This is a genomic window from Variovorax brevis, assembly GCF_030317105.1.
Taxonomy (GTDB): domain Bacteria; phylum Pseudomonadota; class Gammaproteobacteria; order Burkholderiales; family Burkholderiaceae_C; genus Variovorax; species Variovorax brevis.
In genome coordinates this window covers 1-57,671 of record NZ_JASZYG010000028.1, presented here as the reverse complement: position 1 = coordinate 57,671, position 57,671 = coordinate 1, and the positions used below count along the sequence as shown (strand labels likewise).

The 57,671-nt window shown below is 60.5% G+C and carries 44 protein-coding genes and 6 pseudogenes (1 of these 50 running past the window's edge); 28 read left to right on the top strand and 22 right to left on the bottom strand.

The window, feature by feature from the left end; genetic code table 11:
• On the top strand, positions 1-830 hold the 3' portion of the coding sequence (locus QTI66_RS36125; protein WP_286565186.1) for a hypothetical protein. 145 nt of this gene lie to the left of the window's left edge; only the last 830 of its 975 coding nucleotides appear in the window; its start codon lies beyond the left edge, outside the window; it ends in the stop codon at positions 828-830.
• A gap of 203 nt (positions 831-1,033) precedes the next feature.
• Here QTI66_RS36125 and tnpC (QTI66_RS36120) read toward each other — a convergent pair whose 3' ends face one another.
• The 3 genes from tnpC (QTI66_RS36120) to QTI66_RS36110 all read right to left on the bottom strand — a co-directional run bounded on the left by tnpC (QTI66_RS36120) (position 1,034) and on the right by QTI66_RS36110 (position 3,471).
• Positions 1,034-2,647 (bottom strand): IS66 family transposase, encoded by a 1,614-nt coding sequence (gene tnpC, locus QTI66_RS36120; RefSeq protein WP_444815090.1) that lies wholly within the window; start codon positions 2,645-2,647, stop codon positions 1,034-1,036.
• 63 nt (positions 2,648-2,710) lie between these two features.
• Positions 2,711-3,043 carry an IS66 family insertion sequence element accessory protein TnpB gene (tnpB, locus tag QTI66_RS36115; protein WP_286565184.1) on the bottom strand — a complete coding sequence of 111 codons (333 nt, stop codon included), beginning with the start codon at positions 3,041-3,043 and terminating at the stop codon, positions 2,711-2,713.
• Complete coding sequence (locus QTI66_RS36110; protein ID WP_286565183.1) at positions 3,040-3,471, bottom strand: transposase; 432 nt, start codon at positions 3,469-3,471, stop codon at positions 3,040-3,042. Before QTI66_RS36110 ends, tnpB (QTI66_RS36115) begins: the two co-directional genes overlap by 4 nt.
• A 289-nt stretch (positions 3,472-3,760) precedes the next feature.
• Here QTI66_RS36110 and QTI66_RS36105 point away from each other — a divergent pair, with 289 nt between their 5' ends.
• Positions 3,761-5,440 (top strand): ISL3 family transposase, encoded by a 1,680-nt coding sequence (locus QTI66_RS36105; RefSeq protein ID WP_286565182.1) that lies wholly within the window; start codon positions 3,761-3,763, stop codon positions 5,438-5,440.
• A 50-nt stretch (positions 5,441-5,490) separates the two neighbouring features.
• Positions 5,491-6,039, top strand: a pseudogene (locus tag QTI66_RS36100) (transposase); the annotation flags it as partial.
• Positions 6,040-6,279: 240 nt separating this feature from the next.
• Here the strand turns inward: QTI66_RS36100 and QTI66_RS36095 are convergent.
• From QTI66_RS36095 to QTI66_RS36080, 4 genes are all read right to left on the bottom strand, one after another.
• A complete protein-coding gene (locus QTI66_RS36095) occupies positions 6,280-6,483 on the bottom strand; it encodes a hypothetical protein (protein ID WP_286565181.1) in 204 nt (67 codons plus the stop codon).
• Positions 6,484-6,663: 180 nt separating this feature from the next.
• The gene (locus QTI66_RS36090) at positions 6,664-8,037 is read right to left on the bottom strand and encodes a hypothetical protein (protein WP_286565180.1); all 1,374 of its coding nucleotides are present in this window, start codon (positions 8,035-8,037) and stop codon (positions 6,664-6,666) included.
• A 424-nt stretch (positions 8,038-8,461) separates the two neighbouring features.
• Positions 8,462-9,456, bottom strand: a protein-coding gene (locus QTI66_RS36085) for an IS630 family transposase (protein ID WP_286565192.1) whose coding sequence is annotated in 2 segments (ribosomal slippage) — positions 8,462-8,991 and positions 8,991-9,456 — 996 coding nt in all. Because the reading frame shifts where the segments join, the coding sequence is not laid out codon by codon here.
• Between the two features lie 532 nt (positions 9,457-9,988).
• Positions 9,989-10,678, bottom strand: coding sequence for a hypothetical protein (locus tag QTI66_RS36080; protein ID WP_286565179.1), 690 nt, complete (start codon positions 10,676-10,678; stop codon positions 9,989-9,991).
• Positions 10,679-10,720: 42 nt separating this feature from the next.
• Here QTI66_RS36080 and QTI66_RS36075 point away from each other — a divergent pair, with 42 nt between their 5' ends.
• A complete protein-coding gene (locus QTI66_RS36075; protein ID WP_286565178.1) occupies positions 10,721-11,602 on the top strand; it encodes a hypothetical protein in 882 nt (293 codons plus the stop codon).
• Between the two features lie 1,030 nt (positions 11,603-12,632).
• The gene (locus tag QTI66_RS36070) at positions 12,633-13,259 is read left to right on the top strand and encodes a transposase (protein ID WP_286565191.1); all 627 of its coding nucleotides are present in this window, start codon (positions 12,633-12,635) and stop codon (positions 13,257-13,259) included.
• Here QTI66_RS36070 and QTI66_RS36065 read toward each other — a convergent pair.
• Positions 13,246-13,458, bottom strand: a pseudogene (locus tag QTI66_RS36065) (IS6 family transposase); the annotation flags it as partial. The gene QTI66_RS36070 and the pseudogene QTI66_RS36065 overlap by 14 nt on opposite strands.
• A 4-nt stretch (positions 13,459-13,462) precedes the next feature.
• Between QTI66_RS36065 and QTI66_RS36060 the strand changes: the two are divergent.
• The 11 genes from QTI66_RS36060 (at position 13,463) to QTI66_RS36010 (ending at position 32,676) form a co-directional block, all read left to right on the top strand.
• Positions 13,463-13,837 carry a hypothetical protein gene (locus QTI66_RS36060; RefSeq protein ID WP_286565193.1) on the top strand — a complete coding sequence of 125 codons (375 nt, stop codon included), beginning with the start codon at positions 13,463-13,465 and terminating at the stop codon, positions 13,835-13,837.
• Between the two features lie 138 nt (positions 13,838-13,975).
• Positions 13,976-14,398 carry a hypothetical protein gene (locus QTI66_RS36055; RefSeq protein ID WP_286565177.1) on the top strand — a complete coding sequence of 141 codons (423 nt, stop codon included), beginning with the start codon at positions 13,976-13,978 and terminating at the stop codon, positions 14,396-14,398.
• Positions 14,399-14,554: 156 nt separating this feature from the next.
• A complete protein-coding gene (locus QTI66_RS36050; RefSeq protein WP_286565176.1) occupies positions 14,555-14,725 on the top strand; it encodes a hypothetical protein in 171 nt (56 codons plus the stop codon).
• Between the two features lie 593 nt (positions 14,726-15,318).
• Positions 15,319-18,534 (top strand): SNF2-related protein, encoded by a 3,216-nt coding sequence (locus QTI66_RS36045; RefSeq protein ID WP_286565175.1) that lies wholly within the window; start codon positions 15,319-15,321, stop codon positions 18,532-18,534.
• Between the two features lie 2 nt (positions 18,535-18,536).
• Positions 18,537-20,999, top strand: a complete 2,463-nt coding sequence (locus QTI66_RS36040; protein ID WP_286565174.1) for a DEAD/DEAH box helicase — start codon at positions 18,537-18,539, stop codon at positions 20,997-20,999.
• Positions 20,999-21,886 (top strand): hypothetical protein, encoded by an 888-nt coding sequence (locus tag QTI66_RS36035; protein WP_286565173.1) that lies wholly within the window; start codon positions 20,999-21,001, stop codon positions 21,884-21,886. Before QTI66_RS36040 ends, QTI66_RS36035 begins: the two co-directional genes overlap by 1 nt.
• A 62-nt stretch (positions 21,887-21,948) precedes the next feature.
• Entirely contained in the window at positions 21,949-24,954 is a 3,006-nt protein-coding gene (locus tag QTI66_RS36030; RefSeq protein WP_286565172.1) for a hypothetical protein, read from the top strand.
• The gene (locus tag QTI66_RS36025) at positions 24,890-25,636 is read left to right on the top strand and encodes a hypothetical protein (RefSeq protein ID WP_286565171.1); all 747 of its coding nucleotides are present in this window, start codon (positions 24,890-24,892) and stop codon (positions 25,634-25,636) included. The genes QTI66_RS36030 and QTI66_RS36025 overlap by 65 nt, the downstream gene beginning before the upstream one ends.
• Complete coding sequence (gene dpdJ / locus QTI66_RS36020; protein ID WP_286565170.1) at positions 25,606-30,135, top strand: protein DpdJ; 4,530 nt, start codon at positions 25,606-25,608, stop codon at positions 30,133-30,135. The genes QTI66_RS36025 and dpdJ overlap by 31 nt, the downstream gene beginning before the upstream one ends.
• A 1-nt stretch (position 30,136) precedes the next feature.
• On the top strand, positions 30,137-30,676 hold the full coding sequence (gene dpdK / locus QTI66_RS36015) for a phospholipase D-like domain-containing protein DpdK (protein WP_286565169.1): 540 nt from the start codon (positions 30,137-30,139) through the stop codon (positions 30,674-30,676).
• Entirely contained in the window at positions 30,673-32,676 is a 2,004-nt protein-coding gene (locus QTI66_RS36010) for a hypothetical protein (RefSeq protein ID WP_286565168.1), read from the top strand. The genes dpdK and QTI66_RS36010 overlap by 4 nt, the downstream gene beginning before the upstream one ends.
• A 56-nt stretch (positions 32,677-32,732) precedes the next feature.
• Here QTI66_RS36010 and QTI66_RS36005 read toward each other — a convergent pair whose 3' ends face one another.
• The 7 genes from QTI66_RS36005 to QTI66_RS35975 are packed head-to-tail and all read right to left on the bottom strand — an operon-like array spanning position 32,733 to position 38,951.
• Positions 32,733-33,179, bottom strand: a complete 447-nt coding sequence (locus QTI66_RS36005) for a 6-carboxytetrahydropterin synthase (protein ID WP_353506271.1) — start codon at positions 33,177-33,179, stop codon at positions 32,733-32,735.
• Positions 33,176-33,811, bottom strand: a complete 636-nt coding sequence (gene queE / locus QTI66_RS36000; RefSeq protein ID WP_286565167.1) for a 7-carboxy-7-deazaguanine synthase — start codon at positions 33,809-33,811, stop codon at positions 33,176-33,178. Before queE ends, QTI66_RS36005 begins: the two co-directional genes overlap by 4 nt.
• A complete protein-coding gene (gene queC, locus QTI66_RS35995; RefSeq protein ID WP_286565166.1) occupies positions 33,808-34,512 on the bottom strand; it encodes a 7-cyano-7-deazaguanine synthase QueC in 705 nt (234 codons plus the stop codon). Before queC ends, queE begins: the two co-directional genes overlap by 4 nt.
• A 5-nt stretch (positions 34,513-34,517) precedes the next feature.
• Positions 34,518-35,594 carry a DGQHR domain-containing protein DpdB gene (gene dbpB, locus QTI66_RS35990; protein WP_286565165.1) on the bottom strand — a complete coding sequence of 359 codons (1,077 nt, stop codon included), beginning with the start codon at positions 35,592-35,594 and terminating at the stop codon, positions 34,518-34,520.
• The gene (gene dpdA, locus QTI66_RS35985) at positions 35,591-36,889 is read right to left on the bottom strand and encodes a tRNA-guanine transglycosylase DpdA (RefSeq protein ID WP_286565190.1); all 1,299 of its coding nucleotides are present in this window, start codon (positions 36,887-36,889) and stop codon (positions 35,591-35,593) included. Before dpdA ends, dbpB (QTI66_RS35990) begins: the two co-directional genes overlap by 4 nt.
• Positions 36,886-38,025: a DGQHR domain-containing protein DpdB gene (gene dbpB, locus QTI66_RS35980; protein ID WP_286565189.1), complete on the bottom strand. Its 1,140-nt coding sequence runs from the start codon at positions 38,023-38,025 to the stop codon at positions 36,886-36,888. Before dbpB (QTI66_RS35980) ends, dpdA begins: the two co-directional genes overlap by 4 nt.
• Entirely contained in the window at positions 38,022-38,951 is a 930-nt protein-coding gene (locus QTI66_RS35975) for a hypothetical protein (protein ID WP_286565164.1), read from the bottom strand. Before QTI66_RS35975 ends, dbpB (QTI66_RS35980) begins: the two co-directional genes overlap by 4 nt.
• 386 nt (positions 38,952-39,337) lie before the next feature.
• Here QTI66_RS35975 and QTI66_RS35970 point away from each other — a divergent pair, with 386 nt between their 5' ends.
• Positions 39,338-39,757, top strand: coding sequence for a helix-turn-helix transcriptional regulator (locus QTI66_RS35970; RefSeq protein WP_286565163.1), 420 nt, complete (start codon positions 39,338-39,340; stop codon positions 39,755-39,757).
• Positions 39,758-39,883: 126 nt separating this feature from the next.
• Here QTI66_RS35970 and QTI66_RS35965 read toward each other — a convergent pair whose 3' ends face one another.
• Positions 39,884-40,918 (bottom strand): IS630 family transposase, encoded by a 1,035-nt coding sequence (locus QTI66_RS35965; RefSeq protein ID WP_286565162.1) that lies wholly within the window; start codon positions 40,916-40,918, stop codon positions 39,884-39,886.
• Between the two features lie 247 nt (positions 40,919-41,165).
• On the opposite strand from QTI66_RS35965, the gene QTI66_RS35960 reads away from it, so the two are divergent.
• From QTI66_RS35960 to QTI66_RS35930, 7 genes and pseudogenes are all read left to right on the top strand, one after another.
• Positions 41,166-42,026, top strand: a complete 861-nt coding sequence (locus tag QTI66_RS35960) for a DDE-type integrase/transposase/recombinase (protein ID WP_286565161.1) — start codon at positions 41,166-41,168, stop codon at positions 42,024-42,026.
• Positions 42,027-42,096: 70 nt separating this feature from the next.
• Positions 42,097-42,531 (top strand): transposase, encoded by a 435-nt coding sequence (locus QTI66_RS35955; RefSeq protein ID WP_286565160.1) that lies wholly within the window; start codon positions 42,097-42,099, stop codon positions 42,529-42,531.
• Positions 42,507-42,857, top strand: coding sequence for an IS66 family insertion sequence element accessory protein TnpB (gene tnpB / locus QTI66_RS35950; RefSeq protein WP_286565159.1), 351 nt, complete (start codon positions 42,507-42,509; stop codon positions 42,855-42,857). Before QTI66_RS35955 ends, tnpB (QTI66_RS35950) begins: the two co-directional genes overlap by 25 nt.
• A 103-nt stretch (positions 42,858-42,960) precedes the next feature.
• A pseudogene (tnpC, locus tag QTI66_RS35945) lies at positions 42,961-43,959 on the top strand (IS66 family transposase); the annotation flags it as partial.
• Positions 43,960-44,749: 790 nt separating this feature from the next.
• A complete protein-coding gene (locus QTI66_RS35940) occupies positions 44,750-45,988 on the top strand; it encodes a tyrosine-type recombinase/integrase (RefSeq protein WP_286565157.1) in 1,239 nt (412 codons plus the stop codon).
• Positions 45,985-46,956, top strand: a complete 972-nt coding sequence (locus QTI66_RS35935; RefSeq protein ID WP_286565156.1) for a tyrosine-type recombinase/integrase — start codon at positions 45,985-45,987, stop codon at positions 46,954-46,956. The genes QTI66_RS35940 and QTI66_RS35935 overlap by 4 nt, the downstream gene beginning before the upstream one ends.
• Positions 46,953-47,693: pseudogene (locus QTI66_RS35930) on the top strand (tyrosine-type recombinase/integrase); the annotation flags it as partial. The gene QTI66_RS35935 and the pseudogene QTI66_RS35930, both read left to right, overlap by 4 nt.
• A 160-nt stretch (positions 47,694-47,853) precedes the next feature.
• On the opposite strand, the gene QTI66_RS35925 reads toward QTI66_RS35930, so the two are convergent.
• Genes QTI66_RS35925 through QTI66_RS35915 form a run of 3 tightly spaced genes read right to left on the bottom strand, consistent with a single transcriptional unit; the run spans position 47,854 to position 51,025 of the window.
• The gene (locus tag QTI66_RS35925; RefSeq protein WP_286565155.1) at positions 47,854-48,852 is read right to left on the bottom strand and encodes a site-specific integrase; all 999 of its coding nucleotides are present in this window, start codon (positions 48,850-48,852) and stop codon (positions 47,854-47,856) included.
• Entirely contained in the window at positions 48,849-49,793 is a 945-nt protein-coding gene (locus QTI66_RS35920; RefSeq protein WP_286565154.1) for a tyrosine-type recombinase/integrase, read from the bottom strand. The genes QTI66_RS35925 and QTI66_RS35920 overlap by 4 nt, the downstream gene beginning before the upstream one ends.
• On the bottom strand, positions 49,790-51,025 hold the full coding sequence (locus QTI66_RS35915) for a site-specific integrase (protein ID WP_286565153.1): 1,236 nt from the start codon (positions 51,023-51,025) through the stop codon (positions 49,790-49,792). The genes QTI66_RS35920 and QTI66_RS35915 overlap by 4 nt, the downstream gene beginning before the upstream one ends.
• A 167-nt stretch (positions 51,026-51,192) precedes the next feature.
• Between QTI66_RS35915 and QTI66_RS35910 the strand changes: the two are divergent.
• A pseudogene (locus QTI66_RS35910) lies at positions 51,193-51,408 on the top strand (integrase); the annotation flags it as partial.
• Positions 51,409-51,855: 447 nt separating this feature from the next.
• Here QTI66_RS35910 and QTI66_RS35905 read toward each other — a convergent pair.
• Together QTI66_RS35905 and QTI66_RS35900 are read right to left on the bottom strand one after the other, a co-directional pair.
• A complete protein-coding gene (locus QTI66_RS35905) occupies positions 51,856-53,058 on the bottom strand; it encodes an IS91 family transposase (RefSeq protein WP_286565152.1) in 1,203 nt (400 codons plus the stop codon).
• A gap of 10 nt (positions 53,059-53,068) precedes the next feature.
• The gene (locus tag QTI66_RS35900) at positions 53,069-53,947 is read right to left on the bottom strand and encodes a tyrosine-type recombinase/integrase (RefSeq protein WP_286565151.1); all 879 of its coding nucleotides are present in this window, start codon (positions 53,945-53,947) and stop codon (positions 53,069-53,071) included.
• 178 nt (positions 53,948-54,125) lie between these two features.
• Here QTI66_RS35900 and QTI66_RS35895 point away from each other — a divergent pair.
• Positions 54,126-54,689, top strand: a pseudogene (locus QTI66_RS35895) (IS66 family transposase); the annotation flags it as partial.
• Positions 54,690-54,698: 9 nt separating this feature from the next.
• Here the strand turns inward: QTI66_RS35895 and QTI66_RS35890 are convergent.
• Positions 54,699-55,802: a J domain-containing protein gene (locus tag QTI66_RS35890; protein ID WP_286565150.1), complete on the bottom strand. Its 1,104-nt coding sequence runs from the start codon at positions 55,800-55,802 to the stop codon at positions 54,699-54,701.
• A gap of 91 nt (positions 55,803-55,893) precedes the next feature.
• Between QTI66_RS35890 and QTI66_RS35885 the strand changes: the two genes are divergently transcribed.
• Together QTI66_RS35885 and QTI66_RS35880 are read left to right on the top strand one after the other, a co-directional pair.
• Complete coding sequence (locus QTI66_RS35885; protein ID WP_286565149.1) at positions 55,894-56,517, top strand: hypothetical protein; 624 nt, start codon at positions 55,894-55,896, stop codon at positions 56,515-56,517.
• Positions 56,518-56,846: 329 nt separating this feature from the next.
• A partial coding sequence (locus QTI66_RS35880) for an IS1634 family transposase (protein WP_286565148.1) occupies positions 56,847-57,671 on the top strand: 825 nt, incomplete at its 3' end.

Below are 57,671 nucleotides of genomic sequence, written 5' to 3'. Positions count from 1 at the left end.
CCAATGCGATTACTCAGGGGAACGTGGTCACGCAGATCTGGAACTTCACTGCCTTGCAACAGAAGTTCGTCGAGGCGATCGGCCACATCCGGGACATTTCAAAGGTCAATTTGGTCCTGACCGCCGTTTGCAATGACCTAGCCTCAACAAATCTCGATCTCGCACGGCGCATGGATCGGCATCAGGAGGACCTTGGTGCCGGTGTCCGACAGGCCGAGGAACTGACGCAGGAGTTGCTCGAAGTGGTCCGCGAGCGGCAAATCATCACAGTGGCGAAGAGCGGCGGCACGTCCGCATCCAAGTCCGGTGGTGACATCGACATTCCGCAACCCGACACAATGCAGCAAGCTTTGCTGGCCATCAATAGCCAGTGCGCGACGCTTGCGCGAAAGTTGGAAGCTTGGGGCCTGCAGAGCCAGCAGGAGCAGGCGCATTTGTCCGCCCGCATCACTGGCCTTGAAGCGGGCCAGGCAAATGCAGGCGCCGAGGCTAAGCGCCTCGCCGATCGCCTCGTCGATCAGGATCGGCGCATGGCCAAAGGGCAGGAGGAGTTCCAGGCGCAGTTGCACCACAACACCGTAGACGTTCGCCAGCGACAGGCCAGCCATGCCCGAGAACAAGCGCAGCAACTGGCAGTTGAGCGCGACGAGCGCCAAGCTGCGCATTCGATTGCGCTGGAACAGATTCGCAAATTCCAGCAACTGTTCGGCGAGCGCCTTGGCGCGCTGAACCGGCACCTGTTGCGGCGTATGGCATGGATGAGTGGTGGCCTTCTGCTTGCACAGGTCGCGGCCTTTGCTTACCTCGCGGCGAAAATCGGCCTCTACTGAAACTTCCCAAGGGCCCGTCGGGCCACGCCGTCGATAGGCACCGCATTTGGCCGCGCCTTTTGCTGGCATGGGCATCCTGGAGCGTTCAGCCGGGCGATCTCCTGTTCGGACATCGCACGCAACCATGCGCTCTCTGCGCCTTGATCGGCCACTTGCCGCTCCGTATGCGTCCGGCGAACCCGTCTTGACGACGGGCACGGACGTCAGTGCGTGGCGGGCGTTGTCTGCCAACGATGTGGCAGCAAGTCATCGATCCGGCTTGCCGGGTGGGTAGGCAGGCGTTCGAGGACATCCTTCAGGTACGCATAGGGATGGTGCCCGTTGATGCGTGCCGAGTGGACCAAGCTCATGATTGCTGCGGCGCGCTTGCCCGCTCGCAGGCTGCCCGCGAACAACCAGTTGCCCCTCCCCAGAGCAATTGGGCGGATCTGGTTCTCAACCCAATTGTTCGAGATCGGGACGTCACCGTCCTCGATGTACCGCGTCAATGCTGGCCAGCGTTTGAGGCTGTAGTCGATCGCTTTGATAGTGGCTGAACCTGGTGGGACCTGCTGTCTCTGCAAGAGAAGCCATTTGTAGAGCAACTCGGCCACCCGCCGCGACTTGCGATTGCGAATTCGTCGTCGCTCATCTGGGGGAAGTTGGCCGAGCTTCGCCTCAATCTTGAACAGCATCTGGAAGTACCTCAGCGCCTCTTCGCCGACCTTGCTGCCATGGTTGGCCCACAGCTCGTGGAATTTGCGGCGCGCGTGGGCCATGCAATTTGCAGCCGTCACGCCCTTCGCAATAGTCGCGTTGTAGCCCGAGTAGCCGTCGGTAACGAGCGTGCCCTTCCAAGGGGTGTCGCCGTCCTGGCCGAGGAATCTACGCACGTTCTCGCCGCTGCGCGTCTCAGCGAAGTTGAACACCACCGCTTTGATTGAGTTGAAGCTGGTCGTGCAGTAGCTCCAGATGTAGGCCTTGTGGGTCTTCTTGTTGCCAGGCTTGAGCATGGCCACCGGCGTCTCGTCGGCGTGCAGCACGTCGTGGCGAAGCAGCTCGGCCTCCAGAGCCTCTACCAGCGGCTGCAACTGCGCCCCGCATTCGCCCACCCACTGCGCCAGCGTCGAGCGCGCGATGGCCATGCCGGCGCGCTGGAAGATGTGCTCTTGCCGATACAAGGGCAGATGATCCAGGAACTTGGCCACCAGCACTTGAGCCAACAGGCCTGCCGTGGGAATTCCCTTGTCGATGATGTGAGGTGCGACGGGAGCCTGCACGAGCTTCTCGCAATGCGCGCAGGCCCACTTGCCGCGAACATGGTGCTCAACCGTGAACACGCCCGGTTCGTAGTTGAGCTTCTCGGAGACGTCCTGGCCGATGCGCTTCATCTGGCAACCGCAGCTGCACACAGTGCTCTCGGGTTCATGGCGCATCTCGCGCCGCGGCAGATGAGCGGGCAGCGGCTGGCGCTTTGGCTGCTCCTTGTCCTTCTTGTCTTTGCCCTTGTTGTTGCCGGTGGCCCGTTCGATCTCGCCGGTGACTTCAGCGATGTCGCCATCGAGGGTCTCTTCCAATAGGCTCGTCTGCTCGGCACTCAGGCCGGACCTGAACTTCTCGCTCGTGGCGGCGAACTTCAGGCGCTTGAGCACCGCCATCTCGTGCGTGAGCTTGTCGATCAGGGTTTGCTTGAAGGCGGCCTCACGGTGCGCCCTCTCGAGTTCAACGGCCTTATCTCGCAACTGCTCGTCCTTGGCCGACACCTCGCTCATCAACGCCAGCATGGCTTGGCGCATCTGCTCCGGATCCAACGCGTCCAATTGCTGGGAGGTGATCACGGAGGGCGATCGTGCCATATGAAGTGCGCCAGTGGTATCGGCACATTCATCAGTTGCGCATCGCTACAGAACCCGAATGATTCCAGCCTCGCCGATGCGTTGCCAGGGCAGCCCCAGAACGAGTGCGTTGAGCTGCGGTCTGCTGAGCGAAAGCGTCCCCGTCATGTCGTGTGGCCAGACGAACTTGCCGGCGTTCAGTCGCCTCGCGGCCAACCAAACGCCAATGCCGTCGTGCACGAGAACCTTCATGCGGTTGGCGCGACGATTGGCAAACAAGTAAGCGTGATGTGGACGGGCCTCACCGAAGACCTTCACCACACGACCCAATGCCGCTTCGGTGCCTGCGCGCATGTCCATCGGTTCGACCGCCAACCAGACGGCGTCGATGCGGATCACCGCAGCAACTCGCGCAACCAAGTGCCGCACTCGGTAGCAAGTGCCGCCGGCCAGGTCACAACGACAGTCGTGGAGCCGCGCTTGACTTCCATACGGATGTCGCTTGCCGGCGTGACCGGTGCTGGCAGTTGCACAGGCACGAACGATGACAGCGAGGACTTGAGCTCAGGACTATGCAAGAGCGGAGGTGCGCTGCCTTCCGCCGAGTTGACTGGCGACACTTCCGCGTCGCGCACCCAGCGGCGCAGCAAGTTTGCATTGATTCCCAGCGACATCGCCACTGATGCCATTGAGACGCCAGGCCGCGCGGCCGAGGCTACAGCGTCGGCCTTGAACTCGTCGCTATGCAGCCGGCGTCGCCGACGGTCGCCGGAAGCTTGAGGAGAGATAGTGTGCACGTGTCCACCATGAGTAGTGGATACGAGCATCCTTTGCACCTACCGCGAATTCAAGATGGGTTCGCCGGACGCATACGCCGCTCCAGCGCCTCTCGCGCCTGCAGCGACGATGCCAGAACCTCGTTAGGGATCGACGAAGGCGCCCACTGCCTGGTGGGTCCGTGTCGCAGCTCTCAATGGTGAGCTATGGCCGTCGCGACTGAGTGCATTGGCGTGAGGTGTAGTAAAAATGGTTCTTCCGCACTTTGTGTGACGTGACGGTCTGCTGGAACAGCTGACTTGGCGGCCAGAAGTTTGAACTAAGGCGCCTCGACCCCAAATGTTGGCTTTGTTCAAACGCGAGGTAGCAATGACCGTCATTCCTGGCCTGTCTCAACCGCTCAGGACCGTTGGCAAGCGCGTCGGCGAGTGGAACGAAAGCGATGTTCGCCTGCGCGTGGACGTGTGCGGTTCCGTTCGAGGGGCTTCGTGCCCGAGCTGTTCGCGCCGCAGCTCCCGGGTGCATGGGCGCTACCGCCGTCGGCTCGATGACCGGCCCTGCTTCGGCCAGCGCGTCACCTTATCGATTGAGGTTCGCCGATTCAAGTGCCTCAATCCGAACTGCACGCAGCGCACCTGCTCCGAGCCGCTCGACTCGTTGGCAGCGTCGAAACAGCGCCGCACGCAACGGCTGAACGCGTCCCTGCGCTCTCTTGGCTACGCGCTCGGCGGCGCCGCGGCAGCACGACTTGCCGCCAGACTTGGGATGGGCACCAGCGGCGACACCGTGCTGCGCGAGCTACGCCGCGCCGGGTGTCCTGCACCGCAGACGCAACCCGTCGTCATTGGCATCGACGACTGGGCGATCAAGCGTGGTCACCGCTACGGCACTGTCATCGTCGACCTGCAGACGCGTCGCCCAATCGAGGTGCTCGCAGGGCGAGAGACGACGATTGTGACAAAGTGGCTGCAGCAACACCCAAGCGTCGAGATCGTGGCCCGTGATCGCGCTGGTGCCTATTCGGAGGCAGCTCGCGCCGCCAATCCACGTGCTCAACAAGTTGCCGACCGCTGGCACCTTCTGACCAACTTGCGCGAGGCGGTGGAGCGACTGCTGGTGCGACGGGCAGCGAGTTTGCGCGAGGCCGCCAGATCGCCGGGAGAAGCGCCGACAGTGGAAGCTCGTCCGATCACTGACACCTACGCGTCGCAGCTGAAGCTCAATATCTGGCAGCGCCTGGGCATCCACCGCCGTGCGGCGCGACTTGCCCGCTATGAAGAGGTCATGCGCCGCCGCCAGCTCGGCGAGACGTACAAGGCGATTGGCCGTGCGATGAACCTTGACCAACGAACGGTGAGCAAGTTTGTGAGCTCACGTTCATTTCCTGAGCGAGCACCGCGCACGCGCGGCCCGACTTTGCTGGACGGGCATCGTCAGCACCTGGATTCGCGCGTCGCCGAAGGCTGCGTCAACGCAGCTCATGTCTGGCACGAGTTGCAAGCTCAAGGCTTTGCTGGGAGCCTCAACACGGTTCGCAGCGCAATGGCGCGCGCTCACGCCGGCAAAAGCCATGGACAAGGGGAAAAACAGGCAGCTCGCGGCATCGCTTGCCCGTCGTCAAGGCAAGCCTTTGCATGGCTGGTCGGCTGGCATGGGAAAAGCGCGGCCGAACGCAAGGGCTTTGACCAACAATGCTTCGTCGAAAGGCTGTGCAAAATCGAACCGGCGATTGCTGTTGCTGGCAGTCTGACGCGCCACTTTCTTGGCCTGATTCACCGGCGCGACCTTGACGGATTCGATCGCTGGTTGGCCAAGGCCAGTGATTGCGACGTGCCGGAAATGCGTCGATTCGCGACAGGCCTCAAGGCTGATTTGTCCGCAGTGCGCGCAGCCTTCACTTCCGAGTGGAGCAGCGGCCAGGTCGAGGGGCAAGTCAACCGGCTCAAGTTTCTCAAGCGTCAGATGTACGGCCGCGCCAAGCTCGACCTTCTGCGCATACGCGTGCTTCATTCAAACTGAGCCACGGCGTCACACAAAGTGCGGAAGACCCATGTTTATTACACTTCACGGAGGAAGCGGGCATCACGACCTTTGTGCCCAAACCCATGACATCCAACGCCAAGGCGCAGGGGCGCTTCGACAAGAGCGACTTCATCTATATCGCCAAAGCGGACCAGTACCAGTGCCCGGCAGGCGAACGGGCCATCTACAGGTGCAGCGCCGTCGAGAGAAATGGACTCAAAGCGCGCATCTACTGGACGAGCGCATGTCCATCGTGTGCATTGAAGTCTCAGTGTACCCCCGGCGACTACCGACGCATCCGGCGCTGGGAGTTCGAAGCAGTACTGGAGCGGGTACAGCGGCGACTGGATCGAAATCTCGACGCCATGACCTTGCGAAGACGCACCGTCGAGCACGTGTTCGGCACGTTGAAGTACTGGATGGGCTCAACGCACTTCCTCACCAAGACCTTGCCGCACGTGAACACGGAGATGAGCCTGCACGTGCTGGCTTACAACCTGAAGCGGGTCATCAACCTGCTGGGTATTGCAGGAACGATGAAGGCGATGAGATTGGCCGGGGCGCGAGCCCCTTACATCAACTTCAATAGCCAGTAAGCAGCGATCACACGTACTCGGCGAAGGCAAGGTCACTGGATAACTTGCAGTGCCAGCAGGCGATCGCTGCATACTTGCGCCGAGCGTGTTTCCACACAACCTCGGCCAGAACCGGACGGTCGGCTTCGCACTCCAGTTCGCTAGTAGGTGAACTTGACCGCGTACTTCCAGTCGCCGCCTTCCGTCTGGTTGACGGAGTACGACGCAGAGCGCCAAACGGTCCCGCGCTCACGGAAGAAGTCAGCGAGGGCGTAGAGGCTCGAATAGATTTCCTCGGTCGGACTCGTCAGGCGATGCGATGACGATGGTCATGCGCTCTTGCGAGCCGTGCCGCTCCCGGTCGGCGACAAGGCTCGCTGACTTCCACCATTCCGAGGTCGCAGCAATGAGGGCATTCGCTACCGCTGCGTCGAGCGGTGCTTGTCTTTCGAGCCATTCGTCCATCTATGATTCCAACGAGCCGTGTTGGCCCGGAAGGTAGCATGCCGCCGGCTCCAGTCGGCCAACTGCGGACATTCAGACCAGCTGCCCAACGTGAAGGAAAAAGATGGGGTACGACCTGAGTTTATGCACCGTGAGAGAGGGGCAGCTGAACTATCAACGCTTAACCGAGAAGCCGGAACGTCAGTGCACTGCAATCGTATCGACGCCTGCAAGGACGGTAGTCTTAGCCGGGGTCTTGAAGTACGCCCGGACCAATTCGTTTGGCGCATGGCGCAGCAGCGCGTACACGACGATTTCTCCGTTCGAGTTCGACACAAGGTACGGCTCGTCGGATTGGCCGCGGGGGCGCACATAAAAGCTTCGCCACTCCGCATTCTGGCCATCGGCGATGGCGCCCAAGTCGTTGTCCGCTTGATTCAGCAGGTCGACTGGTAGCGGAAGCTTAGCGGCCAGCCCTCTATCAATGAAACGCATGCGCAGCGTCGCTTGAACGATGGGGTCACTTTCAACAGCTGGACGCCCGAGTAGGGGCCCGAGAAAATCCAGAATCGCACGTGCCGGCCCCTTAGCAAGGCCCTGGAGGTACTTCTCAACAACGAAGCGTTGCTCTGGCGTCAAGTTCGCCTTTGTCACCTTCTTTGCGAGCTTGTCCAGTTCGGCTTCAAGATTGATTCTCTCCTGAGGCGCGCCCGCGGTTGCATAGTTTCTGAGGGGGAGCGTGCGCCAGAGTTTGGGGCTGTAGCTCCCCTTCCCGTTTTCAAGGTTGGATGAGTCCATGACGGACTGTTCGTAGGGAACCTTGCCCTTGAGCCAGTCCACCTTTTCCGACTTTGTGGACAAAGCGCAAAAGGTCTTCACTTCGCTCGTCTGGTGAGCACTCCACTCCTCGGGTTGGTCCCTGTCAGGGAAAACCTTGGAGGTGAACGTGCGGATGTGGTTATAGGTGGCAAGTGCGGCTGCCAGGCAGTCATCCGGCCAGTTACTGGTCAGGTCTGCGGCCGAGCTGAGCCAGTTGGGCTTTAGGCCTGCGTCTCTATTGCGTGCCACAGGATGTGCCCACGCCATGGTGTAGCCGCACCCCCACGGCACCTGGGTCTCACCTTGGTGGGAGTAAAGGTCCTGAAAGCCATGCAGCACGCCGCCGAACGCGAAAAGTTGATTGAAGGCATCGTCGGAGCCCTTCATGGCCGGCTGCGCCTTTCGGATTTCGAGGGTGACGTCTTCGACTCCGAAGGCGGAATCCACCGTCACCTCTCGCTTCCGAGGGAGCGCAGGGAAAGCGTGTTGCGACCGAAAATGGTGTTTGCGTGTCAAGTCGAACCCACCCGGGTCGTTTCTCAGGCAAATGTTGTACGCCACCACCGGGCGCGCGTCCAACATACCGGCGTCCTTCCACTCATTACCGCTGGCCAGGTACTCACTTTCCTCGGGAGTCAGGCCTGCCTGAATACCCAGCCAGTACGTCATCCCGAAATGGAAATCGGTTTGATAGCCCCAGCAAGTTGCGGCCAACCCAGCCAGAACGACACCCATCGCAAGTTTCTGCAACTGCATAGCCTCACCTCCTTGGCAGGCGGAGCTTAGCGGAGGAGTTCGCCATCGGGAATACGCCAGAAGGCGCTCTTCTCTCGACCTATTTGGGTCCTTCGCAGGTCGGGCAAGCAGGGCACCTCTACTTCTCAGTCACCTAGACCGGCATTCGTACTCGCCCGGCCCCATGCGGCGGACGGAAAACCCAGCAACCGAAACGCCCCTCATGTGGAGCGTGTTCGGTCGCTGGTGCGGGGCGCGCCTTCGACAGGCCACGATGCCGCTGAAGGTCATGCAATTGGTGAACCGGTTGGCAGTCCGCGTATGAAGCCAAGGGCGCCAAGTGAAAGTCGTGTCTTCAAGGGGAAGACTCTCTGCGAAAGCCCTGTGCCAATCGGAAGAGGTCAAGGCTTCGTGGCTGTTATTGAGAGTTTCTAAATTCATGACATCACCACAGCGTGGCCTGCATCCAGCAGGCGGCGATGATGGAGGGGCGCTTCTGGGCGCTCTTGAGCTTGTTGCGCGCGGTGCCGTGAAGCTCGGCGAGGTCGCTGGGGCAATAGTTGGCCAGGGCATGGCGCTTGAGCCAGGCCCACAGGTATTCCACCGGATTGAGATCGGGCGCGTACGGCGGCAGGAACGCGATCTGGATATGTCCGCCCAGGCCGTCCAGGTAGTCGCGCACCAAGCGACTGCGGTGCGCCTTCAGGCCATCCCAGATGACCAGCAGCGGCTGCTTCAGGTGCGCCTTCAGCGCCTTGAGGAACTCGACCACCTCTTCCTTCTTGATGCTGCCCTCGTGCAGCCGGAACATACAGTTGGTGCGCGTGAGTCCGGCGATGACCGAGACGTGTGTCCAGTTGAAGTGGAACTGGATGATGGGTGTCTGTCCCCTGGGTGCCCATGTGCGCACCCGGGTCGGGCGTTCGCTGATGCCGGACTCGTCCACAAAGACGATCAGCCGCCCCTGTCGTTGGGCTTTTTTTTGAGCGCCGGCCAGGTACTGCGTTTCCAACTGCGCACCGCATCCTCGTTGCGTTCGACAGCGCGCTTCTCCGGCTTTTGGGCGCTGAAGCCCAGAGACCCCAGAATTCGCCAAACATGCGCTTGGCTGAAACGCACGCCGTGCATGCGCTCGATGACAGCACCCACGCGCTTGAGCGTCCACAGTTCGGTGGCAAATCCATGCTCGGTCGGGCTTCGCAAGATGACCGCGCGTACGGCAGCCAGTTGCCCCTCATCCAACCGTGCCGGACGTCCCGGTTCGGGTACCGCTCGCAGCGCATCGATGCCGCCCTCATCAAGCAAGGCCTTCCATGTGTACACGGTTTGCCGCGCCACCCCAACTGCCAGCGCGACCTCCGCGCAGCCCTTGCCTTTTTGAAGCATCCGACCCGCACGCAACCGCTTCTTCGTCGCGTCGCTCAACCGTTTTTGCACCATGCCCATGTTCTCCAGCAATGAGACTGAAGGCATAACGCATGAGCGGCTGACAGGTTGTCATGTGTTTAGAGAAGATCAATAGTTGTCACGAGTTGGCATAGCTTGCGTCTGCTTCCGTCGCACCGCGACTTCCGAATAGGGCACGAAGCGGAAGCCGCGCCCCAAAGGTCCGCTTTCGCAAGCCTCGAAAGACGGCTTCGGGCCCTGACCACCAGAACGCGACGTGCGGATGCAGCCGTTCACGAACGACGGACCTTGGTGCCTTGGTTGTCGATTTCCTGTCCGTCGATTTCCTGTCTGCCTGTCGAATGAATTTTTTCGGGGTTATGTTCAACGCCCTCAACCGCAGGAAAGCCCGCCCCTCGCCAGGAGAAACGCGCATCTGCGAGCGATGACAATCTGTCGCCGCAGCGGCCGCTTCGCGCCGGTCCAAAGGGGACTGCCATGCCATTCCACTCACCCTCAGCGGCGCATCGTCGGCGGCTCGCCGCCTCCGCGAGTCCGACGAAGAATCACACGTCCGTGTGTTCACCTACTTCAACGTGTACTTCACGATCACCCAAAGATCCTCGATGGCAACCGTAGCGAGCCGAACATGGGTGCTTCCCGGAATGGGCTCGATCAGCGGCGCCGCGATGCCCGCGATGGCCGTCTCCGGCAGTTCCAGCGCCAAGGTGCTGACCACGCCAGGCTTGATGTCGAACGCCAGCGGAAACGAGGCGATCGGCGTGCCAGCGGTCAACGCTTCGATGCTGGTGAAGTTGCTGGCGGGTGCGCTTGCCGTCACCGTGCCCGCTCTATGCGAGGCCTTCACAGAGATCAATCCGGCGCCGGCTCGGTAGACGGCGTTGTGGATCCGGTTCTTGAAGATCAGGTGCACGTCGACCTCTGACACCGCCACCGTCCGCTCCTTGAATAGCGTCGAAATGACTTCGCAACTGAGTTCGATACTGAGGACCTGATTGCCTGTCGTGCCGTCCGGATGCAAGAAGCGGTGCCACACATCGGGCGACTCGAACAAGCCGCGAAAGAGTTTTCTGTGCGGCAATCCGTTGGGCGTGTCGACGCGGCACGCGCGTGAATCCTCAATCCTGATGATGCTTTGAAAATCGTCCGCCCCTAACCTTTGAACTACCGCGTTGCGACCGATGTCCTCTACGCAATCGGCTGTGGAACGATGGTGGAATTGCCCTTGCTGAAAGTTCTCCTTCAGTAGGGACACGACCATTTACCCGGTCGCCAGCCGATGGAGCGAGACGTTTCGATGACTACCACCAAAGAGCGAATGAGCGTGGAAAGGATGACTGGCCTGCTTACCGCAGTGGGAGTGGTCGCGGTTGTGCTGTATCTGGTGATCCGCAATCAGCCGATAGCAGATAACCGTCTTGTGGAGTTGCTGAGAATCATCCTGTCCGTTGCGATGGGAGTTCTCGGGGCGACGATTCCCGGCTTTCTTCACGTCGAGTACAAGATAGGAGGCTTAGCGATTCGTGCAGCAGGCGCCCTGGCCCTAGTCGTTCTCACCTACTTCTACACGCCGAAGGTAGGGCCTCCTGGCCTGCGGTTGCAGCCGGCGGACGTCAGCGTCATCACCCCCACTCGCATCGACCTACGAGCCTCGACCGGCGGATCTCCCAATCTTGAAGAGCGCAGCAAGGGCACGTTGCTTGCCACACTCGACTTGGCCTATCACAACCGCGCACAGCCTGGTGAAAGTGCGACCTTGAAAATGACGGCCCTGGAGTTCGTATTGGGTGGCAAATCGTACCGCCTTCCCTGGCTCTACTTCTCAAACCTCCATCAAGAACAGCAAAACAAGTGGTTGGCAATCGAGAGTTCTGCAGTCAGCCAGACAATTGCCCAAGGTGCCACGGTACCAAAGGAGATCATGCATGAGGCTGCTGGTCTTCTCTGGACGGACTTTATCCAGCAATGGCGGGCAAACAGATCCGCCCCGTTGAGATTCACGGTCGTTTCGACAATTGACTCGAAGACGGTGGATACCTATTGCAGCGTGGATTCTCGCCGATGGATCGATCAAATTGAGAAGTACATGCGAGAGAACGCGGGGAAGCTTCCGATGCGCGTGACCATGTGCTGTCTTGAGCGTCCGACGGAAGCAACGGTGGCGGGATGTATGACCTAGGAGGACTTATGCCTCAATCCATATCGCGCAGGTTGCTGTACGGGGTCGCGGTGATCTGCCTTTGCTCCCAATGTCTTGCCCAATTCGGCGGAGGAGGCGGCGGAGGTTTCGGGGGCGGCGGGGGAGGGGGCTTTGGCGGCAGTAGCAGCGGCGGCGGTAGCAGCGGCACCGCAGGCGGCGGGGCAGCAAGCGGGGCGCGGAGTGGGGGCGGAAGTGGCGGCCCCCGAGGGTCCACAGGCACTGTCCCTGGTGCACCCCAAATGCCAGCGCCGGGCGTCGGACCATCAAGTCCTCCGTCGCCTGGCAATCCTTGTGGTGCACAGGCTCAGTGCGGCCCCGGAGTCGGCGGAGGTGGCGGGGGGAGTCCTCCGTCTCAAGATCCGAGCGGCGGGACGTCCATTCAATCGACTCCGCCCACTTTGCCCGGGCCTCCAGATCCACCCGCTGGGTCTGCCGATGGTGGTGCAGGCGGCCAACGGCTGGTCGTTACCAACGAATGTCCTGCACAACTGAGGCTGCTAGTCCGATACAAGGACGTAGCAGGCACGTGGCAGACCGGCGGTTGGTGGACGTTCGACCCTTCCGAAAAGGCTTCGCTGACGACCGACGACGGTGCCGTAAGGTCGAGCAACGCGATCTTCTACATTTATGCCAAGTCGGGAGATAAGGTCTGGAAGGGCGACGAGCCACGCACCTTTGAAGGAGATGAATATCCCTTCAAAAGGGTTGAACTGTCGAGCAAGGACGAACGCTTCGTGCTCAGATTCTCGTGCGACTAGGTCCGAAGGTGGCGCAGCGCCACGCGCTTCTGGTCCGGCGGCAGGGGCAACTCTTCCAGGCGCGCACGCCCCTTCTTGCTGTAGATGCGTCCTGTTTCGCGTGGGATCAGGTTGGCGTGAAGGATGGATTGGATCCGGTTCTTCAGCCTCGTCATTTGCGACACGAGCTGGACCGCCTGGCAACAGAGCTCGCGGACATCGACAAGGACCTCGCGCAGCGCGCGCTCGATGACCCGAACGTCAAGCGGCTTATGACCATCGGGGGCGTCAATTCGATCGTGGCGGCCAGCGTGCTGGCGGCCATCGGCGACATCCAACGCTTCTCCAGTCCTGAGAAGCTCGTGAGCTACTTCGGGCTCAATCCGAGCGTGCACCAGTCCGGCGACCACCCCGCCTACCACGGACACATCACGCACCGAGGCCGGGGGCATGCCCGCGGAATGCTGGTCGAAGCAGCCTGGGCTCTGGCGTCGGCGCCGGGTCCGCTGAGCGCTTTCTGCCAGCGCATCAGCCTCAAGCGAGGCAAGCAGGTCGCCGCCGTCGCCACAGCCAGGAAGCTTGCCGTTCTGGTCTGGCACATGCTGACGAAGAACGAGGACTACGCCTGGACGCGACCGGCGCTCCTTCAATGGAAGCTGCGCAACCTCGAGCTAAAAGCTGGGCACGCGTCACGCCGCGGTGGCAACAAGCCCGGTCCTGCAAGCGACTACAGCCTGCAAGTCGTGCGCGACAAGGAACGAGCATGGCTCGGGTTGGCAGAGCAAGAGTACCGGCGCTTCGTAGCAGCGTGGCGAGATCAACCCGCAGGCAAACAAATACCGTCTTCCAAGGAAGGGGAACACCTGAAACCTCTTGTCAATTGCAACCGTGAGATTTGATGTAAGTTTCGTCCATCCGCCAACTCCCGCCCACTGGACGCTTTCGTCGGCGAAACGCCGCAGCCATCACCGGCAGGATCTTGATCCGAGCACGCCGCGCTCACCCATCCGTCGACCACGCCACGGTTCATCGATGGTACAAAGGGTAAGCAGCGTACCAGCGCACGCAGGTCAGCATCACCTCCAGCGGGTAATGCATCCGCTTGATCACCTTGCTTAGCGCTTCGATCACCGTCTTGCCCCTGTCATCATCGAACCTTCAGGGTACCAGCGTTCGCTTATTGCTATTGCGACAGAACCGAGACGGCATCCCCACCTGCGGCCGAGCCGAGTTGCGATTGCGCATCGAACGCGATTGTGTTCTTTGGGAATCGTTCTTCGAAGGCGCCGCAACGCCCACTGGCTCGCAACTTTTCAAGGTGGTGGAGACGGGCACGAACGAACTCGAACTTCTGATCCGGGACCTGCACTTGCCGCCGCAGGGCGCCTCGGTCCAAGCAGCCGCGCTGGGCGCAGCGCTCGACGTACTTCAGGCGCATTTAGAGGTCAGCGGCGTGGTGCACAAGACCATTGATTGACCGCGACATCGAGTCGCTTCGGAAATCGCTACGAATGCGGTAGTAGTTCACACGGTGGCCGTCAGCCCCCTCCTCTGAGGAGGGGATGCTCAACGACCAATCGTCCGAAACTGCAGACGTTCCAGTTGAAGATCTACGATGAAATTGATTCCAACATTTCGAATGCTTCGCCAACTCGCGCTAGCCGCGTCCGTGACTTCTGCATTGGCCGTACCTGCGTCATCCTTCGCCCAAGGGATGATCATCGGCGGCCCTCTAAACGGCACGCTTATGCCCGGCCCTAATGGCGGAATGATCGCAGGAGGCCCGCTCAACGGCACTTTGATGCCCGGCAGCGATGGTGGCATGGTGGTGGGCGGCCCGATGAACGGAACGATGTTGCCGGGTAGAGCGGGCGGGATGGTCGTTGGCGGCCCGCTCGACGGTTCGATCCTGCCGGGCAGCAAAGGCGGTATGGCCATCGGTGGTCCGCTTGACGGTAGCCTGCTACCCGGCAGCGGCGGCGGAATGATCATCGGCGGACCATTGAACGGCACGTTGATACCCGGCGAAGACGAATGAATCGGGCCACGGTTAAAAGCACCCTCGTCGCTACGTCGCTGCTTGCCTGCCAGTCCAACGGATCTATCTGCTTTCACGAACTTCGGCACGTACGACTGCGGGGAGTGGTTTACCAAGCGTCCATCAAAGGCTTGGCTGCTCGGATTCTTGTCCGGCTTGAACGCCATTGTGGCAGACGACAAGATAGGTTACGACCCGCTGCACAACCTGACTTCTGCCGATCAAGCGTATCTGTGGATGGACAACTACTGCAAAGCCAACCCTCTCAAGGGCGTCGCGGATGGCGCCGCCGATCTCTTCATTGAAGTCCAGCAGAAAAAGAAATGACACGGCGGCGAATCCGCGAATCCGTTTCGGCGATCCCGCGCAGACCGTCCTCTAGTTCACACGGGATCTCACCCAGTCGGCTTGAAAGACAAATCAATATCCGGTCTGGGCGCAATGCATCATCAATTTGTGGTTTGACGTTGGGAGAAGAGAGCTGTATTAGGGCGGTTGCCCGCGGCGACAGCGAAGGTCGCAATTCCAGAAGACAGCGACTTGCCGGAGGCACAGCCTTCATATTGCAGCGACTCCAGATTTCAGCGAAAGCGAAGGAGAGGTAGACTGCGAACCGCAACCTTTGCACGAGAACAGGCGCGCGTCGTGCTGTGGCACCGAACCCGGGCCCGCGACGCTTTCGACGTCTAGAATTTGAAGAAGTAAGCAGAGGGATCCATTTCTCTTTTGTATTGGACGACTGCGTCTGTTGCGGGAAGGCTTGCCGACGGATCGCTCTAAATAAATCTTTGCCGTCAGGCGGTCGAGGGAATTCACATTCAAGTTCACCTAATTGTGGCCAGACAACATATCTGCCTTCAGTCGGCCAGTACGAGATTGCCGAAGTTTCAGGGTTTTCAAGTTTCGATGGGGTGCCAGCAGTGAGCAGCCTCCAGGGCCTTATCCTTTTCAGTCGCGAGTTCGGCTATTGCAAGATCACGGATCACAGCGGCCAGCGCGTGCGCGTTCGGTTTTGCGGGAACAACCGGGAAGTGACCTATACCGCCGCGCAGGTGGCGGCGCAGCGCGACTTCTGGTGGCGGCCACTACCAGTCGGCCTCAAGTGTCGGGTTGAGGGTCGTGGAGTATGCACGGTCATCCAGCCAAGTTTTCGCGTGAATGACGCCAGTCACGTGCATGAGTACGTTGTTCAGTTCGACGGAGTTGCGGACGACACCGCCAGACTGGGTGAGCGGGAACTCTGGCCGATCCCAGACAGCCTAGTGGAGACCCCGCTCAGTCGAACGGTCAGCCTCCAACCTGATTCGATTGCTCACTACCGGTCCCGCGAAGCATTCACTAGCGCCATTTGCCAGCTTCATCGTGAGTCCTCTGGCATTGGTGCCCTTGCGGCAAGTCGCGTCGCGCTCTTGCCGCATCAGGCGTTCGTTGTCGGGACAGTCGTGAATGACCCCATCTGGCGTTACGTTCTCGCCGATGAGGTTGGACTCGGCAAGACTGTCGAAGCCGGCGCAATAGCTCATCAGTTGCTTGCCTCCAGACCTGACGCCCGCGTGCTTATCCTTTGCCCTGGCCCTTTGGCCCGTCAATGGCTTTGTGAGATGCACATGTCGTTCGGCGGGCGTGATTTTCGCTTGCTGGATCTCCATGACTCGCAGAAGGTCCAGTTGCAAGCCTGGAACTGTGTGATCTCATCGATCAAAGTGGCAATGCGAGATCGTGCGCAGGACATCCTCGCAAATTCCTGGGACCTGGTGGTCGTTGACGAGGCGCATCACCTGCTATGGAACCTGGCGCAGTACGAATTCATCGCCGAGTTGGCAGCGCGTTCACCGCGACTCCTTTTGTTGAGCGCCATTCCCGCGCGTGAGCGGGAAGCCGAACTCTTGCGATTGCTCAGGTTGATTGATCCGGCGCGCTATCAGGAAGGCACCGCAGTAGCCAACCGATTTGCCGAACTCTATGCCGCTCAACGAGTCATCGGGCGACGGGTGCGCATGGTCAGTCAGCATCTCAGCGAGAGCAGTAATGAAGATATGGAGTTTCTCCACGAAGACGCGCGACGACTGCTGGCCAGTGACATCCTCAATGAAGACAAGGACCTGGAGGCTCTGCGAATTGCCGCGGAACAGGCCGCATCCCCTGAAGATGTGCGCAGTCGCTATGAGGAGTTGATTGATCAGGTTGTCGCGAGGTATCGAATCAGCCGGCGAATCCTCAAGAACCGCCGCGCCCGCCTCGTTGACAAAGAATTGCTCTCTTCGGTTGCAAGATCAATCAGTGCATTTCGCTACGAGGCTGGTGAACTTGAGCGAGAGATCGGTCTACTGGCAATGGAGGTCCTGCAGTCCGCCAGCCTGGCGCCAATCGATCGCGTCGCACTGCATACCTTGTTCAGGAAAACCGCCCAGGCGCTGTGCGACCCGGCCGCGTTGTACCAGATTGCGGTAGCCCTGCGCTACTACGACGAAAGCGATTCACCAGAAGGCGAGTTGCTGGACGCAAACGCTGCGTATGACTACGAGGAGCACGACGAAGTGATCGCCTCTATTGCGTCATTGGTGGGGCCTCACGTCGACAAGAATGCGCTTGAACGCTGGCATTCGCTCCTGGTGGCCGCCATAGATCTCAGCGCGCAACCACGTATCCTTGCCTTGCGCAAGTGCGTTGCGCAACTGCGAGAAGGCGGCGCCAAGAAGGTGATCGTTTTTGTGGGAACTTATGGGACGGCCGAATTTGTTGCAGACATGCTCGCGTCACAGCATGGAAAGGCTGCAATCGCCACCTTCTTTCATGACCAGGAAGACGATTGGAAGGAGCGGCAGGTCACCCGTTTTCGGCGGGACGCCGCATGCTGGATCCTCGTGTCGGATGAGTCCGGGGGTGAAGGCAGAAATTTCCAGTTCGCGGACGCCATCGTCCACTTTGATCTGCCCTGGTCCGTGTCTGCGGTCGAGCAGCGTATCGGTCGTCTTGACAGAATCGGACGGGACCGGCCCGTTCATTCGATTGTGTTATCTCCTTCGGACACCGTCGAAGCCGACTGGTTTGAATGCCTCGAAGGCGGATTTGGGGTCTTTACCAAATCAATCAGCGGCCTGGAGTTCATGCTGCGCCAGTCCGAACGCAGAATCATTGAATCGGCGCTGGAACATGGCAGCCAATCGCTTGTTGAACTGACTGCCACGATTCGTGATGAGTGTGAGCGCGAGCGCGCGTCGGACGATGCCGATGCGCTTACAGACGCAGCGTCTTTTCGGTCGTCGATCAAATACCTGCATGCGATCGAATCGTCCGCTGACAGCCAACTGGAAAAAGCGGTCCCGAGTTACTTCCGCACCATCGCGCGGTCGGACGCGGCTCGTCAGGTAACGGACACCAAGGACCCGAATCTGAGGCTGTGGCGTTTTCGGCCCGAAGACGTCGCTGACTTTCAGTTGGTGGGCCTGGAGCGTCGCGGTGACAACCCGCTGCAAGAGAAATACGGAACATTCGCAAGGTCCGTCGCTCGAGAGCGACCGGACCTCGACTTTTTTTCAATTGGACACCCACTGATTGATGGGCTAAGGGATGCCTGCAAGAGACATATTCGAGGCCGCACCTTTGTTGCGAAGGTGACTTCGTCGAAGCTTGCAGCCGGTCAGTACATTCTGGTGGGATGGCGTTGCGCGACTGGAGGCGAGGAGGCTAGCGATGAAACAATCGATGGCGCCATTCGTCACCTTCAGGACCGACATCTTCGTGTCGCTCTCGATATTGCTTCCGGTGAATGTCTGAGTGACATCGCGGTGAGCGAAATCGCGGAACTGTTGTCCGAAGAAACTGCGGGAATCAGTGATCTTCAGCGAGAACCCATGCTCGAAGCGCTGGAGCCGTATCTTGAGGAGTGGGGCACATTGATTCCCCGGTTGATCAATGCTTCCGAGGCTAGGGCGCGCCTGTTGTACCTTGCGCGATACGGGGCCGATGACGAGGAGTTTTGCGAGCGTATGCGAGCAGAACTGTCGCTTGTAGCACGCACCCGGCATGACGAGACACCCGACTATGAAAAGTCGCTGCTGGCTTCGGTTGCCGCGGTCAAATCGGCTACGGTGGCTCTTGACTCCATCGGCATCATCGTCGTGCCTGACAGATAGCCATGATCACCGCACGATTTTTGGAGCACGTTCTTCAGCACCGGACCGTTCCAGCCTGGTTTGATGAAAGTGCTGATCAGCACGAGACCTGGACGATCCATCATGGGATGCGTCGACTCGCAAGATCGATGGCGAACCAGGACTTTGGTCTGGACCAGGCCGTCCTCCTCCGACAATGCCTGCGGCAATTTGGTGGGACGCAGCGACTTGTCGTCCCTCAACTGCCGGATTTCATGCTGGCGTTGCTTTCACGGGTTGGCGTTCGACAGGACCTTGATGGGACAGTTAATGTGGAGCGTTATCAACCATCCTGGCTGGTTGATGCGGGTGCCATGGCGCTCGACATGCCTGCATCTGAACCTGTGCCGCTGGATCGTCCCTTGCAGGGCGAGCCCTGGCTACTAGAGCGGCTAGGCAAGCGTCACTGGAAATCCCGGGCACAGCGGGATGCCACGTGGTGCGCGCTGACCGGGGCAGAAAATTCGACTTTGCTGATCGGGCTACCCACGGGCGGCGGCAAGAGCTTTGTCTATCAGGTCTGCGCAGCGTTCGAGACGGGATTGACCCTTCTGGTGGTGCCGACCGTCGCTTTGGGTATTGATCAGTTGGAAGCAGTCAAGGCGCTGCCAATTGCAAAACACGTGCGGCCCTGCTTCTATACGCCCGAACAAGACGCTGATGGCGTCATTGACGCGATCAAGTCCAATCAGTGCCGGTTGTTGATTGCCTCCCCGGAGGCCGTCGTCGCAGGACGGCTGAGACCAATTCTGGAGCAACGGGCGTCCGACGGTTGGCTCAAACGGGTCGTGATTGATGAAGCCCATATTGTGGAGTCATGGGGGGCGGACTTTCGCATCGAATTTCAATTGTTGGGGTCGCTGCTCCGGCAATGGCGTCGGGATGCACCAGAAGGCATCCGCTTGTTGCTGCTTTCGGCGACATTCACGCCTGGTGCGCCCAAGATGCTACGGAATCTCTTCACATCAGACGGTGACCACTGGGATGAGCGGATTTACCAAAGACTGCGTCCTGAAATTCACTACTTTGCTCCCAGGGATTGGCTGACCGAGGAGCAAAAGATTGAGTACGTTGAAGAGGCTCTGCGCCATCTGGCGCGACCGGCGATCCTTTACCTCACTGAAAAGGTAGATGCCGAAACCTGGGTGACTCTCCTTCGAGACAGGGGATACAGGCGTCTCGCGGCGTTCCATGGTGATACACGGCCGAGTCAGCGCAAGACTCTCATGCTGCAGTGGCGCATGGACGAACTCGATCTCGTTGTCGCGACGTCAGCGTTTGGGATGGGCGTCGACAAACCGGACGTGCGCGCTGTGGTCCATGCCTGCTATCCCGAGGGAATTGATCGCTTCTATCAGGAAGTAGGTCGCGGTGGACGCGACGGGGCGCGGACGGCTTCTCTGCTGATGCCAACGTGGCGAGACAGGCGTGTTGCGGGAACGATGGGTCCGACGCTTTTGCGTGACGAGGACAAAGTCAACGGGCGCTGGCGCGCAATGTGGATGACACGTTCCATCCACGGTGACACGGGTCTCTTTCGCATCCAGACGGACGCTCAACCCGACTATCGGCTTGGGATTCGTAGCTACAGGGAGAACGCTCGCTGGAACAAGCGACTGTTGCTTCTGATGGAGCGCGCTCGTCTGATTCGAATCGTGGCGGTTGAGCGGGAAGAGCGATTGGGCGACATGGATCCTGCCGAGTATGCGATCGTCGAATCGCTTGTCGCCACGATTGAGCTGCAGCAAAACGTTGCGAAGCTGCTTGGCAAACAGCGTGACAGAGAAGTTCACAGTATCAATCAGTCACTTGAACTTCTGACTGGCTACTTCCAACGGGCGCGGCCGGTTTGTCGCCAACTGCGTGATCACTATGGGCAAGACACTGTGCGCGCGTGTGGATCTTGTTTTCAATGTAGAAATCATCATGTCGTACCGCAACATGGGACTGAACTGTCGCTCATGACGGAGGCCAGGATGACTGGGCCACGCGTCTTTGTGGTCCAGGCGCCAAGTATTCATGAAACGACTGGGTTTGGAAAAGTCGCGCAGGTCATTCGTCATGTTTTGCGTTCGGGCATTGCACGTCGTTTTGCTGTCATTGCTTCGAATCGATCCATCGTGCGCGACCTTCTCGATCGCGCAGACGACCGCAGCGGAATCTTTTACCGCCTCGACGAACTTGGAGATATCGACGATGCATCGTTGTCACCAGAAGAGTCAGTCGTCGTCTTTCATCTCGACACGATCGATGACGTCGCCGCAGCCTCCCTCAACCGTCGTGGACGCTGGGTCGCACATCTGGCACTTGGCGCGCCAATTGAATCGGTGCCAGGGCGCTGGGCGTTCATGCACGATTACGCATCGCGCCCATTTCCGGGGCCGGAAGGCCTCAATCACTGGTTGGCCGAAGCCAGGCAACTGGCGCGGCGCACGGAGAGTCCCTAATGTTTACTGACAATCCCACCATACCTGCCCAGTTGGAGGTGCTCCTCGACGTGCTGTATGCAATGCGAGACCGGAAGGTCGATCGCGCAACCGTCAGAACGTTGATTCAACCGCAGGGGCTCATGGGCATCAAATCAGGCAGCCAGCAAGTGGACTTGCATTTCCGGGCAGCACAGGAACTTATGTTGGTTCGTCTCGACGACGCGCAGAACATCCGCCTGAGCTATCAGGTTCGAGGCGAGCATCGCGCGCGTGAAATGATCCTCGATGCGTTCGATCGAATTGCATTGGCGAACTCGGAGGTTGAGCCTTGGGCGGGCCGGTTCTATGCGTTCCTCATCGGACAGCAGGAAGATGTTGCTTCGCAGAGTTCTGATTCCCAGGGAGACTGGGCACTTCGATTCATGTCCGCCATCCCTTCGACAGTTCCTAGAGACAACCAGATGAATGCCGACAAATTTCGGGCGTTGATGCGCTGGTACGTTTACGCAGGAATGGGGTGGATTGATCCGAGCGATTCCTTTGTTCCTGATCCCTCGATTCGCCTGCGTCGAGCGTTGACCTCCATTTGGCCGGAGAGGAAGCCTCCGCCTCTGGACAGTTCAGAGTTCATGAATCGCCTGGCGACCGCTTGCCCGGAACTGGACGGCGGGGTGCATTACTGTGAAATGCACCCGAACTGGCGTACGTCTGCCGCACGCAAGTGCACACGCGCCCTTGCTACAGCACTTTGGCGTCTTCACGATGAAGGGCAAGTGCGCCTGCATTGCCCTGCTGACAGCCTGGGGTGGAGCCTTGAACTGGGTGGCGTCGGAGTAATCCCGGGGGAGCAGTCAAACCGCTTCGACAAGGTTGAGTTTCTGACCACCGCGAAGGAGCGTGCGTGAGGCCGGTACACCCTCCCAAAAGTGCCGGCGATCCGTGCTGGAACGTCGCCTACGCTGAGGAGATGCTGTCGCCAATCGCGCGTGTCGGCGTTGAGTCGGTGGACTGGTTTCTTGCCACTCACTCCCCCATTGTTTGCCAGGATGTACGAGGATCGATAACCGAGCGCGAACTCTTTGAGGATTTGTACGCCGCAAGAAAGCTCGAGACCCTGGTGGTCGTGCAGGGTGAACCAGGGGCGGGCAAGTCGCAACTGATCAACTGGCTGAAGTTGCGTTTTGATGACGCACTCTCAAGCGGTGCCCGAACCGGTTTGCGCGCGGTTCTGGTCCGAAGACGATCGGGGAGCTTGAAGGATGCACTCCAGCAACTGGTAGATCAACTTCCGGACTACCGCCAATACCTCGCCAACATCCAGTCTGCAATATCGCAGGTCTCCGGCGACGAGGCGGCTCGCCGACTCTACAAAGAGATGTACCAAGCGCTGTACAGTGGACGTGAACAGGCACCGCCAAGGCTGAAGTACCTGCATGAGGTCTTCAACGACAACGGTGCGATTGATTGGCTATGCCGCGAAGGTGGCGCCATCGACAGGAACATCCAGCGACTGGTTAGTGAGAGCGACAGCGCGGCACGAGAATCGTTGCCGCCCTTTGACAGTCAAGACTTTGATTTTCCTCCTACAGCGCGCACTGCGTTCCGGTTAAAGGACCTGCTGGAGGATGATTTACGAGCCCGGGAAGCTGCCGCGGTCGAAGCAAACCAGCATCTAAGAGCGGCCATCGCGTCGATGACCGGGTTGCGCGGCCAGACGCTTCATGAGGTCTTTCGCGGCATTCGTTCAGAGATGCGTCAGCGCGGTCAGTCGTTGGCCCTGTTTGTGGAAGATGTTTCCACAATGTCTGTTCTTGACGAAGAGCTTGTCAATGCGCTGGAACCACAAAATGACGCGACACTGTGCCCATTGATCAGCGTACTGGGGATGACGGGTTCCGCGTTTGGCAGGCTGCCCGACAACATCAAAGGGCGGGTCGATCGTGTACTTGAACTCACGCGTTCCAGCAGCATTGATCTGGGCATCCAAAACACCCATGCGTCGGATCGATTTGTTGCGCGATATCTCAACGCCATAAGGGCGGGGGCGAGTGCGACATCCGACCTCGCGCAGGATGTTCGAGACCATGGCAATCAGAGGCGATCTGCTTGCGACAGTTGCCCGATTCAATCCGATTGTTTCAAAGCGTTCGGGTCTGCGGACCTCGATGGCGTCCAGATTGGGCTGTATCCCTTGGCGCCGGGTGCGGCGGCAAGGTTGCTGGACGGACTCGACCCCGGTACCTCAACATTGAAAACGCCGCGATCGCTTTTGCAGCACGTCGTTCGTGTCCTCCTCGGATCAGCGGCAACATCATTTGCGGACAATGGGGCGACAGTTGGTTTGGGCGTCCAACCGGTGCCACCGACAGACCTCGCTGCAGAGCAGGACCGAATGTTGCAGGGCTGGAACGAAAACCAGCGCTATCGACTTTCCTATTTGTCGTACTACTGGACGGGCAAGCAGTCTTTGCGCGCAAGTGCGCCGGCGTTGTCACCCATGTTGCCGTGGTTTGGTCATCCCAAGTTCAGTGCCAGACTCGAGGAGCGTGAGCAGCCACATGGTAGAACTGATGGGCCCGAAGTGGGTCATGAACCGACGGGCGCTACGCCACTGCCACCGCCACCGCCACCGCCGCCACCACCACCGCCACCGCCGTATACCAATGCCACTGCGCGTCTCGCCGCCTGGTTTCAGCAAGATCAACCCTTGAAGCAGGACGCGGAATTCCGTGGAATGCTCGTCAAAGCCATCAGGTTCTCTTTGCCCCTGGAAGAGTTCCGGAATCCGTCGCATCGGGTACGTGGGAAAACTGGAACTGTCACTGCGGCCCAGGTAGAGATCGAGGGGATGGTCGCGAGACCGACCGTAGGAGCGACGGGCAAGGCCAAGTTCTTCTTTGCACGCAGTGCCTCTACGTATGAGTTTCTTCAGGATTTGACGGCTTTCACGTATCTTGGAAATTCCACTTGGAATTTTGCCGGTGGCGAGGCAGCGCGGCGTCGATATGGGCGATGGTTGAGCGATAACACGACCCGACTTGCGGCAGCCTACGATGTCGAAACGACGGATCGCGGCGTCGCATTGGAAATTGCGGTCCGATTTCTCAAGATCGCATACAGGTTCAGTGAAAGAAAGGACCTTCCTTCTGACACGAGTTCTGCCCTGCAGTTGCTGACAACTTTTACGCCCGCGAGAGGTGTGTCGCTGAGCAAAGAGATGCAACTTCTCGGGGACGATTTGCCCGTGCGGGTGGACAAGGTGCGGAGGTTCCTGCTTGAGGAGTTGTACGTGCCACAGGGGCAAGGGGGCCAAGTCAACTACATTGATCCGCGGCCGATCATCGAATACCTTGGGCGGGATACGGATGGCTTGTACCTGCCCCGACTTGAAGGCGATCGAGCGGCCAATGACTTTCCGGAAATCAAACCCCTGGAGGCCTCGCGCTGGCACGGTCTGGGAGACGCGCTCGTTGGAGAGCACGGTGCCTTGACGGCCAGGTTGAATGAACTTCGCTCGATTTTTCGGCGCTGGGCGATTGCTGGGGAGCCACTGCACGAAGGCTTGGCCGAGTTTCTTCAAAGTGCGCGAGACGTAAGGAAGGCCTGCATGGAGACCCACCAGTCCCTCGGCAATAACGAACTTGAAGCGAAAATTGCGAGCTTTACACCCGCTGTGCTAACGCAACACTGCGGCATTCTGAAGGGTGCAGAGGAGGGACTGGAAAAGGGTCCAGAAGGCATCCTTTCAATACATCCCCGCGACACCATTGAGTTGGTCGCGCTTATTTCAAGTGTTGATGGGGCGATGCAGCGACTTCGCGATGCTTTGGTCGCCAAACATGACGTTGTCACCGAGGAGGACGTCAAACTGGAACTGGCTGGTGCGATCAAGGCGCTCGAAGACATTCATGCAGAAAGTACCGAGCGTGCCGGACCTGATGCGAGCGATGGGCATGAAACCGATGAAAAATGAACTCGTGCTCCTGGCATCCCAGATCAAAGGTCTCCCGATTCAAGAGTCCCTGAGCAAGCAGTTGAATCAGTACAAGGGGATCAGGGAGCAATTGCAGAAAAGCCTGCAATCGTTGCGGGATGCGAAAAGTCAGGCCGACGGTCTTCGAATCTCCGTAGGCCAACCGGATCTGCTGATTGACGTGCAGCAAAGGAGGCTTTTTCTTGTTCAGCGTCGCGTCCAGGACCTCCGGAAGTTGCTCAAATCGGACGCGCCTGCCACCGCCGAACTGAGTAAACAACTGCAACCCATTGCCGATGCCGCAAAGGGCTTGATCGGTGAGGTGCATCAGACATGGTCGGAAACCTGTCGGGCGGACCAGGAGCGGGGGGAGACCTTTCTTGCGCTTGCCGAGCGCTTCGATCCGGACGCTCATCGCAAACTCGACGGTATTCTGGATCGATTGAAAGCAGTCGCCATCAGCCCGCCAGTGACGGCTGAGGCCATGCGCTCGATCCGGGAAACCCGGCTTGCCTTGAAAACAAGTATCGAATCGCTTCAAATGGAAGGGCCAGTAGCGGATTTCCTGATGGATTCCATGAAGGGACAGGGAGACCCTCGAGCGTTGGAGAGCCCGGAAGTCCGTGAGTACCTCAATGCCCATCCGACGTTATGGCAATCCCTGCGGGTGAAGCTGGTCTGAAAATGGATCGAAATACCGTCATCGGAGAACTCTTGACTCGCCTTGAGCGGGAAGAAGTCCAGATCATGGAGTGGGGCTTCTTCGACGGCGTCCACACGGCCGATGAGATTGCGGCGCTGTTTTTGTCGCATCCGGAATACGGATCGGCATTTTCGGATTTGGCTGGTGCAGGCGCAGAGGCCCTGTTTGTTGATGATTTGGCTTCGGCAGGCTTGCTGCAGCGCGTAGGCAATGGATACCCTTCGACCTATCGATCCAGGTTTGCAGAGTCAGCGCGTCTCTTCGTTCGCCTTCGCCAGCGCTTCCGTGAGGATGACTGGGCGGTCGCTCCAGAGTTGGTTTCAGAAGCACGATTTCACTTGGCACCGCGACGGTTTCCTGTGCGGGAGATCGGCTTTGAATCTGCGTGGGAGGCCCTCGAGTCGAACGCGTGGCATGCGCGTGTGCAGCGCGAGGTCCTTCGAGCGCTCTGCGCAACGGAATCTGACCGTCCACTCGCGCTTGCGGGCTTCCAGATTCGTGCGGCACAGCGAATCCTTGGTCACTTTCGTCACGCGGGAAAGGCCACCGGCACGGTCGTGACCGCAGGAACGGGCGGTGGCAAAACAAAGGCGTTCTATATCCCTGCCCTCATGGGTATTGCCGCAGAGATCGCAGAGCGCGTCGATCCGAGCACCAAGGTGCTTGCCATCTATCCGCGTAACGTCTTGCTGGAAGATCAATTCTCGGAAGCGACGCATCAAGCAATGGTTGTGAACCGCTTGTTCGAGGCCGCGCTCGGTCGACCCATACGAATAGGCGCGATGGTCGGTGATGTGCCGCTCAATGCCAACTTCGAAGGCGATGGCCGGAATCGATGGGCGTTGGAAATGTGGGATCGTGCACGAGGTGTCGAAGGGCACATCGTGCCGCACCTTCGCGATCCAGAAACGAGACAACCGCTGGTGTGGCTTGATGCCGATCGGCGGGCCGGCCGGACAACGCTTCGCCTGGCGGGCGAGCCGAACAAGATCGCCGTCCCTGATGGCGTCGTTGTATTGACCCGTGAGGATCTCAGCAGAAAGCCACCGGACGTTCTTCTGACGTCCATCGAGATGATCAACAAGGAGTTGTCCGCCGAGATGGGACGCAACGTGCTCGGATTTGGCACAGGGCGATCTGCACTGCGTCTGATTCTGCTCGACGAGATCCATACCTACGAGGGATTGACTGGCGCGCAGGTCCCGTGGATCTTGCGTCGGTTGTCATACTGGACGAGCGGTCAACGCAGGAATGGCTCGTCGGTACACGTGGTCGGCTTGTCGGCCACTCTTCAGGATGCGGCCTCCCATCTCGCTACCCTCACTGGTGTACCCGAGAGCAACATTGAAGAGATCTGTCCGGACCCCTCACGGGGTGAGTTGACTACCGAAGGACATGAATACAACGTCGTATTGAAATCGCATCCTGCAAGTGGTGCTGGCGTCCTTGCGACATCCATTCAAAGCGTGATGCTTGGAGCGCGAATCCTGACGCCGCGATCATCGGTGTTGGCCCACCCGGGGGGGTCGGACGCCGGCCATTTCTTTGGCAAGAAGTTGTTTGGGTTCACGGACAACCTGGACGTCGTGAACCGATGGCTCCCGGACTTCTGCGACGCGGAGCAGAAGAAGAAACTCGCCAAGTTGCGCGCGAAGTCGCCCGACGATGAGAGACGCTGGATCGCCGGCCAGGCATGGCGCCTTAGCGAGGAGTTGGGTCACAATCTTCGCGGGGCCCCGCTTCGCGTCACAAGGACCAGCAGTCAGGATCCGGGCGTTGATGCCAGGGCCGACGTTGTGCTCGCGACCAGTGCACTCGAGGTGGGATTCGATGATGACGAGGTCGGAATGGTCGTCCAGCACAAGGCGCCTCGCAGTGCCGCCTCGTTCTTGCAGCGCAAGGGGCGAGCCGGTCGACGAAAGGGAATGCGCCCGTGGACAGTTGTTGTCCTTTCTGACCATGGCCGTGATCGCTGGGCTTTCCGGGATAGCGAACGCCTGTTCTCTCCGAGCCTTGAAAGGTTGTCGCTGCCAGTTTTCAATCCCTATGTGCTTCGGATACAGGCCACTTGGTTCCTCGTAGACTGGATTGCAAAGCGAGTCGGGCAAGGTGTACCCAGTCTCTACCTCGGACGCCGCGACTATTTCGACCCTGAAGCTACACGTGTGGTTCGTGGTCTGGTTTCAGATGCGACCCAAAGGGATGAACTCACCAGGGACCTGGCGAACTGGTTTCGCCACGCGCAAGGCGGTGTGCGCTTGACGGACCCGGAGGCGATGGCCCAAGACATCCTCTGGAAACCGCCCCGCGCTGTTCTTCGTCATGTCGTGCCCGTGCTCTGGAACTTCCTGGAAGGTGATCCCGATGCTGTCCCGCGCTTCAACGGAAAGCGTCTTCTTCCGCAATTCCTTCCAGAGCGCACTTGGGCCGTCCTGGACGCTCAAGACGTCGAGTTGTATGTGGAAGGCAATGACGTTCCTCAGTCCATGGACGCCCGCAGGGCGTTGCGAGAGTGCGTTCCTGGGCGTGTCTCGAGAAGGTATGCCGTTGAAAAAAGCGAAAATTCGAAGTGGCTCTCATGGTCCCCTGCATTGCTTGAGGCCGCATCTGCGGTAGAGGTACCGGTCGAGCAACTGCTTGCAGAATTCACCGAAAACCGGGACCTCCCGAACCTGACGATCTACCAACCGACGTGCCTCAAACTCGTTGACGTCCCGGACGATGTCAAGAAGAGCAGCAACGCTGAATGGAACTGGCACTTGCGTATCGAACGCACGGGAGCTCCCGGCCTTCTGGCGTTGCACACCGGCCCTCTGGCGCGCTCTTTCATCGAAGACGGGGCGACGTGGTTGCACCGCGAAAGATCATGGCTTCGCGTGTATCGATATGCGAGCGGCGCACGGTATGAGATCCTGCAGGATCAGAGCCGAGTGAAGCGAGGCCAACTGACGATTGCTTCGCCCGCGTCAGATGAAAAACGGCGCGAAGCTGCGGTCGGCTTTGTACGCGCGGTAGACGGCATCGAACTGCGCTTGCGAAATGATGTCATTCAACGGATACCTGATTTAACCCCGGAGGTGCTGGCAGCGCTCAAGCCAATCTATCTTCGCTACCTCGCCATGCAGTCGGACCTCCTGCGCGACGAAGCATCTGTATTTGGCATCAACCAGTTGGTAACGAGCGCGCTCGGCATGATCGTGGCGACGGCATTGAAGAATCAATTGGGTCTTGAGGCAGCCTGGAATCTCATCCCCAGCAAGGCCGCGGCCGCAGTCAAGGTGATGCAGTCGGTTCTCGCCAATGAGGCCGATGATGAAGGCCATTCAGAAAGCCGAGGGGTCAAGGATGTTGCGGCGCTTTGGGCGAGCGCGTCGATCGCCTTGGAGATGGATCGCCTGGTGACATGTCTGTGGAGGGATCCCGATGACAATTGGCGAACCTGGGTTCGCAAGATCTTTCTGGAGACCTTGCGTGCATCGATTGAAAGTGCGGTTCAATCCCTCTTGCCAGAAGTCCCTGAAAGTGACTTTAGTGTCGAGGTGCTCGAAGAAGCAGAAAGGACCTCGATTTTCATTCTTGAAGCGGACGCTGGCGGTGTTGGCATTATCGATCGACTTATTGTCGAGGCCAGCAATGACGCAGCTCTCTTCGATACCGCCATCGAGTCGGCACTGACGCATTGCAGAGGCGAGCGCATTGCGGACAATACGCTCAAGGCTCTTGGACAGGTTCGCCGTGAAGACTCGCATTTACGCCGGGCATTTCAGGCCGTTCGAGGGGCTGCATCGTATTCTGAACTGCAGTCCGCGCGGACAGAATTGACGGATAGTCTGCTTGATGGCGGTTGTGATGCAGACAAGGAAGCGGTCACGGCGTTGGTGGGCAAGGCTCTGATGCCTGGATCTACCTCTGCGACGGATCGCTGGATTCGAAGGCTGACGACAGGTCGTTTTCAGGCGATGAATCGACTCAACCTCGCTGTTGATTCTCGGGTTTGGGCCTACTGGACAGTGTCCTCGTCGAAACGCCGTCGCCTGATGCTGAATACGCTGCAGGCAATGCACGGCCAACTGGCCAGCGATGCGCAACTCACGCAGTCAGTGACCAGACTGACACTGGAACCGTGTAGGGATTCGTGTCCTGAGTGTCTTGGCACTGGTAAGGAGTTGCACGGGCTCGTTCCTTCGCGTCGCATTGCCCGGCAGTGGTTGAATTTGATGGGTGCCGACATTGCCATCTCTGTCGACAAGGAAGATGGCTGGCTGGGCGTGCTCGACAATGCGCTCGTATCCGGAGCGAGAATTCGGCTTCACTATTCAGACGCGAAGCGCGACCAGGTAGCTGCAGCGCTCGTTGTTCGCCTCGCCAGGCAGTATGACCGTGGCTTTGCTCTCGCCAGTTTTCGAATCATTGCTGTGACGCGCGTGTCGGAGGGCTGGGAGACCCAGATCAGAGTGGATGACATGGAGTTGACCTGAGATGCCGACGCTCGATATCTGGTCGAACGCAGTGAGCGCTCAACTTCGAGCGCTTTTGAGTTCAGCATTCGCTTGCACCTTGATGCGTTCTGATTGGTCACACGGGCGTCCGGTTTACGTTTGCAGTCCCTGGATTTCGGATTTTCCGATCTTCGACAACCGTTACCGTCAGTTTGATGAAATGGTGCCAGCGGCGCGAGGTAAGAGTCGCATCCGTCTGGCAGACGTTCTCGATCAGATCGCTTTGTTCACTGCGGTACGCGTGATATCCAAGGACACAGAAGCCACACGTCAGTTCGTTGCAGGCGCTGATTTCGCGAGGTCAGGTGTCAAGGTTCGCATGGCAGACGATGCACTGCACGAGAAGGGACTGCTCACGCCGGACTTCTACCTCGAAGGATCGATGAACCTGACGTACTCGGGCGTCTATATCAACACTGAAAAAGTCAGCTATCACGCCGGACGCGACCCGGAGGTTGTGTCACGGATCGCGTCGGCATACTCAGAACTCGATCGCCGTTGGCGGCAACTTCCCGAATGAGTAGCGAACTCGACGACCTCGTTTCGGCCCTGGATCGAACCTGGCCTTCTGGACTGACTGGGGAAACGCCGTCAGGCAAGGCACTTTTTGCGCTCATCGAGGAAGCCCGTCTTGGCGGGGTCACGTCACTGCCCTTCATTCGTGGTTCGCACCAGGATATTGTGTGGTTGACTTTTGGACCGCGATCCTTGCTTGTTCATGAGTACATGGACGACGTCCAGGCCTGGTTGCAGGGAGCGGACACTGCGCACGCGGAAGCTGAGTTTGTCGGCAGTCAGGAGTCGACAGGGCCCCTCGCGGGGCTTCTGAAAGCTCTGGCGCCCGAGGGTTACTTTCGTTGGCGATCGCCAACGGAGAGGATCCATAAGACTCTTGCGAGACTTTGGGGAATGCATCGCTTTATGGCCTCCCGTCCGCAGACTCCAAATGATCAATCGCCAACGCTTGCTTCGCTTCACTTGGCTTTCGTAGGCTCCTTGCGAATTGGTGATTGGGAGCGCGCAGCGGCGTGCATTGACAGCATTGACCATTGGGGCCTTGATCACGCGTCCAGGACCCTTCAGATGCGAATCCGATTGCTCGACGCGCAGGGGGCCGCCGCGGAACTCTTCAGGTTTTCAGTTCAGCACCGGGTTTGGGAGTTGGCCAATCCTCGACGAATTGCGACGGCGATTTTGCGAGTGATCGACGGCCAGGCGATCAAGCCCCTCGAGGCAAGTGTGGGTTTCGATGGTGCATTGAGGGAGTTTCGGGAGACATGGTATCCGCGCGTGATTCAAGCTGTTGCGGAGACTCGAGGTGAACTGGAAGTTGCACGAATCCAGGCATTTTCTGCGTGCGTGGACCGGGATTGGGAGCGGTTGACTGGCGTGCTGCCCGGCATCGATCCGGATCTGGCCATGTACCTGCAGGGTTTGATGCCGCCAACTACGACATTGGCACCGGAGGCACTCGCCGCGACGCCCTTATCTTCCGTATCGGTTTCAGAAGCAAACGACGCCGGGTACTGGCCAGCACTTCTTGAAGCCGTGTTGCAGGGTAGGGCCGATCGCCTGCGGGTGCTCATGCGCGAACTCGATTCGGATTTGCTAAAGGACGTGCAATTTCTCGCTCAGGCACCTGAGGCGTTGCTTGAACTGCTTTCAGAACCAGGGATTGAAAGCAAGGCGACATCGCGCATGCTTCTGCAAGAGGCCATAGCTGGACTTGTAGACGCATTTGTCATGTCACATGGATTCCCGAGGCTTGAGCATCTGGCTGTCTATCTGGCCCTGGTCGAGGGATTTGTCTTGTTGAGAGGGGAGGCGGCGAATGATGCCGACTCGCAGGTTGTTCTGGGTCTCACGGCGGCGGTGGCGAACCTGTCGCCGAAGAACTGCTTGCAATGCGAGGGAATCGTCAGAAGTTGGTGGAGACAGAGACCCATAGTGGCCCGGCTTGCCTGGCTCGCAGCGGCGCTGGACAGCCTCGCGCCGCTGCATCCAAGTCCGGACGGCCTTGTGGACCTCTATACCGAGGGTCTCGAGTTGGCCGCACGAAAGAAACACGAACTTTCAAAAGGGGAGATGCGAGCATGGCGCCGCATCGGGTCTGCCCTTGAGGTTGATGACAACTGGATTGATCAATTTCTTATACCGCTCACGCCAAAGTTGACGGACACCGAAGATGACGCCCTTTTCAACGCCAGTTTGAGTAGCGTCGCCATCGTTTCTCTACAAGAGGCGAGCGCCCGAGAAGCTGCCAAGGAGATTGCCGAGCGTACGGGCGCCAAAGTCTCCGTGGTCACAAGCCTTGTATCGGACGCGAGCACGCGAAATGCCGCGACCGCTGACCTGATCCTCTATGTGTGGGCAGCAAGCACGCATGCGACATATCGGGCTTTCGATTTCGACCGTGACCGCCTTGAGTATGTGCAGGGCACAGGCGCCGCAAGCATTGTTGCGGCAGCGGAGCGTTGGAGCCGGCGGCGCCAAATGGCCGTGATCGAAGAAGCGGGTTGATCGGAAGGGGGAAAGAATTCTGCCAAGTGACTTCAATGTGGGAGTGTGACCTTCGGTCAAGTCCCTGACGCGGAAGCTTCTGAAACGAATGTGCCTTCAGGTCGCTGGACGTTGCGCTCCGCGGAGGGGAGGACGAGGCGCTCTTTGCGCAGAACACACTTGTCCCCACTCGCGGGGCGCTCCACGGATACGGCCACCAAGTGCGGGCATCGAGCGACCAGGTTGGTGAAGATGAACTTGCAGAGGTTCTCCAGGGTTGCAGGGCCGAGGTCTGGGACATCGTCCAGGAACTGGTGATCGAGGAGTTCTCGGACGGCCTCGATGTTTCGGCGTAAGCTGCCGAGATCTTGGAGCATGCCGGATTTGGCATCGGGCTCACCAATGAGGGAGACCTCCGCGTGGTAGGTGTGGCCGTGAATGCGCCGACTGCCTGCTGCGTCGATGTTGCGATTCAGCGTATGGGCAGCGTCGAAGAAGAACTTCTGGCTCAGTTCGTAAATCATCGGATGCCTATCATCTTGTGAGTCTGTACGCTCAGATTCCACTGAGGGTTTTGCTGGCAATACTCGATGGCCTTGGCGGTATTGACCGCCCGGTCTGGGCCGTCCATCGGTTGCAGGTAGTGGTTCTCGAAGTCCAGTGCCGCGAACTGTGCTGGGTCAACCCCAGGCTGGGGGTACACCAACTTGAGTTCCTGGCCTGAGCGGACAGCGAGTTTCGCGTCGGCTTTGGGGCTGACGCACAGCCAGTCGATGCCCTCGGGTGGAACGAGGGTGCCGTTGGTTTCCATGGCGATGGTGAAGCCCTTGTTGTGCAGGGCAGCCACCAAGGGCCCATCGACCTGAAGAAGGGGTTCTCCGCCTGTCAGCACTACGAAACGGTGCTGCTTCTTGCCGGAGGGCCAACTCACTTCAATGGCGTTGGCCAATTCGTCGGCGGTGCGGAACTTGCCTCCACCGTCGCCATCTGTTCCAACGAAATCTGTATCGCAGAACGTGCAGGTCGCGCTTGCCCGGTCCTCTTCTCGCCCGCTCCACAAGTTGCACCCCGCAAAGCGACAAAACACCGCCGGCCGCCCGGCGTTGGCTCCTTCACCTTGCAGCGTGTAGAAGATCTCTTTGACGCTGTACGTCATGCCCCGGCCTTTTCCGCAAAGGCTGTGTAGCCCTTGCTGCGCAACTCACAGGCGGGGCAGTCGCCGCATCCGAAGCCCCAGTCGTGTTGTTTGGAGCGATCGCCCTTGTAGCAGGTGTGCGTGTCTTGCTGGATCAGTTCCACCAGCGTCTGGCCGCCGAGTTTGCGCGCCATCTCCCACGTGGCTGCTTTGTCGAGCCACATCAGAGGCGTTTCGACGACCATGGGGGAATCGAGGCCCAAGCTCATGGCTACTTGCAGCGACTTGAGGGTGTTGTCGCGGCAGTCGGGGTAACCGGAGTAGTCGGTCTCGCACATCCCGCCGACTAAGACTTCGAGGCCGCGGCGGTAAGCGACGGTAGCTGCAAATGTAAAGAACAGCAGATTGCGACCGGGAACAAAGGTGTTGGGTAAGCCGCTTTTGTCAAACGCGATGGCCTTATCTTGGGTCAAAGCGGTATCGCTGACTTGGCCCAGTACCGCCAGGTCGAGCATGTGGTCTTCGCCCAACTTCGGCGCCCAATGAGGGAAGCGCGAGCGCAAGCGCTCAAGCACCGTTTTTCGGCATTCGAGTTCGACGACGTGGCGCTGACCGTAGTCAAAGCCAATCGTTTCGACATGGGCGTAGCGTTCCAGTGCCCATGCGAGGCAGGTGGTGGAGTCCTGGCCACCAGAGAAAAGGACAAGAGCTTTGGAGTTCATGGTGGTTAGCCGTTTGCGACGCGGCGAGGCTTGCGAAGTTCGCGCTTGGTCAAGCGCACAAGGTGATTTGCCAAAGCATCGATATCGCCAGGCGTGTTCTGGATGCCGTTCCACGGGCAAATGTCATCGTTGCCGAAATTCCACTGGCCGCTGGTCCACGCGGTGTACGGCTTGATCAAGCGCAAGGCTCGTTCGAATTGCTCGCGCGTTGTTGCGCCTTCCGCCGAGTAGAGCAACTCCATTACGAAGCCCATTGCAACAATCCCGGCCCCATGCTTGAGGCGCGAAGTGCGTGGCGTCATTCCTATCCACTGGGAACCAAATACCGTTCGGATGGCTTCGAAGTACTCATTGACAAGCTGAAAGGCACGCTCTTCGTAGTCGTCCATTCGAATGAAGTCGCGGATTGCACCATCCGAGACCGAATTCATGATCAGACGCTGCATGGCAGTATCGCTGATGACGCCCTTGGGATTGGTGTGCTGGCGGATTTCGCTGAACAGCGCCGAAGAACGCGTGAAGTTCAAGCGGTCAACGATACGTGCGGAAAACTTGCGAGCGGTGAAGCGCTCAGGCAATCCCTCGACAGTCGGCAACAGTTCATAGATCAGGGTCTTGGGCAGCGGCCGAGTGTTGTTGATCAGAACAAACTGCTGACGCAACTCGTTGTAGTCCTTGCACAGCAGCGCCGACACGAACACTTGAAAGCCCGGCTTGTCGATGCCCGAGAGGGCGCTGAGGCGCTGTTGACCATCAACCACAAAACCAGGTTTGGCCTTCGTTGCGTCAATCTCAAGTTCCACGGTGCCATTGCTACGGTCCTTGGCCTTGATGCCATCGATGAAGGCGATGATCACGGCGTTGGGCAGCAGAGCATCGTCGCGTACGAAGTAGTCGCGGATCTCTTTGATGTGCGAGGCGATCTGGTGACGCTGGAAGCCCTTTAGTTGACCGTCGTCCTGGCGGCCGACGCGCTCGATCTCCGAGAAAGCGAGAACCTGCTGGGGGGTGGCAGCAAAGGAAAACACGTCATGGCCGTCGGCCTGACGTGCCCGGATGGCCGTGAACTTGAATTTGGTCACTCTGCGTTCTCCATGGTGGTTTGTAGGTGCTTGTGATAGACGCCCAGGTTGTGGAAGCCGCGGCGCTTGTTGCGATTGCTGGACCGGAAAATGATCACCTCGACGCCGACGGCACGGCACACGTCACAGGCGCATCGTTTCCAAGGCGCGTCCTGCAGCGTGCGCCCAACCAACTCCTTCATCTTGGAGAGTTCTTTCTCTTGCTTGGCGGTGTCTTCCGACTCGCCCTCAACCAGGAAGCGGTGGTAGTCCATGACGGCCGTCAGGGTCTTGGCTGCGGTCTCCTGACCTTGGTCGAAGTTGCGAAGGGCGTTGAGCGCCTTCTGCTCACGTCTCTGCAAGTCTTCAGCGCTGAAGATGCCTCGCTTGATACCTTGGACAAGGCGCGTGTTTTCGATGGCTTGTGGGATTCGGATGGCCGTGTAGTAGTCCAGCCCTGGTCCATCTTGCGAGCCCATGTAGTAGTTGGACTTGTTGTCTTTAAACGCCCGAATCAGGGGTGACGTGGAATCGAAACTCGTAATGCCGTATCCGGTGAACTCTTGGATCTGGTCCGCCTTGGCAAATCCAAGTAGGTGGATCTTGGTTTCCGGTTTGATGGCGTCCCTAAGAGCACGCAACACGACGTGGATGGCGTCCACCCGCAATGGCACCAAGCCGCCGATGGCGAGGTATTGATAGCCCATCTTTTCGAGCTTCACGGCCGCATCGGCCATGCTTTTAGGCGACCAGCCTTGGACGGCGCCCATGGGTTCGAAGGGATAGCCCTCCTTCTTCGTGAGCTTGAGAAAAGCCTTGGCGTTCTCTTGTGTGATGTCAAAGCGCTTTTGCGTGGCCTCGGGCATCGTGGACCGCGAGGGATTGCTCAGGTCACAGTCGAAGATGATGTGGTCAGGGGACACGCCGTGAGTGAACCCGGCCTCGGTATAGAACTCGACGACTTCTTCGGGGGAGTAGGCAGGCTTTTCATGCTCGACATAGGCGAAGGCGCCGCAGTCGCCCATGAGCATGCAGTCCTTGAACTGAGGGCCGTCATAACGCAGGAACTTGCGTGCTCCATCGCGCAGCATGCGTTGCTCTTCCTTGGTGGAGTAGCGCACCTTGGAGGAGGCGACGCCGTCGGCTTGGCGGATGGCGCTCATGGAGACCAGCAGGCCGTCGTAGGGGGCGGGTTTCATCAACTCATGGGCGTACATGTCGCCCCAATAGCGCTCGCGCTTGGGCGCGTTGCGGTCGTTGATAAAGTCGTACGCCGGATCGACGTAGTCCTGCGTGTCGGAATACAAGAACTTCATTTCGAGGGGCTGGTTGTGTACGCACGCACGAGTGCGTCCTGTAGCTTTTTGATGTCGCGTGGCGTGCTTTGAATCTCGTTCCAAGCCACGCCCAGCGTGTCCCAGGTGCCCTTGGTCCATCGGCATGCGGGCGCGACGCGTTCAAGTTCCTTTTTGACCGCTTCGTATGTGCCATCGGCGTCCGAGAAGCGCGCATAGATGCGATCCATGAGCACGCCCATCGCTTCGATGCCGGCCGAGTGCATGAGGCGACTGTGGCGCGGGTCCTTGCCCCAGGCGTCTGGAAAGACGGTTTTGACGGCGGTCCAGAAGTTGATGAGAAGTCGATACATTGACTCCACGTCAGCTCCGTCGCGCGCACTCGCCTTGTAGGGCGCCAAGGCGCCCAGTGGATTGTTCATGCTGTTGCGGATCATCGTGATCACCGCGGTGTCGGTGACGATGGCCGCAGCATCACTGCGATCGGACGGACGCTTGATCAGCTTGAAGAACGGGGATTCGGAATCCCGATTGAGAAGATTGCAGATCTCGGAGGGAACCTTGCGGGCACTCAGGTCCTTAGGCAGTTGGATGCCGCTGGTCTCCGGCAGCAACTCGTTGATGAGTCGAGAGGGCAGGGGGCGCGCCTTGTTCACCAGGATGAACTGTTGGCGTTGCAAGTCCAAGCTGTCCGAGACGAAGCCCACTACCGGCACGGCGACATTGCGGTTCGTGACCTGCGCGAGCGCCAAGGACCTTTGTTGACCGTCGACGATCCAGGCCACCCGTTGACCGGCTTCATTGATCGGAATGGTCAAAGTGCCGGCTTGCGCCAAGCCCTCGTCCCCGGCGGGACGCGTGCCGCGCGAACCGGTGAAGCGCACCTGGGGGGACATGGCCAGGATGATGGCGTTGGGGAACAGCACGTCACCTTGGTTGAGGTAGTCGACGATCCCCCTCACGTGGCTGCGAATCTCAGGGCGCTGGAAGCCCTTCAATGCGTCGGAATCATCCCGATCGACGCGGGAAATGTCGGCCACCCGGACGATGTCGGCGCCCTTGATAAAGAAGGCGTAGACGTCCAACCCTTGGCCCTGCGTCGTGTGCAGCGCCCGGATGACGATCTCTTTCTTGGCGGCAACCTTGTGGGTTTTCATTGAATCTCGGTCTTGACTTGGCGCCATAGACCACCGAACCGTGCCTGTTCGCAGGCGACAAGGGCGGTGTCTCGGAGGTAGCGATGCAGGCGCGAGGAACTGCCTGCGTAGGTGCACCACTGAGTGCGGATGAGGTCCAGGATTTCCGCATCCGTCTTACGGACACGCGCTGGAATCAGAGGCTTTTTGAGGAGATTCAACGCCTGGCGGACCGCCTCCTTGGCAAGCTCGGCGTCCATGGCGTGACCTTGAATCTGCTCCACAAAGTGGCGCATCGCCCGCTGCGGAAAGTCCGAGCGTGTGCCGGCGTATCCCTTGAGTCCCTCAAGGCGCTCGTCATAAGGCAAGACGCAGGACTGCAGACGAGGGGCGACAGACTTGGCGCCGCTGGCTGAGGTGAAGATACGCAGGCGATCGAGCGACTTGTCCTGTATGTGCGCCAGATCGCGCTCCAGCATTGCGACGTAGGCTGAGGGCAGGGCGATCAGGAAGCGAGTGCTCTTGGATCGATTGACCAGTTGGCTCAAGGGCAGTGGCGTTCCTTTGCGGGCATTCAGTTCTTGCCACCAGTCCGACGTGCCAGATCCTGCTTGCGCGAGCGCCGGGGCCAGAGAACCGACACCGGTTGCGACGGTCATGTCGTAGTTCGGGACGGGATCATCTTGGGCGGCGAGGCCCAGACCAGCCGAGACCACATGCAGCGATGCAGCTAGATGGGTCGCGACAGCCTTGCTTTCGGACATGGCGCGACCCACGTAGAGTTCCCCTGCGGTGGTCGCTGCCTCGGTGTTCGCGGTGGCGCACAGCCAGCGGTCGGCCACGAGCGCGGCGCCGCCCGTCAGTTGAGCCGGCTTGAGTCGTGCCACCGGTTCGACTGCACGTTTGCGGGCGGTGCAGTTCGTGATGATTCCGAACCGTTCAATCATGACGGGCGTGTGCAAAGAGTCTTGAGTCGCAGTTATTGTAGCGTCGAAGGACCTGTAATTGCAGTTATTTTCGTAACCAGTATTCCAGTAAACTGCAGTTATTCTTACTTCAGAATGGCTTGTTTGTTCGACGTGCTGCCGTGCGATCGGCGTTGCCTGTGCAGGCACCCTGATCGTGAGTTTCGCGATCAACTCACCCGCCAGGCAAGCCTGCTTGCGCACGCGCAGTCGGAGGGTGCGACTCGCGCGCGGGGACTGGATGACCTTCAGCGCAAGTCCGGCAGTGGAAGCCGCTCGACGGTCAGGAAGATGAAGTAACTTGCGACGACACCACTAGAAGAGGTGCCGCCTCGAACTCAACTGCTTCTCGTTGTCTGGGAGGTCAAATGAACGGAAACGCGAACGAACTCAAGTCTCAACTGCTAGGGCGTGAGATGGCCTTCTTGCGTCGATGTCTGGACTTTCTGCGCAGCGAGGTTGAAGAATGCGCCCGCGAAATTCATGAAGTGGAAAAGGAGCGTGCCGCTGTCGAGGCAAAACAGACTCTGATCAACGCGCGGCCGTCATCGGCAGTCGCTCAATCTGACTGGTTCGATAAGCTTTCCGATGATGCATTCCTTCGATTAGCAGATCTGGTCCGGACGCCGAGGCGACGAAACGCGCAAGGGCTCCTTCCTTTCTCCTCTTCGACGTTGTGGCACATGGTTGCTGACGGCAGGTTTCCCAAACCCGTCAAGCTGAGCGAGGGAGTGACGGCTTGGCGAGTACGTGACATTCGCGCGTGGCTATGCACGCGGCGAGACTGACTCCGTGAGTTGGCCCGCTCCTGTTGTCGTCGCCGGTGGCTTCTTGCTGCAATAACCAGTGTTTGCCATAGCTTTGTAAGCATCGGAGCTTGCTTCATCTCGGCCGGCCTGGCCAGCGACAATTACTCAGCAGTCAGAAATATAGGCGACAGAAGGCGTTTGGAAGAATGATCGGACAAGTCTGCGATTCTTCTGCATGTCGCGCAGCTGCTGGTCGATGCGGATCTCGAGCTTCTCCCCCGCTCGCAACGGATTGCGCGCCACGCCGGTGCGCTTGACGTGACTCCACACCAGCTCGTCCGGGTTCAGCTCCGGTGCGTAGCCCGGCAGGATGTGCATGCTCAGCTGGCCGCCGGTGGACTCGATGTACTCGCGCACGTTGGCTTTCTTGTGAGCCGGCAGCCCGTCGACCACCAGGTGCACCGGCTTGCTGCGACCCTTCATCATCTTCTTGAGCAATTCGATGAACAGTTCGGCATTCAACGCACCCTGGTAAGTCGCGAACCAGAAGCCGCCTCTGGCGTTGACAGCCGAGGCCGCTGAGACCGACTGGCGTTGGCCGGGCCGCTCGATGACGGGGGTCTTGCCCTTGGGCGCCCAGGTCTTGCCGTGCACGGCGTCGGCGCGAAAGCCCGATTCGTCCCAGAAGTAGACTTCGCCCCCGCTTTGCTTGGCAGCCGCAGCGATGCCGGGGTAGGTTTCACGCTGCCAGCGCTCGATGGCTTGAGGATCGCGCTGATAGGCGCGCTGTAGCGGCTTCTGGGGGGTCAGCCCGAGCTTGGCCAGCAATGCACCGACGGCCGTCACCCCCATCTTCGCGCCGAACTTCTGCTCGATCAGCGCCACGACGATGGCGCGTGTCCACAGCCCGAAGTCAAGTCCGTACTGGCGCGGGTCGCGTCCATTGATCCAACGAAACACCTGGCGCTCCTGCGCGCTACTTAGCGTACGCGGACGGCCGGTGCCGCGCGTGCCGCGCAATGCCTTGAGGCCTTTGCCTCGACCCGACGAGGCCTGGAGCCATTTGTAGATCGTGGTGCGGCTGAAGCCGTAGGCGGCGATCACCGCAGAAGGCTTCTCGCCATCGCGAACTCGCTCCACCGCCATCAGGCGAATTTCTTCGAGCGTCTTGTGATCCAGCGTGCGGCCATCTCGCTTCATGCGCTATTGGATCATCAATTCGATTGCAGTGGGGGACTTTTGTAGCCTAAATTATCGACTACTGAGTATTGTGAGCGGCCGCATTGACTCGCCGGAATTGCTACCCGAGCTGACCTGTTGCCTCACGTAACTTGCTACCCGTCGGATGGTCCGACGGGAGCAGCACTACGTGACGAGGCGAATCAGCATGGCAACACGCAAAGAGTTGGTTGAAGCAGTGCGAGCGCGCTACAGCAGCGCGCCGCCGGTGGAGAAGGCGAAGATCCTGGATGAGTTCGTGGCCGTGACCGGCTACCACCGCAAACACGCCATCCGCGTGTTGCGAGAAGAGGCCAGCACGAAGGAAACTCGAGCACGCAACCGTCTGTATGACGAGGCGGTGCGGCAAGCCCTGACGGTGCTGTGGGAGGCCGCCGACCGAGTCTGCGGCAAACGCCTGAAGGCGTTGATTCCGATGTTGGTCGATGCGATGGAACGCCATGGCCACCTCGACCTGGACCCGGTCGTCAGGACCAAGGTCCTGCAGGTCAGCGCAGCGACCATCGATCGAGTGCTGGCCGATGCGCGTTCGCATATCGACGGGAAGCGCAGACGCCGCACTGGCGTAGGCGCGGCCATCAGGCGCAGCATTCCGGTACGCACGTTCGCCGACTGGCGCGACCCTGCGCCAGGTTTCTTCGAGATCGACATGGTCGAACACTGCGGCGGCCCGAAGACGGACGGTGACTACGTTCGCACACTGACGCTGACCGACATCGCCAGCGGTTGGACGGAATGCGTGGCGATGAGGATGCGCGACCAGATGCTGGTGATCGAAGCCTTCGAAAAGGTGACTGCCGATCTGCCGTTCGCGATGCTCGGCATCGACTCGGACAATGACAGCACCTTCATGAGCCAGGCCGTGTTCGACTATTGCAAGGGGCGCGGGCTTGAGCAGACGCGATCACGGCCCTACAAGAAGAACGACCAGGCTTGGGTGGAGCAGAAGAACGGCGCGATCGTTCGACGGCTGGTCGGCTATGGCCGCCTGAGCGGTCGCGAAGCTACGAAGGCCCTGGCGCGGTTGTACGAGTCGTCTCGCTTGTACATCAACGTATGCGGTCAATGAACCACGTCCTTGAGCCGCGGGCTGTGACGTGACAGCCTACGTTCCCACATAGATGAATGTGGGAACGTAAATGGCAGACGATTTGGAAGACCTCAAGCGCCGGCTGGTGGTGGGGCACAAGAGCGACGGACGCAGCGTGTACGACGAGGCGGCGAAGTCAGAGCTGGTGGCACTGTGTCGGCAGCCAGGCGCCTCGGTGTCGCGCCTGGCGCGCGAGTGCGGCGTCAATGCCAACCAGGTTGGACGCTGGCTTCGCGAGCATGGCCATGGTGGTCGGCCGCGCAAGGCCATCGCCAGCGCAGTGCCGGCGCCTGCGACGTTCGTGGCGGTCTCGTTGCCGCCAGCGTCGCCGATCGTGGCCCGATGCGGCGACGGCGTGATGGACGTGCAGGCACGCTTGCCCAATGGCGTGGCGATCGACCTTCGCGGCGTAGAGCTGCGTAACGTCGGCGAAGTGATCGAGGCGCTGGGGAGGCTGCGGTGTTCCGCTTCGACGAAGGGCTGAAGGTCTACCTGCACCGCGAGGCCATCGACTTCCGCACCGGTCTCAACGGCCTGGCGGTCCTGGTCGAGCAGGCCCTGGGGCTGGATCCGTTCGCGCAAGCCGTGTATGTGTTTCGCAATCGGCGGCGCGACCGCGTGAAGATTCTGGGATGGGAGCGCAACGGATTTTGGCTATTGATGAAGCGTCTCGAGGAGGACAGGTTCATCTGGCCCGACGTTGTCACCGTGCCGACGTTGACGGTGGAGCAACTGCACTGGTTGCTCGATGGCATTGATCTCGCGGTGGTCCACAAGCACCCTCGTCGCTTCTACGAGCGAGTGGCCTGATCGCTCAACGGCAGCTTGCAAAAAAGCTGCCGAATCTTCCTCGACAATGCGATGTTCGAGGAACGCCTGCACGTCATATTGATCAAAGCAAGCGATGGTTCAAATGCCCACCGCCCAAGAATTCGCAGCCCTGCAACAAGCCTTGGCCGAGGCCACCCGGCGCAGCGAATCTCTCGTTGGCGAACTGCGCGTGGTGACCACCGAGCGGGATCTGGCACTGGAACGCCTGCGCGCCTTGCAGCGTCAGTTGTTCGCCGCCAAGAGCGAGGCCCGCGGCACTGAGCAGAAGGACCTGTTCCTCAACGAGGCCGAGGCGCTCGCGCCGACCGCGCAAACACTGCCGGCCGAAATCGATGACGATGAATCGACGGCAGTCGCTGGCCACCAGCGCAAGAAGCGCGGACGCAAGCCGCTGGATCCCGCGCTGCCGCGCGACATCGTTCGCCACGAGCTGCCCGAGTCCGAGCGCATCTGCGCGCACGACGGCCACGCGTTGGTGGAGATCGGCGCCGAGGTCAGCGAGCAGATGCACGTCATCCCCGAGCAGGTGCGCGTGCTCCAGCACCACCGCATCAAGTACGCGTGCCCCTGCTGTGACCTGAGCCTGAAGGTCGCGCCGACACCAGCTCGCATCATCCCGCGAGGCCTACTCACTGAGGAGGCGCAGGCCTGGGTCATCACGGGCAAGTACCAGTTCGGCATGCCCCTGTACCGCACGGCCGTGCTGCTGCGCCGCTTCGGCGGCGACATCGTGAGCAACACGCTCGCCGCCGGCGTCGTTCGCGTCGGCCAGGCCGTTCAGCCCATCATCAACCTGCTGCGTGACCACCTGCTGGACTCCGACCTGATCTACGGGGACGAGACGACCGTTCAGGTGCTCAAGGAGCCCGGGCGCAAGGCGCAGACGAAGAGCTTCATGTGGGCACAGATGAACGGCAGCGGACCGCCAGTGCGGCTGTTCGCTTATGCGCCGGGTCGCGGTGCCGTGCACGCGCACAAGCTCTATGCCGGCATCCGGCGCGGTGCCGCGCTCGTGACCGACGGGTACCAGGTCTACGACGCAATTGCCGCCGACCATGGCCTGACGCATCTTGGATGCTGGGTTCAGTATCTGGGGTGGCGATTTATCTTGGGAACCTGCCCCGCGCGCTCAAAGTTCTCTCCGAAGAGACCTGGTCTTCGGACTCCGCATAATTCCCGGCGTGGTGTCGACGTTCGTCGACGCGACGGGGAACAGTCTTGCAAATTCCGCTGCGTACGAGGTCGAGTGTCGAGGCGTACATCGCTGGCCAAGAGTGGCGTGATGCTCAACTGCCCATTTGTCCGCTTCACGTGGCCGGCGGCTGCGGTCTCACACGCCATGGCAGCTATGCGCGGGTGACTCCGCAAGGGCTTCGCGTCGCCCGTTGGTACTGCCCGCGAGGACATCGAACGTTCAGCCTGCTGCCCGACTTCCTTGCAGCGAGGCTGCCTGGCCTTCTTGCATCAGTCGAAGACGCGGTTGCCACGGCGACGTCGAGCAAGAGCATGGAGGTTGCCGCCGGCGCCTTGCGCAGCCTCAATGTGACCTTGCCGAGTGCGTTGCGTTGGCTCCGCCGCCGACTGCGGGCGGTTCACGTTGCACTTGACGCCCTCTTGCGGTTGGCGTCGATCGCGCCGGCCGCCTCCTTCATGACGTGTGCAGCGCCGCTGGCCACCCTCGGTTCGGATAGCGTACTGCTTTGGCTGCGCCGCGCCGTCGCACCACAGTTGCTGGCCAGTTTGCCGTCGCCGCTGGGCTTCCTCCAAGCGCAGGGCAGCGCGCGCTCGCAGAGAGGTGACCAACACAGGAAGGGGCGTGACGAGGTCTTCGACTGCCGGTACGTTGTCGTTACCGATGCCCGGCATCAACCATGCAACACAAGTTCGTCAATTCGAAGCCAGCGATCAGTGTTCCGACGACCACGGACATGCGCCGGGTTTGGCGTGCCGATCGCTGCGTACACGACAGCAGTGCCGTCGAATACCTGCATTGGATAAGGCGATTCCGCGCCTACTGCGCCGAACGCGGGCTTGATGAGCGTAGCGAACTGACGTTAAGCGGAGCGCGTCGATTCATTGCTTGGTATGGGCGTCGGAGGCAACTCGAGGCCACCCAGTTGGGCAGCGCACGCACTGCGCTCTACGCGTTGACCCGCGTGTACGTGGTGTTGGGGATACCGCTTCCCGCGTGGCGCAAGCCAGTGGGCGTTCGCCCCCCGGCGTCGGCGCTGCTACGAGCGTACAGCGACCACCTCGCGCGCCAGCGTGGCAACCCCGCGCCGACCGTGCGCAAAAGGTTGAACCAAGTCGACAGAGTATTGGAGTACCTCGCTCGTCGAGGTAAGACCTGGCGAACGATGACGCTACTCGACATCGATGAGTTCTTGATCGAGTTCTCGCACCGATACGCACGATCGACGACAGCCGATATTGCTGGCGGCATTCGGTCTTTTGCACGATTCCTGCTTGCCACGGGGCGCATCTCGCTCGATCTGGCAGACGCAGTGGTCTCACCTGTTCGGCCTCCAAGATACGCGCAGCCGCGACGGGCGCTGCCATGGGAGGACGTGCAATGCTTGCTTCGAGCAGTGGACACGTCGTCGGCCCGGGGCCTGCGAGACCATGCGGTGTTGCTAATGATGTGCACATACGGATTCGGCGCCGGCGAGGTCATCCGCTTGCGGCTTGAAGACATCGACTGGGGCACCAACACGCTGACGGTAGTGCGGCCGAAGACTGGCGTTGCCTTCACCTTGCCGCTGCTGCCTGCCGTTGCCAAGGTGCTAGCGCGCTATCTGCGGCACGGGCGACCGCCGCACACGCCGACCAGGCACCTGTTCGTGCAAATGAAGATGCCGTTCGATCCCCTGACGGCCTCCTCAGCCGTCCGGCACATTCTCATCAAGCATGCCCATGCAGCCGGTATCGAAGCCCAATACCTCGGCAGTCACGTCTTGCGCTATTCGAATGCTGCGCGGCAACTCGATGTGGGCACACGCCCCAGGGTCCTCTCCGATTTGCTCGGTCACCGCGATTCCGAATCGATCTCGGCGTATGTGCGAATCGCCACCGAGTCGCTGCGCGAAGTGTCGCTGCCGGTACCATCATGAGGACGATTGTGACGGCTGCAGAGCTCGGTCGTGACGCGCAGGACTTCTTGCGTTTCAAGCGAGCCATGGGGGCGGACTACGGCCGAGGAGAATTCGTCATCAATCGCTTCGTCCGTTTCGTTGCGCGGCATTGGGGGGATCGCGGCGAAGTGGCACTCGACGTCGCCGTGGCGCGCTGGACCACACGAATTGCTGGGCGCAAGGCCGTGACCGTGGGCCTTGAGTTCGGCGTTGTTCGCCAACTGTGCCTGTATCGCCGCCGCCGTGATCCGTCGAGCTATGTTCCGGAGCATGCGCTGGCGCCTGTCAAGGTGTCGAGCTTCCAGCCTTACATCTTCTCGCATGACGAAGTGCGCCAACTCCTCGCGGCCGCCACTTCCCATCACGGGCGATTCATCTGGGGTCCCATGCTGCGCACCTTGGTCCTGGTGCTCTACTGCACGGGAATGAGGTTGGGCGAAGCCGTGCGGCTGAGGATGGTGGATGTCGATCTCAAGCGCGGCACGTTGCTGGTTCTGCACAGCAAGGGGCGCTCCCGCATTGTGGCGATCCGTCCCGACTTGGTAAGCGAACTCTCCCGCTACCTTGAAGCGCGCCAGCAATTGCTTGCCAACAATCAGCGGACCGATCCGGCCGCACTGTTCCTGCGCAAGGATGCTTCGCCGTTGACGGTCAAGTCCGCCTCGGATGCACTTCGAAGAATTCTGCGCGACCTCGGCATGAAGCCGAAGAGCGGACGGGCTGGCGCGCGGCCGTACGAGTTCCGTCATGCCTTCGCGGTGCATCGACTCACGGCGTGGGCAGTCGAAGGGATCGACGTGCAAGCCAAGTTGCCATGGCTGTCGGCATATCTGGGCCACCTGAACGCGCTCGGAACCGAGGTCTACTTGAAGGCGACACCTCAGTTGCTAGATTTGGCCAGCAGCCGCTTCGAAGATCATCTGCACCACGCGCGGCGGCCGCGATGAGCAGCGTCGCGCCGCACGCGCTGTTTGCTCACGTCGAGTCGTTCTTCACCGAGTACCTTCCGCGTCAACGCGGTGCCAGTGTTCATACGGTGCGGGCCTATCGGGACGCCCTGAAGTTGCTGTTCGAATTCGTCGCGCAACGCAAACGTCGCGACTTCTCCTCGATCGAATTGAGCGACCTCAACGCCGAAACGATTGGGCACTTCCTCGACCACATTGAGACTGCGCGATCGAACTCAGCCAACACACGCAACTGTCGGCGCGCTGCGATCCGCAGCTTCTTCAAGCACTTGGTTCGCAACGACCTGGCGCACTCGCAGCAGTATGCCCGCGTGCTGGCAATTCCCTCCAAGAAGGCACGCCAGCGTCCCGCCACTTACCTCGAGGCCGACGACGTTCGCGCGATCCTTGGCAAGCCCGATCGGCGCACTGCCGATGGTTGGCGCGACTACACGCTCTTGCTGTTTCTTTACAACTGCGGCGCTCGCGTCAACGAAGCCATAGACGTTCGCTGGAACGACCTGCACTTGGCTGCACCGCGACAGGTACGCCTGCGTGGCAAAGGCAAGAAGGAGCGGTTGCTGCCGCTGTGGCGCGAGACCGCCGATGCGCTGCATCGACTGAACGGCATGGTGGTGACGTACGATCAGCAGCGCGTCTTCCTCAACCATCAGGGCCAGCCGTTGACGCGCGATGGTGTCGCCTACATTCTGCACAAGCACGCGTCAGCGGTTGCGCGCGAGCGCCCAGCGCTCGCCAAGAAGAGGGTCACGCCACACGTTCTACGGCACTATCTACCCTTCCTGACTATGTCTGGCAATGCGCGCGGGTTGCGCGGCATCCTGGGGGATCTTGCAGGCCGCGATCGCGGCATCACGCGACATAGTTTCCCGGCCCTTATAGGCCGTTCAGGAAGTCCAGCAGACGGTCGGTTGGCTTGTATCGGCTTGGTTTGCCGGGTAGCGGTGTCGCCTTGGCCAGCGCCTGTTCCTTCATGGCAAGGGATGCGTCCAGATAGATCTGGGTGGTCTCGACGCTCTCGTGGCCGAGCCAAAGGGCGATCACGGATCGATTCACGCCGGACTGGAGAAGGTCCATGGCCATGGTGTGCCTCAAGCGGTGAACAGTGACACGCTTTTGCAAGAGCGACGGGCAGGCTCTCGATGCCGTCGTTCGATGCTTGTTCAGCAGGTATTGCACGCCGTGAACGCTCAGGCGTTCACCCTTGGCGCTGGGAAAAAGGATCTGCCCGTCACCACGCTGATGCTCGCGCAACCAGGCCTTCAGTACGGCCAGCGTAGGCTTGGCAATGGGTGTGCAGCGCTCCTTGCGCCCCTTGCCGAAGACCCGCAAGTGCGCGCCCGCTCCGAGGATCAGATCCTCACGCTTGAGGCCGGTCATCTCCGAAAGCCGCAAACCCGTTTGCACAGCCACCAGCATGAAAGCGTGATCACGCCGGCCGGACCAGGTGCGCTGATCTGGAGCGGCGAGCAGAGCGTCGACCTCGGCACGTTCGAGAAACGGGACCAAGGTCCGCGTGTAGCGCTTGCTGGGGATGGCCAGTACACGTTGAATCTGCGCGGAATGCGTAGGTGCTTCGAACGCGGCATAGCGGAAGAAGGAATGGATCGCGGTGAGCCGCAGGTTGCGACTTCGAACACTGACGCCATGGTGCTTCTCCAAGTCGTCGAGGAACTTCACGATCAAGGGGGCGTCGACCTCCGTGAGGCTCAGCCGTGACGGTGGTTTACCCAGTCGCTTCTGGGCGAACTTCAAGAGCTGGCGGAAGCTATCGCGATAGGAACTGATGGTGTGCGGACTGGCTTGGCGCTGCTGCATCAGGCGCTGAGTGAAGAAACGCTCGAGCAGCGGAGCAAAGCTGGCGGAATTGATCATGTCCGATCCTCCCAGCACCGTTCGAGCCGACGCATGGCCTCACGCATCAGCTCCGGGGATCCGCTCAGATACCACTGCGTATCTTCGACGTGCACATGTCCGAGGTAGGCCGACAGCACAGGCAGGAGGCGCTCAGGATCCTCGTCGCACTGATACCAGCGCACGAGCGTATTCGTCGCGAAGCGATGCCTCATGTCATGCAGGCGAGGTCCGCGGCTGTCGGAGGGACCGCGCAGGCCGATCTGTCGAGACAGGGCGTAGAAGGTTCGGTGAACTTCTCCGGCATCCAGACGATTCCCCCAGCTCGAAACGAACAGATAGGAAGACACAGGACGGTCTGCCCAATGACGACTTCGTCTGACGAGGTACCGCTCGAGCACCTTGCAGGTGGATGCATGCAAGGGCACGAGACGATCCTTGCCCAACTTGGTACCGCGGATCGTCAGGACGGCGGCTCGCAGATCGACGTCTCGAAGTTCGAGGTTGAGTGCTTCGCCCAGCCGCAGGCCTGAGACGCTCAGAAGCCCGTACAAGCAGTGAAAGATCCACGGCCTCAGCGCGCCGCGTTCGTATCGGTACGTCATGTCAAGCGCGGCTTGCAGCAAGCGCTCGATCTCGTCGTCCGAGTACAGATAGGGCCGTGCCCGCTGTGGCTGGAACGGTAGCAAGCCCTGCGGCGGGATCTGCGTGCGCGGATCCGTCGCACTGCGATAGCGGGCGAACCCGCGAATGACGCTCAAGCGTTGCGCCCAATAAGCTGGTCGAGCGCTTCTGGGCTGTTGTGCCCAGGCAAGAGCTAGCTTCGAGGTGATGTAGGTCGCGCGGTGCTGATGCATATAGGCGACGAAATCGAGCAACGCCTTGCCCGCTTCCCTGAGCTTGAAGCCCAGATCGCGTCGCATGCGCAAATATTCTTGAACGGCCTGCGAGAGGGTGTTCATGGCGTACTCCCTGGCCACGGCAGAGCCAGGCTGCGCAATGCCTCGATGTCCACCTTGGTGTAGATGGTCGTGGTCTGCGGATGACGATGGCCCAGAACGTCCCCGATCTCTCCGAGCGAAGCACCTTGACGCAACATCTCGGTGGCAAGGCCATGGCGAAACTGATGGGCACCCAGAGACGGGGTATCGACCCCGCAGCGCTGCAGCGACCGCCGGATGATCGAGCCAATGCCGCAGGCCCCCCTAAAGCCGCGAACCGGCGCCTTCGCTCGCAGAAACACGAATCGGCTGGCGCTGCGCGGTCGGCCGTCCTGCAAATAAGCTGCAATCGCTTCGCCGACATCTGCAGGCAGCGGCAGTTCGTTGCGACGCCCGCTCTTGCCGTGCACGGTCAACTGCCCGGCCTCCCAGTCAACATCATCGAGCGTGAGCAACGCAACTTCGCCTGAGCGCAATCCCAGTCGGGCAAGCAGGAGCAGGATGGCGTAGTCGCGGCGTCCAGTCCCGTTGCGCCGATCGATGCTGGCCAGCAGCTGACGGACCTGATCCGGAGTGATCGCGCGCGGGATCGTCGTCATCGACCAGTTGGCCACGACGGGCACGGCGGCGGCCAGATCCAGATCGACCTCCCCGATGTAGCGGGCATAGCGCAGGAACGAACGCAGAGCAGTCGTCATGAGCTTCGCTCGCTTCCGGTGCAGCCGCGGTGCCTGCTGTCGCACGAAGCGCAAGACTTCGGAGGCGCTCAAGCAAGAGAGTTCCACTGGCTTGGCGCGGAAACAATGCCGCAGAAAGTCACGGACGAACGGCACATAGTTGACGATCGTGGCGGTGGCCAAGGCGCGTCCCTCGCGCAGGTACACCTCGTATGCGTCTGCACAGCGATCAATCGAGCTTCGTTCGTGAACGGCCTGTTCGGCGGGACTCACGCCCTCGCGCCGCAGAAAGTCCATCAGGTGCGTGAGCGCTGCGCGATCACCAAGGCAAGGCCGGCGACGTCGAGCGCGATATCGCAAGTACCGCGTGACATGACCCGAGGTAATGCCTTCTGGTGTCACCGCGCGTTGACCGAGCCACCGGCTGAAACACGCACCGATTAGAACCTGACGGCGAATCGAACCGGTGGCATACCCCAGCGCACCCAACGAGTTTGCGAACGAAGCGAAATACCCCGCAAGCGGCCCTTCCGGCGCCCGAGACAGAACCAATTGGCTGCTGACGGCGAAGGTCATGGTGGACTCCTTGCCCCGCACGAGGGCTGTTGCAAGGGTCCAAGACTATGTCGGGTTCGTCCTTCCAATGTCAGCAGAGCACGAGGCCATCAGCCGCACTACCAGACATAGTCAGGTAGGGTAGATAGTGCCGTCTACCTCTTCAGCGACGTAGACGGCACAGTTGTGCCGTCGCCTTGCTGCAGTCGGGGACCGACGTGACGGTAATCCGTGACTACCTTGGCCACGCCAGCGTCGCAACCACAAGCCGATACATCACCACAAACCTCCAGATGAAGCGCGAGGCGATGCAATCCTTCTGGACGCATGCAGGACTCGAACGCTCGAATGCCAAGCCGTGGAAGCCGAAGCCAAATCTGCTCGCGTTCTTGCAGTCCCTCTGAGCCCACGGGATTTATGCGGGGTCGCTGCGGGCCGATGGCCGCGTCGCAACTGCATGTCGCTCTCGTCACTCAAGATAAAACGGCACCCCAGATACTGCAGAGAGTCTTTAGCCGAGCGGCTGCGGCGCGCAGTCGTTGTTTCGAGAAGACGCGCCTCGTCCGCGGGCGGTTGGCTAAAGATCCCGTTGAACTGAACCGCCCGCGCGGCGGTGGTGCTATGGGAATTGAATCAGCACCGACCTGTTGAAGTCGCATGGACCTGCGGTGTCAGGGCTGCCCGGTTGATTCTGAATTTGAGGGCGAGCGGCAGTGACGTGTGCGATGGGAGGGCCATGTGCGTGTACGGACTGATCTCTTCATCGATCATTGGTGCGTGCACGCAAAGGGGGACCTGTCGCTGTGCGCGACGCGGCGAGAAGTGCTGGCACTGACGGTTCGAGATCGTGTTCATGGTGGCGCGGACGGCGGCCCCCGGGGCAAGGTTCCCGGCAGGAAGGATTCGATGCGCACCATCTGGCCACGTCCGCAATGCGGGCAGTCGCGCAGCGACAGGCCCGTGAGGCGCTGGTAACGGTCCCGGTAGTCCAGCGCTGCATCGGGCAACTCGACGACCGGCGCAGGTGCCGCCAGCAATTGCCGACAGTGGTCGAGCTTGATCTCGCGGTAGCGGTTGGCCAGCAGGCCGTAGTGGCGAATGCGCTGGAAGCCGGCCGGCAGTACATGCAGCAGGAAGCGACGAACGAACTCCTGCGCGTCCAGGCACATGACCTTGCGACGCGACTCGTGACGGTAATCCTTCCATGCAAAGACAACCCGACCGTCGGCGAAGTCGATCAGACGGTTGTTGGAGATCGCCACCCGATGGGTGTAGCGCCCGAGGTAGTCGAGGACCTGCTGCGGGCCGCCGAACGGCGCCTTGGCGTATACGATCCACTCGGCATCGGCAACCGGCGCCAGGTAGCGGGCGAAGGAATCGGGATCCTGCAGCGCCACAAGGCTGTTGAAGAAGCGCAGTTCTCCCTCGTCGAAGGCCTGCCGCAACTGCGTCAGGAACAGGCGCCGGAACAGCCGCGACAGCACCCGCACCGGCAGGAAGAAGCCCGGGCGGCAAGCGATCCAGCGCCGGCCATCCGGAGCCATCCCGCCGCCCGGCACGACGCAATGCAGGTGCGGGTGATGCAACAGGTTCTGGCCCCAAGTGTGCAGGATGGAGATGAACCCGATCTCGGCGCCCAGGTGCCGGCGATCGGCGGCGATGGTGCGCAAGGCCTCGGCGGTGGCGTGGAACAGGATGTCGTAGACCACGGCCTTGTTCTGGTACGCGATGGCGGCAATCTCCTGCGGCACGGTGAAGACAACGTGGAAGTACTCGACTGGCAGCAATTCTGCCTGCCGATCTTCGAGCCACTGCGCGCGAACCAGCGACTGGCACTTCGGACAGTGTCTATCCCGACAACTATTGAACGCGATGCGCTGGTGGCCGCAGGCATCGCACTGCTCGACGTGGCCGCCCAGCGCCGCCGTTCGGCAGCGCTCGATGTTGCGCATGACGCGGCGCTGCCCAGCGCTGATCGCGTCAGCGTGGTCCTGACGGTAGGCAGGCCCGACTTGGCGGAAGATGTCCGCCACTTCGAGCCCGGTGGCTCGCATCGCCGCCGGCTCAGAACACCGGGGGCGGAGACGGCTCGGACGGTAGCGGCGGGACCTCAGGCAACAAATCCAGCGGACTGGTCGTCGCGCACACCGTGCTGGTCGCTATCTTCAGGTATCGCGAGGTGGTGGCCAAGCTGCGGTGGCCGAGCAGAAGTTGGATGCGGCGCACATCGGTGCCGGACTCCAGCAGGTGCGTGGCAAACGCATGCCTCAGAGAGTGCGGGGTGATTGGCTTGGTAATGCCGGACGCACGGTGTGCCTTGTGGCACGCCAACCCAACGGCGCTGGTCGAGATGGGGTGACCTGGGATGTCGCCCGGAAACAGCCACGTCCTGGGACGCACGACCTTCCAGTATTCGCGCAACGCCTGCAGCAATCGCGGCGACAACATGACGTATCGGTCCCGGCGGCCCTTGCCTTGATCGACCCTGACTACCATGCGCTGACTGTCTACGTCGGTCACCTTCAGATGCGTGACCTCCGATATGCGCAGGCCGGCGGCATAGGCGGTCGTAAGAATCGTGCGCTGCTTCAGGCTGTCGACGCACGCCAGGAAATGCAAGACTTCCTCCGGGCTGAGCACGATTGGAAGCTTGAACGCCTTCTTGGGCATGGGGATGTCGTCGGGCGACCACTCGCGCTTGAGCGTCACCTTGTACAGAAAACGTAGCGCTGAGGTCGCGATGCTGATTGAGCTTGGAGCAAGTTTGCGGGTCGTCGTCAGATGGACCTGGTAGGCCCGCACCTCCTCTGGTCCGAGTTCGGCAGGCGAGCGGTGGAAGTGTCCCGCGTAGAGCGAGGCCTGTTGCAGGTAGGACAGTTGGGTGTTCTCGGCGAGATTGCGAATGCCCATGTCTTCGAGCATCCGCTGGCGTAGCGGTGTCATGGCGAAGCTCCTTTGCAAGTGGAACGGATGAAGTGCTGCGAACAGCAACTGCATCGTTCCCCATCGGGACTTCACCGGAAATGCGCCCGGCCAGCGGGTGCGCGCGACACCGCCGATCAGGCACTACCGCGTCAGCGGTTTAGTTCAGTGCACCTTATCTGGAGCCCCAGATAAGGTGCATGCAAGGAGACCCTTTGTGAAAGCCGAAGAGGCGATCCCGAAGGCGGCCCGGTCACCGGACCACTTGGCCACACGGTTCATCAGACTCATCGGCAAGCTCTATCGTGCCGAGGCGCTGGCCAAGGACTGGACGTCAGAGCGCCGTCATCGGCTGCGTCAGCGCTACAGCGCCGCAGTGGTCAAGCAGATCGAAGAGTTGCTGCTCAAGCACCTGCACGCCGTCGCCCCAACGAGCCTGCTGGGTGACGCGCTGCACTACCTGCACGGGCAGTGGCCCAAGCTCATCCGCTTCCTGGACAACGGGACCTGGCCGCTGGACTCCAACCCGGTGGAAAACGCCATCAGACCATTCGTCGTTGGACGCCGCTCATGGCTCTTCGCCGACACCGTCGGCGGTGCGAACGCAAGCGCCAATCTTTATTCACTCATCGAGACGGCCAAGGCCAACAACGTCGAACCGTATCGCTACCTCGTCGCTCTGTTCAAGAAGCTGCCACTGGCGCAAACGGCCGATGACTACGAGGCGCTGCTGCCTTGGCGCATCGCACTGGCCGACGCCTGAGCGCGTGCTTCAGAACGGCGCGAAGACGAACGCGGCCTGCGCTTCGCGGCGCTGCTGGCGTTTGAGCCAGCGCTTGGTCGCCGCCGCGTCGCACAGCATGCGCAGTTCGCGTTGCTGCTGGTCGAGTTCAGCGCGCCATTGGCGACTCGTCTGCTCGAGCACGAGACCCAGCTTGCGCGGATTGACACCCCGGCCAGGCTCCAGACCAAACTCCATGCAGAACTCCACCTCGACGTGTTCGAGTTCGGCCTTGAGTTCGGCCAACTGCTCGCCCAGAACCTTGTTGTAGTGCTTCAGGCGCTGCTCGCCCGCATTGGCGATATGGCTCGCGTCGATCTGTTCGATCTGCAGTTGCAACTCCAGCAGCGCGAGCAGATCGTTGGACTCATAGGCTTGGTTGACGCGCTGCATCAACGCCGTCTTCGCCTCGCGTTGCCGCTCGTCGGGTTCGCGGTCCGGGTGCAAGGCGCTGGCCAGCTTGCGATAGACCTCGCGCACCGACTGCGTGGCCTGTCGTGCCTCGGCCTCGCGCCGCTGCTGAGCCACGCTCTTGCGTCGACGGCCGGCCTTCGCGCCGCGCTGAGCTTCCTGCGACGCCACCTGTTCCTGCAAGCCTTGATGCAGGCGTTCCAATAGTTGCGCATCCGAGTCGATGCCTTCGTCGTCGCCCAGGTCGAGGCCGGTCATCGCCTCGGCCAGGCCCTTCATCGCCAGCATCCTCTCGCGCTGCTCGGTGTCGAAGTCCACCTCGGCATGCTTGTCGAACAGCGCCTTGAGTTCCGAGTCGTCGCCGCGTGCGTCAAGCATTTCACCAGCCGCCTCGCACAGCAATTCGCGCAGCGTGCCGCGCTCGGCGTGGGTCCAGTTGCGTTGCTCAAGCGCTGCATCCAGCGCCCACACCCACTGCCTGTGGCCGGCAAGTAGTTCGGCTTGCAACGGCTTCAACACTTCAACATGCGCCTGACGATACGCCGCAGTGTTCTCGTTCCACGCCGCCAGGGTCTGCCGCGCCTGCTCGATCTGCCGGATCAGCGTATTGAACCGCTTCTGCGAGGGCGTCAGCGCCGGGCCAGCGGGGGTAGATGAGACTTGAAGTGCATCGATATGCGACACAGCCTGCTCCAAAGTAGACGATGACCGGTATTCTCGTACGGCACCGCCGCGCTGCTGCTATCGAAGGCATGGAGCCAGAGCAAGAACGCGGATGATTGATCGCTTACACATCAACTACTTCCAACCCTCGTTCAAGCTGAAGTCCAAGACGCGCGACGGCGCCCGCGTGCACAAGGTCTACTTCGCGCCGGCGACGCCGTGTGAACGGCTTATCGCCCACAGCGGTGTTGAGCCGGCGGTCAAAGAGAAGCTGTCGGCGCAATTCAAGCGACTCGACCCGGTGCGGCTGCTGCAGGAAATCCGCAGCGCACAGCAGACGTTGAGCGAGATCGCGGCCCACGGCGTGCCGACGGAAGTGAACTCGAGAAGTGCAGCCGATGTTGCAACGTTTCTTCAAAGCTTGTCGTCAGCCTGGACCCAGGGCGAAGTACGTCCGACGCATCGCAATCAGCCCAAGGCCAAACACTGGTGGAGGACTCGGACCGACCCGTTCGCCGACGCGTGGCCAGTCATTGAAGGGTGGCTGATCGCGGAGCCCTCGATAGCGGCCAAGGCCTTGATGGCTCGTCTGGTCGCGATGGTGCCAGAGATTTACGACGGCAAGGCGCAGTTGCGGACGCTACAGCGCCGGGTGAAGGCCTGGCGCTGCGCGCGCATCACCGAAATGGTCCTGGGCGGTCTCCGCAAGGCTGATGCAGTGGCGGCCGAAGTCTGAACGCAGTCGATCACCTTACGCGATGCCGAGGGGGCCGGGCGCCTCGCGCCCGGCAGGCCATGGACATGTGGACGATGCGCCTGCGGCGCACCGGCTGCGACCGTGGACAACGCGCCGCTGCGCGGCTGCGTTGCCCACCGCCGCACCCTTCGCCCACATGCCCACAGCCTTCAACTAAACGCGAGTTCCCCGCTCTCTGTAGTCACTCCAACGACGGCAAGTACTTGTCGCCGCTGATGAATCCTCCTCTGCGGAGGATTATTTCGGTTGATACATGTAGTCACTAAAATGACTTGCATTATTCACATCTTTCGACTAGATTTCTCTTCATGGCAGCTCGTACCGGCACCGCTCACGTCGTCACTACGACGCGCACCTACAAGGACCAGGTCTATCGCACCCACCTGCTGCGCCGCAGCTACCGCGAGGACGGCAAGGTCAAGAACGAGACCCTGGGCAACCTGTCGCACCTGCCCGACGAACTCATCGAGATCATCCGGCGCTCGCTGCAGGGCGAGACCTTCGTGCCCGCGGCCTCGGCGTTCCAGATCACGCGCTCGCGCCCCCACGGCCATGTGCAGGCAGCAAGCGCCGCGATGGCCGGCCTGGAGATAGCCTCGCTGCTGGCCTCCAAGCCGTGCCGCGAACGCGACCTGGTGCTGGCGATGGTGGCCGCGCGCATCGTCGCCCCGCACACCAAGCTGGCCACCACCCGCTGGTGGCACACCACGACGCTGGCCGAGGACTTCGGCGTCGCAGACGCCGACGCGGACGACCTGTACGCGGCGATGGACTGGCTGCTCGAGCGCCAGGACCGCATCCAGAAGAAGCTCGCCGCGCGCCATCTGAGCGCTGGCGCCCTGGTGCTGTACGACCTGTCCTCCAGCTACTTCGAGGGCAGCTGCTGTCCGCTGGCCAAGCTCGGCTACAGCCGCGACGGCAGGAAGGGCATGCTGCAGGTCAACTACGGCCTGCTCACCGATGCGCGCGGCTGCCCGGTGGCCGTGTCGGTGCATGAGGGCAACGTGGCCGACAGCCAGACCTTGCTGCCCGAGGTCCAGCGGCTGCGCGAGGACTTCGGCGTCGAGCAACTGGTGATGGTGGGTGATCGCGGCATGATCTCCAACAAGGCGATCCAGGAGATGCGCGAGACC

Coding starts and splice junctions, on each gene's coding strand:
- dpdA (WP_286565190.1), bottom strand. CDS start 36,889: ATGAAGTTCTTGTATTCCGACACGCAGGACTACGTCGATCCGGCGTAC.
- queC (WP_286565166.1), bottom strand. CDS start 34,512: ATGAACTCCAAAGCTCTTGTCCTTTTCTCTGGTGGCCAGGACTCCACC.
- QTI66_RS36025 (WP_286565171.1), top strand. CDS start 24,890: ATGCAGAAAGTACCGAGCGTGCCGGACCTGATGCGAGCGATGGGCATG.
- dpdJ (WP_286565170.1), top strand. CDS start 25,606: ATGGCAATCCCTGCGGGTGAAGCTGGTCTGAAAATGGATCGAAATACC.
- dbpB (WP_286565189.1), bottom strand. CDS start 38,025: ATGAAAACCCACAAGGTTGCCGCCAAGAAAGAGATCGTCATCCGGGCG.
- QTI66_RS35970 (WP_286565163.1), top strand. CDS start 39,338: ATGAACGGAAACGCGAACGAACTCAAGTCTCAACTGCTAGGGCGTGAG.
- QTI66_RS35965 (WP_286565162.1), bottom strand. CDS start 40,918: ATGAAGCGAGATGGCCGCACGCTGGATCACAAGACGCTCGAAGAAATT.
- QTI66_RS35920 (WP_286565154.1), bottom strand. CDS start 49,793: ATGAACACCCTCTCGCAGGCCGTTCAAGAATATTTGCGCATGCGACGC.
- QTI66_RS36040 (WP_286565174.1), top strand. CDS start 18,537: ATGATCACCGCACGATTTTTGGAGCACGTTCTTCAGCACCGGACCGTT.
- dpdK (WP_286565169.1), top strand. CDS start 30,137: ATGCCGACGCTCGATATCTGGTCGAACGCAGTGAGCGCTCAACTTCGA.
- queE (WP_286565167.1), bottom strand. CDS start 33,811: ATGACGTACAGCGTCAAAGAGATCTTCTACACGCTGCAAGGTGAAGGA.
- QTI66_RS36105 (WP_286565182.1), top strand. CDS start 3,761: ATGTTGGCTTTGTTCAAACGCGAGGTAGCAATGACCGTCATTCCTGGC.
- QTI66_RS36010 (WP_286565168.1), top strand. CDS start 30,673: ATGAGTAGCGAACTCGACGACCTCGTTTCGGCCCTGGATCGAACCTGG.
- QTI66_RS36005 (WP_353506271.1), bottom strand. CDS start 33,179: ATGATTTACGAACTGAGCCAGAAGTTCTTCTTCGACGCTGCCCATACG.
- QTI66_RS35885 (WP_286565149.1), top strand. CDS start 55,894: ATGATTGATCGCTTACACATCAACTACTTCCAACCCTCGTTCAAGCTG.
- QTI66_RS35925 (WP_286565155.1), bottom strand. CDS start 48,852: ATGATCAATTCCGCCAGCTTTGCTCCGCTGCTCGAGCGTTTCTTCACT.
- QTI66_RS36030 (WP_286565172.1), top strand. CDS start 21,949: ATGCTGTCGCCAATCGCGCGTGTCGGCGTTGAGTCGGTGGACTGGTTT.
- QTI66_RS35905 (WP_286565152.1), bottom strand. CDS start 53,058: ATGCGAGCCACCGGGCTCGAAGTGGCGGACATCTTCCGCCAAGTCGGG.
- QTI66_RS35940 (WP_286565157.1), top strand. CDS start 44,750: ATGCAACACAAGTTCGTCAATTCGAAGCCAGCGATCAGTGTTCCGACG.
- QTI66_RS35975 (WP_286565164.1), bottom strand. CDS start 38,951: ATGATTGAACGGTTCGGAATCATCACGAACTGCACCGCCCGCAAACGT.
- QTI66_RS36090 (WP_286565180.1), bottom strand. CDS start 8,037: ATGCAGTTGCAGAAACTTGCGATGGGTGTCGTTCTGGCTGGGTTGGCC.
- QTI66_RS36055 (WP_286565177.1), top strand. CDS start 13,976: ATGAAATTGATTCCAACATTTCGAATGCTTCGCCAACTCGCGCTAGCC.
- QTI66_RS36070 (WP_286565191.1), top strand. CDS start 12,633: ATGACCATCGGGGGCGTCAATTCGATCGTGGCGGCCAGCGTGCTGGCG.
- QTI66_RS36035 (WP_286565173.1), top strand. CDS start 20,999: ATGTTTACTGACAATCCCACCATACCTGCCCAGTTGGAGGTGCTCCTC.
- QTI66_RS36075 (WP_286565178.1), top strand. CDS start 10,721: ATGACTACCACCAAAGAGCGAATGAGCGTGGAAAGGATGACTGGCCTG.
- QTI66_RS35935 (WP_286565156.1), top strand. CDS start 45,985: ATGAGGACGATTGTGACGGCTGCAGAGCTCGGTCGTGACGCGCAGGAC.
- QTI66_RS36095 (WP_286565181.1), bottom strand. CDS start 6,483: ATGGACGAATGGCTCGAAAGACAAGCACCGCTCGACGCAGCGGTAGCG.
- QTI66_RS35955 (WP_286565160.1), top strand. CDS start 42,097: ATGGCAGACGATTTGGAAGACCTCAAGCGCCGGCTGGTGGTGGGGCAC.
- QTI66_RS36110 (WP_286565183.1), bottom strand. CDS start 3,471: ATGCTCGTATCCACTACTCATGGTGGACACGTGCACACTATCTCTCCT.
- QTI66_RS35900 (WP_286565151.1), bottom strand. CDS start 53,947: ATGACACCGCTACGCCAGCGGATGCTCGAAGACATGGGCATTCGCAAT.
- QTI66_RS35915 (WP_286565153.1), bottom strand. CDS start 51,025: ATGACCTTCGCCGTCAGCAGCCAATTGGTTCTGTCTCGGGCGCCGGAA.